At 58.4% G+C, this 56,849-nt stretch carries 54 protein-coding genes (2 of these 54 cut by a window edge); 23 read left to right on the top strand and 31 right to left on the bottom strand.

Annotated features, from left to right (window positions below):
• Positions 1-349, top strand: partial view of a transporter substrate-binding domain-containing protein gene (locus tag AC07NR_RS27860; protein ID WP_495079896.1) — the 3' end only. 437 nt of this gene lie to the left of the window's left edge; the window shows 349 of its 786 coding nt (coding positions 438-786); the start codon falls outside the window, past its left edge; the stop codon is at positions 347-349.
• Positions 350-398: 49 nt separating this feature from the next.
• Here the strand turns inward: AC07NR_RS27860 and AC07NR_RS27855 are convergent, their stop codons facing one another.
• The 3 genes from AC07NR_RS27855 to AC07NR_RS27845 form a co-directional block, all read right to left on the bottom strand.
• Positions 399-614: a hypothetical protein gene (locus AC07NR_RS27855; RefSeq protein ID WP_085712578.1), complete on the bottom strand. Its 216-nt coding sequence runs from the start codon at positions 612-614 to the stop codon at positions 399-401.
• Between the two features lie 111 nt (positions 615-725).
• The gene (locus AC07NR_RS27850) at positions 726-1,424 is read right to left on the bottom strand and encodes a hypothetical protein (RefSeq protein WP_114884323.1); all 699 of its coding nucleotides are present in this window, start codon (positions 1,422-1,424) and stop codon (positions 726-728) included.
• Positions 1,425-1,532: 108 nt separating this feature from the next.
• Entirely contained in the window at positions 1,533-1,895 is a 363-nt protein-coding gene (locus AC07NR_RS27845) for a DUF6124 family protein (RefSeq protein ID WP_192552075.1), read from the bottom strand.
• Positions 1,896-2,660: 765 nt separating this feature from the next.
• Between AC07NR_RS27845 and AC07NR_RS27840 the strand changes: the two genes are divergently transcribed.
• The 3 genes from AC07NR_RS27840 (at position 2,661) to AC07NR_RS27830 (ending at position 5,409) form a co-directional block, all read left to right on the top strand.
• Positions 2,661-3,701, top strand: coding sequence for a ParA family protein (locus AC07NR_RS27840; RefSeq protein ID WP_495079895.1), 1,041 nt, complete (start codon positions 2,661-2,663; stop codon positions 3,699-3,701).
• 4 nt (positions 3,702-3,705) lie between these two features.
• Positions 3,706-4,332 (top strand): HEPN domain-containing protein, encoded by a 627-nt coding sequence (locus AC07NR_RS27835; RefSeq protein ID WP_495079894.1) that lies wholly within the window; start codon positions 3,706-3,708, stop codon positions 4,330-4,332.
• Between the two features lie 264 nt (positions 4,333-4,596).
• Complete coding sequence (locus AC07NR_RS27830; protein ID WP_495079893.1) at positions 4,597-5,409, top strand: hypothetical protein; 813 nt, start codon at positions 4,597-4,599, stop codon at positions 5,407-5,409.
• Between the two features lie 153 nt (positions 5,410-5,562).
• On the opposite strand, the gene AC07NR_RS27825 is transcribed toward AC07NR_RS27830, so the two are convergent.
• Together AC07NR_RS27825 and AC07NR_RS27820 are read right to left on the bottom strand one after the other, a co-directional pair.
• Positions 5,563-6,486 carry a hypothetical protein gene (locus AC07NR_RS27825; protein WP_495079892.1) on the bottom strand — a complete coding sequence of 308 codons (924 nt, stop codon included), beginning with the start codon at positions 6,484-6,486 and terminating at the stop codon, positions 5,563-5,565.
• A gap of 112 nt (positions 6,487-6,598) precedes the next feature.
• Positions 6,599-7,258 carry a gluzincin family metallopeptidase gene (locus AC07NR_RS27820; RefSeq protein WP_495079891.1) on the bottom strand — a complete coding sequence of 220 codons (660 nt, stop codon included), beginning with the start codon at positions 7,256-7,258 and terminating at the stop codon, positions 6,599-6,601.
• A gap of 172 nt (positions 7,259-7,430) precedes the next feature.
• Between AC07NR_RS27820 and dusA the strand changes: the two genes are divergently transcribed.
• Together dusA and AC07NR_RS27810 are read left to right on the top strand one after the other, a co-directional pair.
• Positions 7,431-8,426: a tRNA dihydrouridine(20/20a) synthase DusA gene (gene dusA / locus AC07NR_RS27815; protein ID WP_495079890.1), complete on the top strand. Its 996-nt coding sequence runs from the start codon at positions 7,431-7,433 to the stop codon at positions 8,424-8,426.
• Positions 8,427-8,501: 75 nt separating this feature from the next.
• A complete protein-coding gene (locus AC07NR_RS27810) occupies positions 8,502-8,882 on the top strand; it encodes a DUF2388 domain-containing protein (RefSeq protein WP_495079889.1) in 381 nt (126 codons plus the stop codon).
• Here AC07NR_RS27810 and AC07NR_RS27805 read toward each other — a convergent pair whose 3' ends face one another.
• Positions 8,883-9,713, bottom strand: a complete 831-nt coding sequence (locus AC07NR_RS27805) for an undecaprenyl-diphosphate phosphatase (RefSeq protein WP_134827547.1) — start codon at positions 9,711-9,713, stop codon at positions 8,883-8,885.
• Between the two features lie 506 nt (positions 9,714-10,219).
• Here AC07NR_RS27805 and AC07NR_RS27800 point away from each other — a divergent pair.
• The 3 genes from AC07NR_RS27800 to AC07NR_RS27790 all read left to right on the top strand — a co-directional run bounded on the left by AC07NR_RS27800 (position 10,220) and on the right by AC07NR_RS27790 (position 13,674).
• A complete protein-coding gene (locus tag AC07NR_RS27800) occupies positions 10,220-10,960 on the top strand; it encodes a winged helix-turn-helix domain-containing protein (RefSeq protein ID WP_305836445.1) in 741 nt (246 codons plus the stop codon).
• A gap of 292 nt (positions 10,961-11,252) precedes the next feature.
• A complete protein-coding gene (locus AC07NR_RS27795; protein ID WP_085713181.1) occupies positions 11,253-11,897 on the top strand; it encodes a winged helix-turn-helix domain-containing protein in 645 nt (214 codons plus the stop codon).
• 382 nt (positions 11,898-12,279) lie between these two features.
• The gene (locus tag AC07NR_RS27790) at positions 12,280-13,674 is read left to right on the top strand and encodes an undecaprenyl-phosphate glucose phosphotransferase (protein ID WP_085713180.1); all 1,395 of its coding nucleotides are present in this window, start codon (positions 12,280-12,282) and stop codon (positions 13,672-13,674) included.
• A gap of 361 nt (positions 13,675-14,035) precedes the next feature.
• Here AC07NR_RS27790 and AC07NR_RS27785 read toward each other — a convergent pair whose 3' ends face one another.
• The 6 genes from AC07NR_RS27785 to galE form a co-directional block, all read right to left on the bottom strand.
• The gene (locus AC07NR_RS27785; RefSeq protein WP_305836443.1) at positions 14,036-16,114 is read right to left on the bottom strand and encodes a YjbH domain-containing protein; all 2,079 of its coding nucleotides are present in this window, start codon (positions 16,112-16,114) and stop codon (positions 14,036-14,038) included.
• Positions 16,111-16,875 carry a capsule biosynthesis GfcC family protein gene (locus tag AC07NR_RS27780; RefSeq protein ID WP_305836442.1) on the bottom strand — a complete coding sequence of 255 codons (765 nt, stop codon included), beginning with the start codon at positions 16,873-16,875 and terminating at the stop codon, positions 16,111-16,113. Before AC07NR_RS27780 ends, AC07NR_RS27785 begins: the two co-directional genes overlap by 4 nt.
• Positions 16,872-17,537, bottom strand: a complete 666-nt coding sequence (locus AC07NR_RS27775) for a YjbF family lipoprotein (protein ID WP_495079888.1) — start codon at positions 17,535-17,537, stop codon at positions 16,872-16,874. Before AC07NR_RS27775 ends, AC07NR_RS27780 begins: the two co-directional genes overlap by 4 nt.
• A 12-nt stretch (positions 17,538-17,549) precedes the next feature.
• Positions 17,550-18,665 (bottom strand): polysaccharide export protein, encoded by a 1,116-nt coding sequence (locus AC07NR_RS27770; RefSeq protein WP_114884344.1) that lies wholly within the window; start codon positions 18,663-18,665, stop codon positions 17,550-17,552.
• An 89-nt stretch (positions 18,666-18,754) separates the two neighbouring features.
• Positions 18,755-18,991, bottom strand: coding sequence for a hypothetical protein (locus tag AC07NR_RS27765; RefSeq protein ID WP_003226528.1), 237 nt, complete (start codon positions 18,989-18,991; stop codon positions 18,755-18,757).
• A 228-nt stretch (positions 18,992-19,219) separates the two neighbouring features.
• Positions 19,220-20,236, bottom strand: a complete 1,017-nt coding sequence (galE, locus tag AC07NR_RS27760) for a UDP-glucose 4-epimerase GalE (protein ID WP_495079887.1) — start codon at positions 20,234-20,236, stop codon at positions 19,220-19,222.
• Positions 20,237-20,617: 381 nt separating this feature from the next.
• Here galE and galU point away from each other — a divergent pair, with 381 nt between their 5' ends.
• Together galU and AC07NR_RS27750 are read left to right on the top strand one after the other, a co-directional pair.
• Entirely contained in the window at positions 20,618-21,451 is an 834-nt protein-coding gene (galU, locus tag AC07NR_RS27755) for a UTP--glucose-1-phosphate uridylyltransferase GalU (RefSeq protein ID WP_085686770.1), read from the top strand.
• 31 nt (positions 21,452-21,482) lie between these two features.
• The gene (locus AC07NR_RS27750) at positions 21,483-21,893 is read left to right on the top strand and encodes a phosphohexomutase domain-containing protein (RefSeq protein ID WP_114884347.1); all 411 of its coding nucleotides are present in this window, start codon (positions 21,483-21,485) and stop codon (positions 21,891-21,893) included.
• A gap of 4 nt (positions 21,894-21,897) precedes the next feature.
• On the opposite strand, the gene AC07NR_RS27745 is transcribed toward AC07NR_RS27750, so the two are convergent.
• The 8 genes from AC07NR_RS27745 to AC07NR_RS27710 are packed head-to-tail and all read right to left on the bottom strand — an operon-like array spanning position 21,898 to position 31,380.
• Complete coding sequence (locus tag AC07NR_RS27745) at positions 21,898-23,034, bottom strand: SGNH/GDSL hydrolase family protein (protein WP_495079886.1); 1,137 nt, start codon at positions 23,032-23,034, stop codon at positions 21,898-21,900.
• The gene (locus AC07NR_RS27740) at positions 23,034-24,086 is read right to left on the bottom strand and encodes an acyltransferase family protein (protein WP_423203943.1); all 1,053 of its coding nucleotides are present in this window, start codon (positions 24,084-24,086) and stop codon (positions 23,034-23,036) included. The genes AC07NR_RS27745 and AC07NR_RS27740 overlap by 1 nt, the downstream gene beginning before the upstream one ends.
• A 12-nt stretch (positions 24,087-24,098) precedes the next feature.
• Positions 24,099-25,202, bottom strand: a complete 1,104-nt coding sequence (locus AC07NR_RS27735; RefSeq protein WP_085713171.1) for a hypothetical protein — start codon at positions 25,200-25,202, stop codon at positions 24,099-24,101.
• Entirely contained in the window at positions 25,193-26,425 is a 1,233-nt protein-coding gene (locus AC07NR_RS27730) for an MATE family efflux transporter (RefSeq protein ID WP_495079885.1), read from the bottom strand. The genes AC07NR_RS27735 and AC07NR_RS27730 overlap by 10 nt, the downstream gene beginning before the upstream one ends.
• Complete coding sequence (locus tag AC07NR_RS27725; RefSeq protein ID WP_305836434.1) at positions 26,422-27,534, bottom strand: polysaccharide pyruvyl transferase family protein; 1,113 nt, start codon at positions 27,532-27,534, stop codon at positions 26,422-26,424. Before AC07NR_RS27725 ends, AC07NR_RS27730 begins: the two co-directional genes overlap by 4 nt.
• A gap of 14 nt (positions 27,535-27,548) precedes the next feature.
• Entirely contained in the window at positions 27,549-28,631 is a 1,083-nt protein-coding gene (locus AC07NR_RS27720) for a glycosyltransferase (protein WP_495079884.1), read from the bottom strand.
• Between the two features lie 41 nt (positions 28,632-28,672).
• On the bottom strand, positions 28,673-30,901 hold the full coding sequence (locus AC07NR_RS27715; protein WP_495079883.1) for a polysaccharide biosynthesis tyrosine autokinase: 2,229 nt from the start codon (positions 30,899-30,901) through the stop codon (positions 28,673-28,675).
• 38 nt (positions 30,902-30,939) lie between these two features.
• A complete protein-coding gene (locus AC07NR_RS27710; RefSeq protein ID WP_495079882.1) occupies positions 30,940-31,380 on the bottom strand; it encodes a low molecular weight protein-tyrosine-phosphatase in 441 nt (146 codons plus the stop codon).
• 302 nt (positions 31,381-31,682) lie between these two features.
• Between AC07NR_RS27710 and AC07NR_RS27705 the strand changes: the two genes are divergently transcribed.
• Together AC07NR_RS27705 and tal are read left to right on the top strand one after the other, a co-directional pair.
• Entirely contained in the window at positions 31,683-32,627 is a 945-nt protein-coding gene (locus AC07NR_RS27705; protein ID WP_495079881.1) for a glycosyl hydrolase family 5, read from the top strand.
• Between the two features lie 192 nt (positions 32,628-32,819).
• Positions 32,820-33,746 carry a transaldolase gene (tal, locus tag AC07NR_RS27700; protein WP_114884366.1) on the top strand — a complete coding sequence of 309 codons (927 nt, stop codon included), beginning with the start codon at positions 32,820-32,822 and terminating at the stop codon, positions 33,744-33,746.
• A 72-nt stretch (positions 33,747-33,818) separates the two neighbouring features.
• On the opposite strand, the gene rssC is transcribed toward tal, so the two are convergent.
• From rssC to AC07NR_RS27685, 3 genes are all read right to left on the bottom strand, one after another.
• Entirely contained in the window at positions 33,819-34,301 is a 483-nt protein-coding gene (gene rssC / locus AC07NR_RS27695; protein WP_042560140.1) for an anti-sigma factor antagonist RssC, read from the bottom strand.
• A complete protein-coding gene (gene rssB / locus AC07NR_RS27690; protein WP_085713163.1) occupies positions 34,301-35,482 on the bottom strand; it encodes a two-component system response regulator RssB in 1,182 nt (393 codons plus the stop codon). Before rssB ends, rssC begins: the two co-directional genes overlap by 1 nt.
• 324 nt (positions 35,483-35,806) lie before the next feature.
• A complete protein-coding gene (locus AC07NR_RS27685; RefSeq protein WP_085713162.1) occupies positions 35,807-36,496 on the bottom strand; it encodes an MlaA family lipoprotein in 690 nt (229 codons plus the stop codon).
• Between the two features lie 186 nt (positions 36,497-36,682).
• On the opposite strand from AC07NR_RS27685, the gene pcrP reads away from it, so the two are divergent.
• Together pcrP and AC07NR_RS27675 are read left to right on the top strand one after the other, a co-directional pair.
• Positions 36,683-37,303 (top strand): HAD superfamily inactivated hydrolase PcrP, encoded by a 621-nt coding sequence (gene pcrP, locus AC07NR_RS27680; protein WP_495079880.1) that lies wholly within the window; start codon positions 36,683-36,685, stop codon positions 37,301-37,303.
• Between the two features lie 108 nt (positions 37,304-37,411).
• Complete coding sequence (locus AC07NR_RS27675) at positions 37,412-37,675, top strand: DUF4404 family protein (protein ID WP_495079879.1); 264 nt, start codon at positions 37,412-37,414, stop codon at positions 37,673-37,675.
• A gap of 63 nt (positions 37,676-37,738) precedes the next feature.
• On the opposite strand, the gene queF is transcribed toward AC07NR_RS27675, so the two are convergent.
• The gene (queF, locus tag AC07NR_RS27670; protein WP_114884371.1) at positions 37,739-38,569 is read right to left on the bottom strand and encodes an NADPH-dependent 7-cyano-7-deazaguanine reductase QueF; all 831 of its coding nucleotides are present in this window, start codon (positions 38,567-38,569) and stop codon (positions 37,739-37,741) included.
• Positions 38,570-38,630: 61 nt separating this feature from the next.
• Positions 38,631-39,164 carry a copper-resistant cuproprotein CopI gene (gene copI, locus AC07NR_RS27665; RefSeq protein WP_248741251.1) on the bottom strand — a complete coding sequence of 178 codons (534 nt, stop codon included), beginning with the start codon at positions 39,162-39,164 and terminating at the stop codon, positions 38,631-38,633.
• 155 nt (positions 39,165-39,319) lie between these two features.
• Between copI and AC07NR_RS27660 the strand changes: the two genes are divergently transcribed.
• Together AC07NR_RS27660 and AC07NR_RS27655 are read left to right on the top strand one after the other, a co-directional pair.
• Positions 39,320-40,000, top strand: coding sequence for a heavy metal response regulator transcription factor (locus tag AC07NR_RS27660; protein ID WP_192552090.1), 681 nt, complete (start codon positions 39,320-39,322; stop codon positions 39,998-40,000).
• The gene (locus AC07NR_RS27655; protein WP_423203951.1) at positions 40,000-41,340 is read left to right on the top strand and encodes a heavy metal sensor histidine kinase; all 1,341 of its coding nucleotides are present in this window, start codon (positions 40,000-40,002) and stop codon (positions 41,338-41,340) included. The genes AC07NR_RS27660 and AC07NR_RS27655 overlap by 1 nt, the downstream gene beginning before the upstream one ends.
• A gap of 30 nt (positions 41,341-41,370) precedes the next feature.
• On the opposite strand, the gene AC07NR_RS27650 is transcribed toward AC07NR_RS27655, so the two are convergent.
• The 3 genes from AC07NR_RS27650 to AC07NR_RS27640 all read right to left on the bottom strand — a co-directional run bounded on the left by AC07NR_RS27650 (position 41,371) and on the right by AC07NR_RS27640 (position 44,620).
• Positions 41,371-42,615, bottom strand: a complete 1,245-nt coding sequence (locus AC07NR_RS27650; RefSeq protein WP_065260718.1) for a lipoprotein-releasing ABC transporter permease subunit — start codon at positions 42,613-42,615, stop codon at positions 41,371-41,373.
• 63 nt (positions 42,616-42,678) lie between these two features.
• Positions 42,679-43,362: a lipoprotein-releasing ABC transporter ATP-binding protein LolD gene (lolD, locus tag AC07NR_RS27645; RefSeq protein WP_167443782.1), complete on the bottom strand. Its 684-nt coding sequence runs from the start codon at positions 43,360-43,362 to the stop codon at positions 42,679-42,681.
• A gap of 7 nt (positions 43,363-43,369) precedes the next feature.
• The gene (locus tag AC07NR_RS27640; protein WP_085733492.1) at positions 43,370-44,620 is read right to left on the bottom strand and encodes a lipoprotein-releasing ABC transporter permease subunit; all 1,251 of its coding nucleotides are present in this window, start codon (positions 44,618-44,620) and stop codon (positions 43,370-43,372) included.
• Between the two features lie 94 nt (positions 44,621-44,714).
• Here AC07NR_RS27640 and AC07NR_RS27635 point away from each other — a divergent pair, with 94 nt between their 5' ends.
• Together AC07NR_RS27635 and AC07NR_RS27630 are read left to right on the top strand one after the other, a co-directional pair.
• Entirely contained in the window at positions 44,715-45,296 is a 582-nt protein-coding gene (locus tag AC07NR_RS27635; protein ID WP_305836423.1) for a PilZ domain-containing protein, read from the top strand.
• Positions 45,297-45,309: 13 nt separating this feature from the next.
• Entirely contained in the window at positions 45,310-46,032 is a 723-nt protein-coding gene (locus tag AC07NR_RS27630; protein WP_305836422.1) for a glycerophosphodiester phosphodiesterase, read from the top strand.
• Positions 46,033-46,074: 42 nt separating this feature from the next.
• Here AC07NR_RS27630 and sthA read toward each other — a convergent pair whose 3' ends face one another.
• Together sthA and AC07NR_RS27620 are read right to left on the bottom strand one after the other, a co-directional pair.
• Complete coding sequence (gene sthA, locus AC07NR_RS27625) at positions 46,075-47,469, bottom strand: Si-specific NAD(P)(+) transhydrogenase (protein WP_085584537.1); 1,395 nt, start codon at positions 47,467-47,469, stop codon at positions 46,075-46,077.
• Positions 47,470-47,670: 201 nt separating this feature from the next.
• A complete protein-coding gene (locus AC07NR_RS27620) occupies positions 47,671-48,717 on the bottom strand; it encodes an FAD:protein FMN transferase (RefSeq protein ID WP_495079934.1) in 1,047 nt (348 codons plus the stop codon).
• 75 nt (positions 48,718-48,792) lie between these two features.
• Here AC07NR_RS27620 and AC07NR_RS27615 point away from each other — a divergent pair, with 75 nt between their 5' ends.
• Positions 48,793-50,085 carry an MFS transporter gene (locus AC07NR_RS27615; RefSeq protein WP_114884378.1) on the top strand — a complete coding sequence of 431 codons (1,293 nt, stop codon included), beginning with the start codon at positions 48,793-48,795 and terminating at the stop codon, positions 50,083-50,085.
• A 64-nt stretch (positions 50,086-50,149) separates the two neighbouring features.
• On the opposite strand, the gene AC07NR_RS27610 is transcribed toward AC07NR_RS27615, so the two are convergent.
• Complete coding sequence (locus AC07NR_RS27610; protein WP_085713147.1) at positions 50,150-51,613, bottom strand: glyceraldehyde-3-phosphate dehydrogenase; 1,464 nt, start codon at positions 51,611-51,613, stop codon at positions 50,150-50,152.
• A gap of 354 nt (positions 51,614-51,967) precedes the next feature.
• Here AC07NR_RS27610 and mfd point away from each other — a divergent pair, with 354 nt between their 5' ends.
• The 3 genes in view from mfd to AC07NR_RS27595 are tightly spaced (at most 11 nt apart) and all read left to right on the top strand, a layout consistent with a single transcriptional unit that may run on beyond the window.
• Positions 51,968-55,417: a transcription-repair coupling factor gene (mfd, locus tag AC07NR_RS27605; protein WP_495079878.1), complete on the top strand. Its 3,450-nt coding sequence runs from the start codon at positions 51,968-51,970 to the stop codon at positions 55,415-55,417.
• A gap of 10 nt (positions 55,418-55,427) precedes the next feature.
• A complete protein-coding gene (locus AC07NR_RS27600; RefSeq protein WP_495079877.1) occupies positions 55,428-55,994 on the top strand; it encodes a CsiV family protein in 567 nt (188 codons plus the stop codon).
• Positions 55,995-56,005: 11 nt separating this feature from the next.
• Positions 56,006-56,849, top strand: the 5' portion of a protein-coding gene (locus tag AC07NR_RS27595; RefSeq protein WP_305836419.1) for a DEAD/DEAH box helicase. It continues 1,847 nt past the right edge of the window; the window shows 844 of its 2,691 coding nt (coding positions 1-844); its start codon is at positions 56,006-56,008; the stop codon falls past the right edge of the window.

The following is a 56,849-nucleotide window of genomic DNA, read 5'->3' as shown; positions in this document are numbered from 1 at the left end:
CGTGCGCCTGGTCGAACCCGCCGGCGGCACCAACGAAGCCTTCGTCCACGCCTTCCTGCCCAAGGCGCAACTGGCCCTGCACGACAACGTGACAATCTTCCAACAACTGCTGGACAACAAGGCCGACGTGATGATCACCGACGCTTCCGAAGCGCGGTATCAGCAGAAACAGAAACCTGGTTTGTGCGCGGTCAACCCGGAGCAGTTCATGCAGGACGGGGAAAAGGCTTACCTGCTGCCCCGTGATGACGTGAGCTGGAAGCTGTATGTCGATCAGTGGCTGCATTTGAGCAAGGTGACCGGGAAGTATCAGAAGGTCATTGGCGAGTGGCTGGCAGGGCCGCAATAAAACGCTTCAAGACGAAAAAAGGGCGCCCGCGATGGGCGCCCTTTTCTATTCAATCGTCATGCAACATGCCGGAACTGTACTGGTTGAGGCTGGCACCAATACCGGTGCCGCCGAACTTCAGCGTATTGGCGCTGGCGCGGCCTTCCGGCGACTGACAATCCGAAGAAAAACAACTGGTGGTGGTCAACCCACCGGAGCCCGAACAGGCACTCAATACCGAGACAGCTGCAGCGATCAACAGCACTTTGACGACATTGGCACTCATGGCACGGCTCCCCTTGGATGAAACGATCTTATCGCTGCATCCTAGGCGCCCCCGCGCGCCGACAACATGAAACTTTCGCCATCGACAGCGCGGGTTCAGGCAGAGCGGTGATTACTCGTTCAGATCCTTGACCAGATAAGTGCCGACAATCTGCGAAACACCGGTCAACGCCTCACGGACCAGCTCCGGCTCGGTGCGATAACGCAGCGGCTCGTAACCATAGGTGTTGGCACCGTTGAACGCGGTAATCGGCTCATTGCGCTGCCAGATCAACTCTTCACCGCGCTTCAACGAACCGTTCACCACAATCGTCGGATACACCACGCTGCTGAAACCCTGAGTCAGCGCAAAACCCCAATTAACCACGGTCAACTTGATCTCCGCATCGGCCGGCTCATTCTCGGCAACCACCTTGAAACGACCGGTCGCCGCCAGTTGATCCTCGAAACCCTTCTTCACCAACTTGCCCAGGTCGATATCGGCCGTCGCCATGTTGTACTGAATCGCCTCGACCGTGGACATCGACGCCAGATCCCCGGCCTTCAACCCCGCCGCAAACCCGGCTCCGCTGAGCGCCGCCGTCCCCAACTTCCCGGCATGGGACGCCATGCCAACACCCGCGCCGACACCGGCACCGATTGCAGCGCCCCAGGCCTGCTCGCGGCCCATGTAGGTCATTTCCTTGTTGCTCCAGGTCACCGGGAGAATTTTCACGGTGTGGATCTGGGTGCGGTATTCGGGTTTGAACTTCTGATTGGCACAGCCTGCGAGAAACAGGACGGCGAACATCACGACAACTAGTTTTTTCATGGACGACTCAAGACGCGGAATGGAATGCGTAAGTTGTCGTCCATGTCGGGGAATTCTGAAGAAACGATGCCCTCCCGTGGCGGCATTCGCCACGGAAGGTATTTGCACTTACGACTTCGGCTCGACGTGATCCAGCGCCTGATTCACCGCCAGCCCCGCGACCATCACCACTTGGGCGATGCCCAGCGCGGTTTTGCGGTGACCGGGTTCCAGGATTGCGGCGAAGTTGCTGAGCATTTCACTGGCGGAATCGAGGGACTCGCTGGCGTTGGCCAACAGGGATTCGCTGGTGTAGGCAGGGTTGGCCAGGAACATGGGGTCATGTTGGGTGTGACTGCCCATGATGCGTTGTTGCGGGGTGAGGTAGTGGTCGAGGGCGCGTTCGGCGGCTTCGTTCAGGGTTCGGGAATCGGGGAATTTGTAGGGGGAGACTGGATCGGTTTCGGGTGGGTTTGGGGTTGGTTTGATCATGGATGAAACTCCTAACACTCTTAGTGAAGGCTTCACCCTTTCGCTACCAAACGAAGGGTGGCGGCCATGAACAGGTTGGTAGACCGGGTGCTAGGAGCCGGCGCGCCCGAAGACGCCCTGTACATGACCACCATAGACCCCGATCGAAAGCACGATCGGTGACGGTGACGCTGTACATCTAACACGCGGGCTACCAAACCCGATCACTGGTTTTCAGTGACCCGAGAACGATAAAAGCCACGGCCTAGACGCACAAGCCGGCGGATTCTGTCTTAGGTGTAGGGGGTGGCGCAAGGATGTGTAGGCGCTGACGCCACTGGAGGAAACTGTTTTAAACGAGATCGCAATTTATTGTTTATATCGGTGCCAGAAATCTCTGGTCTCCAGCCTAATCAAGAAACCCACGTACGATTTTCGTACACCCATTTTTCCCCAAGCAGCACAAAGCAGACGGCCCACCCATCGCAAGGATCCGCAGTTTTTTTGATATTTACAGTTACTTCTGCAACGCCCGGCTTGTGCCGTGTGTGGCGAGGATCAGGGCTGCAGAAAAAATCAATTTAGGCCAGATACGCGGTGGGGGACGAAGGCGCGCGCCACGTCGAAAGCACCACGCAGCTGACTCGCTAATCAAATCGTCAGTCAGGTTTACCAAGATCCAAGATCTGAATATCCAACAAGAAGATGCGCTACGAATCAAAATGACATTACTATCTATGTTAATCAGTAGCCCTACCCACCCCACACACCACAAGGAACGTACTCATGGCCAAAATCATCTGCCTTTTCAATCATAAGGGAGGAGTGAGCAAGACCACTACTGCCTTTAACCTAGGGTGGATGCTCGCCACCATGGGGAAAAAAATCCTGCTTGCCGACTTCGATCCACAATGCAACCTAACTGGCATGGTGTTGGGTTACCAAGGAATTGAGGATTTAGAGAACACCTATACCGCAGAGCCGCCCAACAACATCAAAGACGGTTTGTCACCAGCCTTCGAATCAAAACCACGGCAAATCGTTGGGGCGGATGTTGTACAGGTTTCTGGCAACAACAATCTCTTCCTGCTACCCGGACACATCGGGCTTGCCGAATACGAAACAACGCTTGGGGTAGCTCAGGAGCTTAGTGGTTCACTTTTGGCCTTGCGTAACTTGCCAGGGTCGTTGCGCTTTCTGTTAGATGCCACAGCTGACAAGCATGGAATCGACTATGTGATTGTAGATATGAGCCCAAGCCTCGGGCCGATGAATCAAAATCTTTTAATGACCTGCGATCACTTTATTGTCCCACTTCACCCTGATTACTTTTCGGCAATGGCATTAAGCTCTCTGGCTAAATCACTCCCTCGGTGGGCAGCATGGGCTCGAACCGCCTACGGCATACCTGCATTAAAAGATGCCGATTATCCGTTCCCAGAACCAAAAGCAACATTTGTTGGCGCCGTAATTCAGAAGTATCGTCCCCGTAACGGTCAACCAAGCGCCGCGTTTCAACGTTGGGTTGATCAAATTGTTAATGGATTGCAGAAAGAATTAATCCCCAGCCTAGAAGGCGCTGCTCTTCTCAATCAAGCGGACTTTAAAGCAAAAGTCGGATTCGAGCCTTGGGAACCAATTCTAAGCGTAGGTGACTTCAACAGCCTAATCGCTCAATCTCAAGAACATCTAGTCCCAGTCTATGCACTAACTGCAAAAATGGTTGATCAACAAGGCGCCGTTTGGGATCAAACAGAAGAGAGCATGGGTAAATTTGAAGCACAATTTAAATTATGTGCCGAGCGAGTCATTGCTCTTGTAGGATAATTAAATGACTCCAATATCTCACTTCGAATCAATCTGGGAAAGATGCGAAGAGCTATCGGCTATGCATGCATTTCTCGCGGGAAAGTTAACTTCCGCACTTAAGCCAGATGAAATTCTTCGAGCTGAATGGGTTTCTCGCGTCAGCGCCTTAGATCTCTACATACACGAGATTGTGGCTCAGAGGATGCTGGAAATCTTTGATGGCCTGCGCCCACCATCTGCAGGATACTTGCGCTTTCAAATCGCGAACGACACACTTATTCGAATACGTTCGGCCCCGACACCAATTGATGCGAGTCAAGCCTTCGATTTAGACATTCGGGGGCGATTGGGATTCTGCACTTACCAAGACCCCGAAAAAATTGCGGACGGGATTAGGCTTGTTTCAAACATTGAGTTATGGAATGAAATTGCATTACACCAAGGGGCAACAACTGCAAACAAACAAACCCAAGCAAAATCTTTAAAGCGCGCCCTATCGATCATTGTGGAGCGACGTAATAAAATTGCACATGAGGGCGACTTACAGCCGAGTCTACCGAGGACACCATGGCCAATCAATATTACGGATTTAAATCAAGTAAAAAACACAATAAGAAACTTAGTCACATCAATTGAGGCAATTCTTTAGTGGACTGCCTGCATGCGTAACAAGCATGCAGGCACTTTTCTCACACAGCGATCAAAAACAAATAAAAATACCTCGTTCTGCATGAGACTTGGGATAAATTTCGCACCTCCTTATAGGCGACTGGCGAAAATCCTTGGCGCATAAAAAATTTACTAGCCAAGCTAGAAGGTAAGAGCAAGGACTAGATTAAAGATATTTCAGTCGAGTCAACGCTATCTGTTAGCGATAAAATACGCTATCACAATTTTATGGATAGGCTTTCTGATGGAAGACTTCGTTACCACTTTTGAAAAAACCTTCCGCGTGCAGAAAACTTGGGCACGGTCTGGGACATTAACGTACGTTTTCGCCGAGATGGCCGAAGAGGCTTACGAGGCCTATCAGTTCGAGAAGAAAAACCGCGTATGTCTACCACCTCAAGATGGTTATTGTGAAAGCAGGGTTGAGCAGGATGATCGGATGACCAAGCTCGGTATCAGGAGCATCGTATTTACCGCAATGGCGTTGGAAGCTGGCGTATTCGAACTGGCCGCGATCAACTTAGGTGATGCGACTACTACGGACTATCTGGACAAACTCGATGTCATTTCCAAATGGGTTGTCATTCCCCGACTAATCTGCGGATATTCACTGGCCGAGAAAGGACCGGCCCTTAACAACCTCAATACGTTGGTAAAGGCGCGAAATGAGCTCGTGCATTCCAAATCAAAACCGTTCCCTGGCTATCAACCAGACGCAAATTCGCCCACAGGGTGGAGCGAGCAATCAATGAAAGCCGTGCACGAGCACGTCTTGAAAACTGAAGCCGATTCAAGGCAATTCGCATCCTATGTCCAAGCCTCATTCCCTACACTCGTGCTGATTTCCTTGGAACTTGAAGCTCTCATCGGAAACCCTGGTCCACTGCCTAGGTATAGAGAAGACGTGAAAAATACAGGAGCTCAAAGGTCGCCTGAACTCTCCACCGTCATTAGTAAGTGCTTAACTAGTCATCACAAATACCATAGAAAAGAAAGTAACGGGCTGCCGACCACGAAAGAACCACACAACAATGGGGACAAGAACAATAGGGACTGATTTATTTAACATCTAGAAATCAAAAAAAATACCCCCATTCGTTCCCATTCTGCAACACTGTTAATAGTACGATTGATACAGAATCTGGCATCAAAAAAACACATTTAAAAGCCCCGCATCGTCGCTACAGATGCGGAGGCTCTCCCTTACCAATCAAGAAAAGCCCAGCAAGCCCAATGCTGCGATTACAGCCTTATAAGCTTCGGAACTGGAGCCTAGCGTCTGGACCGTTGTGGCCACGTCCGAAAGCATAGATTTTAGGCTTAGACGATTTGGCTTTTCCTTTTGGATCTCTTTGAGAATATTTTGAAGATAATCCCGTACTTCTTCGCGCTCTTGCTGAGAGATATTTGCAGTACCAAACTCTGCGTGAGCTGCCTGCAGAGCAGCTTTTAATTCATGGTAATCCATCGAACCAGTTGTTTGCTGGACGTTCGCAACTGAATTGTCGCCTGACTGTACGGCGCCAACTGGCGCATGAAAATTGAAAACAGGCCCTGCCGATGCAGAAGGTGTCTTGACCATCATTGCACTCCATTCATCAAAGTCTAATCCTTTACTGAAGCGAGGTAGCTTTCGCCCCCCCATATCATCGCAAGCGATGTAGCGCTTCTCAGTAAGAGAATCCACCAAATCGCTGAAGTCGTGCAAATAATCATTCAGCGACTGCCTTGTCGTCACTTCAAAAGCAGTCTGAATTTCATAATACTGAAGCAAGCGACCTTCGGGCAGGCGCTCCAAAAGCCTCAGCAGAAATTTTTCTAAATCCTTTCGCTGCAGCTTTTGCGCAGCTCCTGAAAGTTTCTCTTTCACTACCAACCCCTTAGAACGATCAAATTTCACATCCAGGCAATCATCATTCGCAAGATCAAGCCAGCGCTCAGCAATCTGAAGTCTCAAATCAGATGAAACATCATTACTCGAGCGATAATCGTTTTGGGCAAGGAAGAGAACGTCCTTCCACGCCAACCACCCAGGGGAATCCGGATAAAGAGCCGCTAGTTTCTTCGTGATGAAATCTAACTTATCGCTGTAAGCGAAAAGCCCCCCCAATGCATCCTTTAAACTTTTGTCCATCGAAGCTTCCTACTTTGTAACATCGGTAAAAATTGCCCGTGAGTCGGCGCTCTATACAAACGGTCTACCTTTAGAACGAATTAATCCCGCCCGCCCATCTATGTTTGACCAATCAAAACGACTCAACCGGCTTCTTAGCCTCAGCCAAAATCTTATTCGCCTCTAACCGCGGAAACGTAAACCGAATAATCATCCCCGAATCCGCCCCCTGCCCCGCCATCACCAATTCAGCGGAGCGAATATTCTCTGGCGCAGAAGCCAACGCACTAACAGCATTGGTCTGCCCTTTAGCGTTCAACCCTTCAAGAAAGGTGTAAGTCAGATTCCCAGACGCCAGACCAACCTGCTCAAAATTGGAAATCTTCGTCGTCAGCTCTTCAGTGCTTCTCGATTTTCTCGCGGTATCAAACATATCCAGGAGGGATTTCTCATCGCTCATAGAAACCAGCGTGAATGATTTGGAAAGCCCCGCGATGGCTTTGACATAAAGGTTCTGATCAAACGGACTGATGAGTGAAACCATCATCAGCTTGTCACCGGAAAAGATCAGAGCGACGGTGAATTTCTCTTCCAGAAAATCCACATCGTCGATGCACCTCGCGGTTCCGCCGACGTCTTCGGAGCAATCGTAATAACCGGCCGCTTCAGTGAATTTTGCGAGTGGGGTTTGGTAGACGTAGTTCTTGAACAGCTTTTCTTCGGCGAAAGCCCCTTGGGCGGAGGCAAGCAGGGCGCCGGCTACCAGAACAGATGATGCGAGTTTTTTCAGCATGGGATCCCTTCCTCACTCTTATTGATAGCCCGATGCTATCAGTCCATTTCATGGCTGTCTCGCCTAATCCCACACTTGATGAGGTTGTATTTCCGCCGGATATCACTGAGCCCGATCGGTCATTCCTGATAAACTCCCCCACCTCCCAGCCACACCGATTCCGTACCCCCCAATGCCCCCAATCTCCGCCACACCCGCCCCACTCTCCCGCCGTTTCTCCGTCGCGCCGATGATGGATTGGACTGACCGCCATTGCCGGTACTTCCTACGCATCCTGTCGAAAAACGCCCTGCTCTACACCGAAATGGTCACCACCGGCGCTCTGCTCAACGGCGATCACGAACGTTTCCTCCGTCACAACGAAGCCGAGCACCCGCTGGCGTTGCAACTGGGCGGTAGTGTTCCGCTGGACCTGGCCGCTTGCGCGCGGATGGCGCAGGAGCACGGTTATGACGAGGTGAATCTGAACGTTGGCTGCCCGAGTGATCGGGTGCAGAACAATATGATCGGTGCGTGCCTGATGGGGCATCCGCAGTTGGTGGCGGATTGTGTGAAGGCGATGCGTGATGCAGTGTCGATTCCGGTGACGGTGAAGCATCGGATCGGGATCAACGGGCGGGACAGTTATGAGGAGCTGTGCGATTTCGTCGGCACGGTGCGGGATGCCGGGTGCACGAGTTTTACGGTGCATGCGCGGATTGCGATTCTGGAGGGGTTGTCGCCGAAGGAGAACCGTGACATTCCGCCCCTGCGTTATGACGTGGCGGCGCGGTTGAAGGCGGATTTCCCGGAGCTGGAGATCATTCTGAACGGCGGGATCAAGACGATGGAGGCCTGCCATGAGCATTTGCAGACCTTTGACGGGGTGATGCTGGGCCGCGAGGCTTATCACAATCCGTATCTGCTGGCCGAGGTGGATCAGCAGTTGTTCGGCAGTTCGGCGCCGGTGATCACCCGGGCCGAGGCGCTGGCGCAGTTGCGGCCTTATATTGCGGCGCATCTGGCGACCGGTGGGGCGATGCATCACATCACGCGCCATGTGCTGGGCCTGGGCACCGGTTTCCCGGGGGCGCGCAAGTTTCGGCAGTTATTGTCGGTGGATATTCACAAGGCCAAGGATCCACTGGCGTTGCTGGATCAGGCGGCGGAGTTGTTGGCGGGTCGTTGATCGATGCGTTGATTGTGCGGGCAACGAATGAGCGTTGCCCGGTGTTTTGTTGTAACGACAGGATGTCTTTTGGTTATGCCCGCGTTCAGCTGTGCTTTATTCAAGCGTTTCACCCTCCTCGCTTTACTCTCGACTCTCTATGCAAGCGCCTATGCATCCTGTGATTTTTTGAAGGGGTGCGGTGAGGGAGGAGATGGCCCTTTTCAATCGACCCAGATGTCTGGTTTTCTGGTTTTCACGACGACGATGGTCACAGTCGACGGAATGTCGGACATTTCCGGACTGAAAAAACGTGTGTATTCGATAGAGGAAATGGAAGCGGCACGTTATTTCCTCGCCAGCGACGGCATGCTGCAAGCCGCGTATTTCACCTCAGCCTTGCAGCGTTTTCGTCAGGAATCGCCAGATACGGAGTTAAGCGACCTCGCCCTCGCTGCGCTGATCAGCAGTCAGTAATCAAGCCGCCGCTTCCGTCCAGTTCACCCAGCCAAACACCCACGTCGCCAGGATCAGCAAACCAAACGCGATTCGATACCAGGCAAACGCGGCGTAGCTGTGGTTCGCAATGAACTTGAGCAGGCCGCGTACGGCGATCATGGCGAAGACGAATGCGGTGACGAAGCCCAGAGCGAAGACCGGCAGGTCGCCTGCCTGGAACAGGTCGCGGTATTTGTAGCCGGAATACACCGCCGCGCCGACCATGGTCGGCATTGCCAGGAAGAACGAGAACTCCGTGGCGGCTTTGCGCGACAGGCCGAACAGCAGGCCGCCGATGATGGTGGAGCCGGAGCGCGAGGTGCCGGGAATCATCGCCAGGCACTGTACGAAACCGATCTTCAGCGCGTCGGACCAGGCCATGTCGTCGACGTGCTCGACACTCACCACATGATTTCGTTTTTCGGCCCACAACATCACAATACCGCCCACCACCAGTGCGACCGCCACGGTGATCGGGTTGAACAGGTAATGATGAATGGCGTCGGCGAATAACACGCCGAGAATCACTGCCGGGAAAAATGCGATCAGCAGATTAAGGGTGAAACGTTGAGCATTGCGCTGGGTCGGCAGGCCTTTGACGATCTCGAAGATCTTCGGGCGAAACTCCCAGACGACGGCAAGAATGGCGCCCAGTTGAATAATGATGTTGAACGCCATGGCGCGTTCGCCACCGAAGTCGAGCAAGTCGGCAACGATAATCTGGTGGCCCGTACTGGAGATGGGCAAGAATTCGGTGAGACCTTCTACCGCACCTAAAACCAACACCTTGAACAAGGTCAGTAAATCCATTAATCCTCCGTCAGAACGCTCTTCAAGAGCGCCCGGTCAACTGCATTCAGGCATTGAGTATCTGCAATTAAACAATTGGCAGATCTACACTCATTGCCCGATTTGGTGACGGAGAATATGTCTTATCAAAAGACACACTCAAGCCATGTTAATAATCGTCTGTCTGTGAACTTGTTCACTTAGTGGCAAAAATAACCTTGCGCCCCTAAAATGTGACCCACCTCACACTCCCCTGATTCTGGCGACGAACCATACTGGCCATAGGACATAAAAACCGGTCGCCATAATTACAAAATAGTGGCACCATTGCACATCGCCACCATCTAACGACGTTCGTTTCGTTAGTTCAGCACCCCGAGAAAATCAACTAAAAGCTTGAAAAGCTTAATTATTGTTAAAAAACTCGGGAGCCACGTCTAAAAATCGCGCGAATGTTACCAATTGTCAGTCACAGATGAGAACCGGTGCTTTAACATCCCGATGTCCGCACTTTTTCGAGTCAAGGCATGATGCTTACAGGGAACTTAGCGACTAGAAGCTCGCACCAGACAAACGACGCGCCAGGTGTTCTTGCCCTGGCGCGTACCCGTGCTGTGGCCGAACACTTCAGAGCGCTAATCGCCAAACATGTGCAGACCGGTCTGGCGCTGGAAGTCGACTCTTTCACTAGTTCATATCAGCCAAACGAATATCACGGCGCCTATCGCGCCATTTTCATCGTCATCGATACTCCGCAAGCACTGGAAGACAATCTGGCGCTGGTGGAGAACCTGCGCACCGAGAACTTGAAGCCGATCATTTGTGCGGTGATTACCGGTCGCGGCGCCCACAACAAGATCAAATACCATCTTGCCGGGGCAGACTTCTGTATCAAGCTCAATACCCTTTCCGATGAGGGCGGCGAGTTGCTGAATGAGTTCTTCAGCAGTGAAGAATGGCTGCGTGACATTGATCTGATACTGGACCCGACCCGTATCTGCCTCTCCGACACCAGCAAGAAACTGGACATTTCCTTTGCCGAGATGAAGATCCTGGAAGCGTTTTCGCAAACCAGCAATCACATTCTCAGCCATGACGAAATCGCCGGCATCATGGGGCTCAACACGCATTTCTACGACCCTCGCGCACTGGAAAAATCCATCAGCCGCTTGCGTGGGAAAATCAAGGACGTGTACGGTACGAACGCCATACAGAGCATTCGCGGGTATGGCTACCGTCTGATGAGGGGGTTGATCTCGACCGCCTGAGTCAGGGAAATCACCATTTGCAGCATACGAGGGAACGTCTGATGCAACGCTACAACAATCCACGGTCTCACCGTTTTATTTGCATTATCCATCCAATAAAAAGCTGTCAATTGAATGAGCGCTGCAACACTTAAACATAACAATAAATCATTACTCTAAAAGCAGACCCAGTGGAACTTGTCGCGGGCCAAAATCGGGCCCAGACCCTGCCTGTCGATTATTTCCGAACGCGTTATAACTCGTCTGCCGATTACCTTTTAGCCAAATTTGGTGCGTTATTCAGGAGAGAGACATGGAAACCAGTACAACCCTCCCACGAAAATATTTTGTTGTCGTGACCAATAACTCTGCGTCGCAACGTGAACTCGAGAGCATTCTCTCCAGCGAGCGTTTCAATTCGTTCGGTACGTCCCAGGCACAAATGTTTGTTGAAGGTGTTGCTTCGCCCTCTTCCACTCCCACGCTCATGGAGTTCACTTACCCACGCGGCACAAGGAAAAGCGTCGCTCGCAGTATTGAACACGATACACAGCGCATATTGGCCACCCTCGAATCCGAGTGGCTGGCGGCACAATCGGTAAACTCGCTCCAGAATTCACCTGCAATAGAAGACACCGGCTCCATTGAAGGCAATGTTCCCTGCACAGAGGCCTGGCATCTGGACAATGACCAGGGCGCACTCGTCAAGGAAGGTGTCGAGATCAGCCTCACCGGCCTCGAAACCGCACTGGTCAGAAAGATGCTGCACCACGAAGAACGCGTTGTCAGTCGCGACGATCTGATCCTCAGCATCGGCCGGGAACCGGAACAATATCGCGGGCTGGAAATGTGCCTGAGCCGTCTTCAAGACAAATTCAAAAGTGCCAGCAATGGTGAACGGCTGTTTCGTGCCGTGCGCAATCGTGGTTATTGCCTGATCCAGGAAGTTGTTGCCTGAGCACAGCCTCCACATCCAGAAATTGAAGCAAGTGCAATAACAAAAATAAAAAAGCACTTTGCTTGTTTGAACCTCCTTTTCAGTAATGCTTCCCTCCTCACCCTTCCTACGATAGCAAACAGATTATTGTTTGTTCACCCTTTGCCCTTTGACCTTTTCTAACGTTCGATTATATCCCCAATCAATTGCTTGGCACTTTGCCATCTTGTTAGAACTCGTCAGACAGCTTCTTCCCCAATAACTTAGTCTATTGATTGACGACAGTTCGGCATACCGATGTTGTTACCTCAGAACATGGGCACCTAAAACAAAAACAACTCTGCTTAACAACTCGGATTTCAACTGTCGAAACCTGAATGGAAGTCTTTTGGGGATATCGCATATGGATCTCACTCTACGTATCAACCGAAACACCGGCCTCAAGGGACTTACCTTCTGGGGCCAATGGGCGCTGGCACAGTGCTTTATTGTTTCACTGTTATTTGTATTGGCTGAACAGCACACGGGAACGGTCGAGTTCTATTACCGGATGTGCACCATGCTGGCCGTGCTGGCTTCGGTTCCGGCCTACACGTTCAGCGGCGCCTACCGAAAGCGCGACAACTACCTGACCGGCCTCGGACGGCTGCTGATGGGCTGGTCGATGACAATGGCCGGGCTGACCTTCATCGCGTTCATCTGCAAGGCCGATGAGCTGTTTTCGCGCCAGGTGATTCTTGACTGGGCGGTGTACGGCTTCCTGGGTCAGGCGCTGCTGTATGCGCCGCTGCATGCGTTTTCGAAGTACTACCAGCGTTCCCGCAAAAGCGAGCACAAGACCCTGATCGTCGGCACGGGCGAACTGGCCCTGGGCCTGGCGAAGAAGCTCAGCGAACACGAAAACCTGCCGCTGGTAGGTCTGGTCAGCAACGGCACCCTGCCCGCTCTGGACGCTGATGCTCCACGGGTCGTCGGTGATCAGGAAAACTTGCTGGAGCTGATCAAACGCCACGATATCCGCCGTCTCTACATCACGCTGTCGCTGTCCGAAGCGGCGAAGATCGAAGCGATGTATGTCGATCTGCTGGATGCCAACGTCGACGTGGTCTGGGTACCGGACCTGAACAGCCTGACGCTGCTCAATCACTCGGTAAAAGTCGTGGACGGCCTGCCCGCTATCTACCTCAATGAAAGCCCGCTGACCAGCCGCCCGACCGCCGCCCTGAGCAAGAGCCTGATGGAGAAAAGCGTCGCGCTGCTGGCCATCATCCTGTTGAGCCCGGTGCTGTTGCTGATCTCGCTGGCGGTGAAGCTCAGCTCGCCGGGCCCGGTGTTCTTCAAGCAGGATCGCCATGGCTGGAACGGCAAGGTGATTCAGGTCTGGAAGTTCCGCTCGATGCGCGTCCACGATGACCGTGACGTCAAGCAGGCCAGCCGCAACGATTCGCGCATCACTGCCGTAGGGCGCTTCATCCGCCGCACTTCGCTGGATGAACTGCCGCAACTGTTCAACGTGCTGCAAGGCCACATGGCACTGGTTGGCCCGCGTCCGCACGCCGTGGCGCACAACAACTATTACTCGGGCAAGATCCTCGCCTACATGGCCCGTCACCGAATCAAACCGGGCATCACTGGCCTGGCGCAGATCAGCGGCTGCCGTGGTGAGACCGACACTCTCGACAAGATGGAGAAGCGTGTAGAGATCGACCTCAAGTACATCAACAACTGGTCGCTGTGGCTGGATGTGAAGATCCTGGTGAAGACGCCGTTTACCCTGTTGTCGAAGGATATTTACTGAGACGCAGCGCTTCACAAGGCAAGACCGCAAGGGGACGAAAGTCCCCTTTTTTGTGGGCGGGGTTTGGGGGTTTGGCGGGAGACTTGCACCTGCATTGGGTCAGTTGTAGTGAGGTCGGCTGAACTGACGTCATCGCCGGCAAGCCAGCTCCCACAGGAGTTTGTGGTGAAACACAAATCCCGAACCGACCACAATCACTGTGGGAGCTGGCTTGCCAGCGATAGCGCCGGATCATTCAACACCGGGCTAGAGCTCGCCGTCCCCTGCTCCCTCAGCAGTGGTGAAGGCTCAAGAAGACAGCCACCCCAAACCAAAACGGGAGCCGAAAGGCTCCCGTTTTTGGCTTCCCGGTCTCTCGGACTTACTCGGTAATCTTCCCGAAGTTGCGATAGAACATGTCGTCTTCACGGCTATCGGTCATCGAGTGCAGCTGGAAGCTGCGGCTGAGCCTCGCACCACCGTCACGGGTCAACGGCGCCCAGACCAGGTTGGCCCGGCGCATGGTCGACATGCTCATCATCTCGTCGAACGGAATCGACAGATAGATGCCCTTGTCGAAACTACCTTCGCCGTATTCCGTACTGCCGGCCGTGGTGATGGTCGCCCAGGCACCGAAGCGCACGCCGTTGGAAAACTCCCGGGAGATATCCAGCGTGCCGCCAAAGTCGCCCGCCAGATAACGGCCGACGCTGACAGCCGCCAGTGTTTCGTAAGGCAGGTCGGTGTAACCGGTGATATGGCCGGTCAGCACCGAGTAGTCCCGCAGGCCAAAGCCCTGGTCGAATTCGCGCTGACGCACGTAGTTCAGATCGGCACCGATCGCCCAGCGCTCGCCGGTCGGACGAAACAGCACCTCGCCGCCCACCCCGGCAAACATCGACTCCAGATAACCGCCGTAGACCATGCCGTACAGATCCTTGTCCAGTTGCTCGGCGTGGCTGACCTGAAATAACGGCATGGTGGTGTCGGACGTGGTCAGATACTGACGCAAGTCCGTGCGCACACGCGGCAAGCCGCTGGGTGCGTCGTATTTGAACTTGTCGAAGTTGTTCGTCAGGTTCTGACTGAGCATGCCACTCCACCAGGTGTTGCGGTTGAAGCGGAACTCGGCGTCGAGGTCGGCGCTGAATTGATAGAGCAAGCCATCCGGGCCACCGACGTTCTGCTTGAAGCCCAGACCCGCGCCATAACTGAAGTGCTGCAGCGGCTGGGTGTAGAGCGTCTTCTCGATGTGCGGCATCGCCGGGTTGACCTCTGTGGTGCGGTGCAACGTCTGCAGCGGCTCTTCGTTGTTGATCACTTCGCGGAAGGTCTGGCGCGGCACGCTGGTTTCTTCCAGTGGCAGGTCGTAGCGCTTGTTCACCAGGGTGAACCAGTCGATGTCGTCGTTGACGCTGTTGTCCAGCACCCGACTCGCACGCCCCACCGCTTTGGAGGAATGGAAGTAGCGCTGCTGCTCGCCATACACGATCAATTCCGAATCACGCTGGGCAATGCGCTCGACCCGGTAGCCAGCATTTTGCTGCAGGCGTTGCGACACATTGGCCCAGTCAACCTGATCCATCGACGTGGTCGGAGCCTTCGCCGGCAGCGGCTCCGGCGGTGGATCGAAATTCTTGGCCGGCGCCTTGCGGCTGACGAAATTGGTGTGAAAGGTGACGCCGAACATCGCCGTGTTGCCCCGCTCCCACGCGGCGCTCACGTCGAGGGAGTCTGTCACCTTGAACACCGCGCCGAGGTTGATCGGCGAGTCCTGCTTGATCACGTTGTCCTTCGGTTCGTGCTTGTAATCGTTGCCTTCGTATTCGAGTTTCAGGCTCAGACGATCCCAGGGCGTCTGGTAACTCACGCCGCCGAAGAACGATGGCTGGCCGCGAAAGTACGAACCGGCGTTGACGTCACCGGTGCCTTTCAGGGACGGGCGCGTCTTGAAGCGATCATCGAGATAGCCGAACGGGTTGTCGATATCGCCGCGATTACCGATGTAGCCCCAGGCGATGCCGGCGCTGAAATCCAGGTTGTCGTAGCGCTTGTTGGCCACCAGAAATTCACTAGCGAACAAACCCGTACCGCCGACGTCTCGGAAGCCCAGGGAAACATCGGGGGCCCAATGGGTTTCCTCCCAGAGCCGGACTTTGACGTCGACCGCCTTGTCCTTATAGCTCTGGTTGCCGCTCATGGATTCCGGGCCGTAGGGACGGTTGGTAATGGCGGTGTAGCGAAACGAGCCTTCGAGCCAGTCCAGCGGCTGTAACGAAACGCTGTAGCGGCTGTAGGGCTCGGTGCGGTTGGCATTGACGCTCAACTCGCCGGCCGGGGACATGCGCGCGGTGGGTGTCTGCAACAGACCGGTGCCACCAAAATCGCCCTGGGTAATTCGCGGCTCGGCATGGACCAGGCCGCATGGCAATAACAACACAGCTGCAAAACGCAAATTCAACGAACCACCTCAGCCAACTGCGTGGCAATAAATTCGGCCAACTGCTGATTCAGTTCAGGGATAGGCGGATCCAGATCATCGTTTTTCAACGGCACCAGAATCTTGCTGCCGGCAACGGGAAACTGCCCGCTCTCGCGATTCCAGTGAGCAATGCCGACGCGCCGCGAAACCCCGTTGGGCTGGATCAGCCACAGGTAATCGGCGTCGGCATCGTCCTCCAGCAGCACGCAACTGCTGAGGTATTCACGGGCCTCGAGCAACGGTTGATAAGGCAGCCGGCAGGTCCCGGCGACCGCACCGAGCACTTCCACTTCATCGACCCGCTGCGGGTAGATCAGGCGATCGCCGTCGTCCAGACGAATGTTGCGGGCGAAGCCGACTTCCAGCGCCACCGGGTCCAGATCCGCGATCTGCCGTCCGGTAACCGGCATCTGCCGCACGTCCTCGGCCATGCGCACCGCCAGGGCTTTGCGGCTCGGTCGATCAAACAAATCGGCCATGCGCTGCAACACGTCCAGATCGAACAGCACGCCGACCTTGAGCCGGGTCTGCTCTTCCAGCAGCGACTGACGCAGCAGCACACCGGCCAGCCAGTAACCCTCGGCGTTAGGCACAGCCTCGCTGATCACATCGGTCAATCGGCCGCCCGGCGGCAACGTCACCGGCCCGGGGTTGGCCACATCGCCGGTGACCGTGACCGCTGCCTGACTTGCGCCGGCGAGCAACATCAAACCCGCCGACAGAACCCTCAAGCGCTTCATGGCAGATGCCTGCGATCAGGGGTCAGCTGCACGATCTTCACCCGCAGTTGCGAGGTCAGTTGCTGCTCACTCTGCACAATGAAACCGTCCACCGGATCGACCCAGTAACGATTGGTCGCCCGCAGGCCGATGGCCGGGACGTCGATACGTTCATCGACACGCAGCACGGCGTATTCCTTGTTCAGAATCTTCAGGGTTTCCACGGATTTGCGGGTGAAGCGGCTGTTGACGATCAGCCCGACTTCCTGGCCCTTGTAGAGATCGATCCAGCGCTGGCTGGTCTGGCCATCGGTAACGTGTTGCAGACCGCGTTTGAACGGCGAGGCATCGGACAGCCGCGTGCCGTCCAGGTCGCCCTCCGCGCCCAGGCCGATGCTGCGCACCGCGAGACCGTCGCGCAGCAGCAGGACCTGCTTGCCGGACGCCACCCAGAACTGCAGGTCATCGCGCTTGCGCACCAGCGCCAGCACACCGGAACCGGACGGCGTGGTGAGTTTGAGTTGCGGATAATCCACCTCGGCCACCTGGGCCGGCGTCACGTCGATATCATCCGGGCCGACCACCGCCGACTTGAGGTTGGTCACCGACGCAACCATCAGCGGATTACAGCCACACAGCAACAAGGCCGCCATCAGGCAGACGCCAACATTCAAGGTTTTCAAAGTCGGCGGGCCTTATTTGCTGTTGTTGGTGAATTCGCTCCAGTTCTTCGCAGCGGAAGCGCCGGTGCCGACAATCGATGCCGACGGCACCAACTGGCTGATCAGACGGTTCCAGCGAGTCACGTTGGCAGGCCCTACATAAACGACGTCCTGCGGGCGCACTTCGAAGTGCGTGGCGAGAACCATGGCTGTCGGCGATTCGGCTTCCAGTTGATAGATCTTCGCCGGTTCCACATCGAGGTTTTCCACCCCGCGAATGACGTACACGGCATTGCCGTTGGCGGTGGTCTGGCTCAAGCCGCCGACCGAGCCGAGCACGTCGGACAGGTTCATCGTCGCCGTCTTGAAACTCAGGGCGCGCGGCTGATTGACCTCGCCCATCACGTAGATGCGCTTGTTGTCGTTGTACGGCAGATACAGTTTGTCGCCACCCTGGAGGTAGACGTTCTGCAACTCGGAATCCTGTTGATTGAGGGTATCCAGATTCAGCGGATAGACCCGCCCGTTGCGCGTCAGCAACAACCCGGACAGGTCGGCATTGTTGGTGTCGATCCCCGCCGAACCCAGGGCTTCGACCACGCTCAGCGGGTTGGTGGAAATCGCTTGCGGGCCAGCCTTGGCGACCGCGCCGGTGACCACGACTTTCTGGCTGGCGAAACGCAACACGGCGACGTCCACTTGCGGCTCGGCGATGAACGCCGACAGCCGTTGTTCGATGTCGTCGCGCAGTTGCTGGATGGTCCGGCCGGCGGCCTGGACTTCCTTGATGTACGGGTAATACAGCGTGCCGTCGGAGCGCACCAGACGGCCGTTGGCGTCGATCTGCTGCTGCGCGCCCGACGGCGCGGTCAGCTCGGGGTGATCCCACACGGTGATGTACAGCACGTCGTTGTTGCCGATGCGGTACTCGGCCGGCGTCGCCAGCAATTCCGTGGGCACTGACTCACGCTTTTGCGTGGCGCGGTTCATGGAGATCAGCTTGGGGGTGATCGGAATCAACTCGACCCGGCTGCTTTCACTGGCGCCTTGGCGGGTGATGCCAAAGGTGCTCAGGTGTTGACCGGGGGAAAACATGCAACCTTGCAGAGCGAGACTTGCCAGCATTAAAAGAGAAAAACTACGAGTCATAATGGCACTACGCTATTCAAGGGCGAATCCAAAACAAAGTCACCCGACTTTCGTCGGGCGACCTTGTACTGCACCAACAGTTACTTCAGTTAGTTGTGCGTGCCGGTTGTACCCGTGGTACCGGTGGTACCCGTTGTACCGCCGTTGGCACTTCCACCACTGTTGGACGCCGCTACGGCACTGGCAACCATTGCAGTACTGGCAGCGGGCGCTGTAGAAGCCGCGACACTGCCCGATACATTGGTTACCGCTGTAAGCGGCGCTTCAGCTGCGGATGCCCAGTTGCTCAACATCGTCAACAAGGCAATCGCCATCACTTTTTTCATATCAACTCCTTTCTAACATTGCACCGTTACATCGGGTGTTTCGTTAGAGGTGGTAGAGTTCAAGTCGCAAAAAGCGCGAACAAGATCCGTTGTTCTTTCACAGTCCTACGCAACTGATAAAAGTCGAACGGCAGGTTTATATCTACGGACTTGCAAAAGGCATTGCCAGTGTAATTTCCCGACGATATCTAACAACCTGACCGAAAATAACATTGGACTAAAAGGCCATCATTCCTGATAGCCGTTGGGATGATTCGATTGCCAGCGCCAGGTATCGGTAACCATGTCCTGCAAGTTGCGTGTGGCTTTCCAGCCCAGTTCTTTTTCCGCTTTGGAAGCGTCGGCCCAACTCTCGGCAATATCGCCCGAACGCCGTGGCATCACCCGAAACGGCACTGGCTTGCCGCACGCCTGTTCGAAGGCTCGCAGCACTTGCATCACGCTGTAACCGTCGCCGGTGCCGAGGTTCCAGGTATGAATGCCGGTGCGCCCGTCGATGGCCTGCAAGGCCTTCAGGTGCCCGTCCGCCAGATCGACGACGTGGATGTAGTCGCGCACGCCGGTGCCGTCTGCCGTGGGGTAATCGTCGCCGAAGACCGACAACTCCTGCAGGCTGCCGACCGCCACCTGGCTGATGTACGGCAGCAGGTTATTGGGGATGCCGCTCGGGTCTTCGCCCATGTGGCCGCTGGCATGGGCGCCGATCGGGTTGAAGTAACGCAGCAGCGCGATGCTCCAGCGCGGCTCGGCCTGGCTCAGGTCGCGCAGAACGTTTTCGACGATCAGCTTGGATTGGCCGTAGGGATTGGTCGGAATTCCGGTAGGAAAATCCTCGCGGATCGGCATCTGCTCAGGCTCGCCGTAAACAGTGGCAGAAGAGCTGAACACCAGCCGGAAGACCCCTGCCGCCGCCATCGCCTGGCACAGCGTGATGCTGCCGCTGACATTGGTTTCGTAATACTCGAGCGGCTTGCGTACGCTCTCGCCGACCGCTTTAAGCCCGGCAAAATGCAGGACGGCATCAATTGAATGCTGCTGGAATATCCGGTCCAGCAACGCCCGGTCGCACACATCGCCGCGAATCATCAGCGCACTTTTGCCGCAAATGCCTTCCACGGCGTGCAGTACCGCGTCGCTGCTGTTGCAAAGATTATCCAGAACGACAACTTCATAACCTGCTTCAAGCAATGCGAGTGTGGTGTGCGAGCCGATATACCCGGCGCCACCCGTTACCAGAATCTTCATAGCGCGGTCCATAGTGGGAAAAGTGCCAACTAGCGTGTCAAGCCCAACTTGTTTAATGTGTGTCTTGCTTCACATAAACAGGGCGACAACAACCCAAAACAAAAACAGTTCCATCGCTGGCCAAAAATATTTTTAAGGGCCAAACTGTATTGCCCGGTACTTATTAGCACTCCCGCACTTTCACCACTATCAACGGATACCGACTAAAAATAACTGTTATTTATCAAGCCGACATCTAATAACATTATCCCCTTTTACACTAAGCTAACGTTGTCACTCACAACCTGACTCAGGTATTAAAGTACAGCTTCATCAACTTGCAACTTTTCCTTATTGCAATGTAACCGATGGCTGTATGCCATGAATGTCCAGGAAACTTCTATGATTCGTAAATGTTTGTTCCCCGCTGCCGGCTACGGCACGCGTTTCTTGCCGGCCACCAAAGCCATGCCGAAAGAGATGCTGCCGATCGTCAACAAGCCGTTGATCGAATACGCCGTTGAAGAAGCGCGGGACGCCGGCCTGCAGCACATGGCGATCGTCACCGGTCGGGGCAAGCGCGCACTGGAAGACCACTTCGACATCAGCTACGAACTCGAACACCAGATTCGCGGCACCGAAAAAGAGAAGTTCCTGGCCGGCACTCGCGAGCTGATCGACACCTGCACCTTCTCCTACACCCGTCAGGTGGAAATGAAAGGCCTGGGCCACGCGATCCTCAGCGGTCGCCCATTGATCGGCGACGAACCCTTCGCCGTGGTCCTGGCCGACGACCTGTGCCTGAACCTGGAAGGTGACGGCGTGCTCACCCAGATGATCGAGCTCTACAAGAAATTCCGCTGCTCGATCGTCGCCATCCAGGAAGTCCCTCGCGACCAGACCCACAAGTACGGCGTGATCGCCGGCGAGGCAATTTCCGACGGCATCTACCGGGTCAACCACATGGTGGAAAAACCTGCGCCACAGGACGCTCCGTCGAACCTGGCGATCATCGGCCGCTACATCCTGACGCCCGACATCTTCGACCTGATCGCCGACACCGAGCCCGGCAAGGGCGGCGAAATCCAGATCACCGACGCCCTGATGAAACAGGCGCAGAACGGTTGCGTGCTGGCCTACAAATTCAAGGGTCTGCGCTTTGACTGCGGTGACGCCGAGGGTTACCTGCAAGCGACCAACTTCTGCTACGAGAACGTCTACCTCAAGGGCCGTTGAACCGTCCCCGCGCACATCCGACGAGGCAACCATGAACATCGCACAACATTCGACAGACATTGAACGGGAGGTGGACAACCTCGGGGTGATGAGCTGGTTGTCTCGTCATCAGCCGTTGCCCAGCGCCAACGAATCCTGGCTCGGGACCATCCTGCTGGTGGAGCGGATCGGCATGTTTCCATCGTCCGGGGACATTCGCCGGCCGCTGCGCGATCCCTATCCCCTGCTCGCCCATCTGAAACGGATCTACGGCGAACAGGCGCTGGAGGTCGATGACCGCGACGGCCTGAAGGTGATTCTCGGCGACTGGCGATTCCGCGTGCGCCTCTGCTGCAACGAGCCGGCGATCATCATCAATGTGGAGACCCGTTGCGTGACGCAGTTGATGCCGCAGAAGACCGCAGAACTTCTGGGTCACGTCGACACCTTCGACAAAGGCTGAGCCCTTATTCCGAGGCGGCGCCGCAGGAAGTCCCGTGGTTGCCGCCGACTATCATCCGATAGAAGTAATCGGCAATCACCTTCCCTCCCGTGGCCGGCACCGGATGTATTTTGTCCGGGCCGATCATCGCCGCCGCATAACGTTTGACGTCCGTACCGAACGCGCATTGCAGATTGGCGAAACCCAGATGCTGCTCGCGAGCCCAGGGCTCCAGAACCTGCGCGTAGGCCGACATTGGATAGGCGCTGGAGCGCGTGGTGTCCTGGCGCATGATCAGGTTGACGCTCGCTGCCGGCTGAATCTCGCGGATCATTCCGACCAGCCCCTGAACGTTCTTCAGGTACTGCTCGGGCTTCACGCCGAAACCCTGATCGTTGCCGCCGAGCATGATCAGGTAGATGTCAGCCGGAATCTTCGAGACCACCGTTTTCCACTGGGTCTGCCACTGACCGTCGGCATGATAGAAATCGCCGGATGCCGCACCCGACGCCGCCAGTTTCGACACCCGCAAACCGCCCTGCTCGTTGCTCATCCACAGGCCGAACAGGGTTGGCGCGCCCTTCACCACTTCCAGCCTGAAGGACCATTCCGTCGCGGCGGATGTACCTGACAGCGGGACTTCCTGGACGCCCGCGCCGGAGAGACTCAGCGGCTGCCAGTCCGCCGAAGGCGACCAGCGATAGCGCAGTTCACTGGATTCGCCGTTGCCCAGATAAAGTAACTTTGCCTGGGTGACAGCCGTGCTTATCGCTTCGCTCGGATGCGCATCGACCTGCAGCCATGCACCGGGACTTCCGGTCACGGTGCGGCTGTCGGGACTGGCCACGCCCAGGTTCGACACCTTCCAGTCGCCGCCGAAGTATTTTTCACTGCTGCGGGTGTACTTGAAATGGCTGCCGCCCAGCGCGGCGCCATGGTTGAAACCGACATAACCGGGGCCGGCAAAACCGACCTCACCGACCAGCCGCTGCACCAGTTTGTTCAGATAGAAATCCTGCCCGGCGCTGTAGCTGTCGCCGATCACCGAGACCGACAACACCTTCCCGGCCTTGCCTTCGCGCCACTGGGCAAACCGCTGGCGAGCGTCGCCGACTTCGACCACCGCTGCCGCGACCGGCGCTGCGTCATCCACTACAACCATCAAGCACTTCCTTTAGCCGAAACCGGCGCCGGGGAGACGTTCCCCGCTGGTTTTTTCGCCGCCGCACGCTCGCCCAGAAACAGCACCGACGTGAAGTTGAACCGGCTGAAGATCGTCGACAGCAGCACCGGCCCGAGCAAGCCGCACGCCACGCCGCAGAACACCAGCACGCTTTCGTCCTTGATGCCCAGACGCCCGAGCACCGAGCGCGAGGTGGCGGCGAACAACACATGAAACAGGAAAATCGCGTAGGAGTAACCACCGAGCCAGGTCAGCGCCTTCGAACGCATGTCACTCGACAGCAGCGCGAAGCAGGACACGCATCCAACAGTCAGGCCGATCAGGCTGCGGCGATCGATGATCAGCTCGCGATCCAGCGAAGCGATGTACAACAGCGTCAGGGAGATCAGCACAAACACCAACGGGCCGATCACTTTGAACCGTTGCTTCAACGCACTGACATTTTCCTGGCCGATCATCCCCGCCACAAAAAACGGCAACAGATAGGTCGCACCGTTGATGCCGAACGCATCGAACTTGAACGGCGGCAACAGAAACACTGCGGCGGAAAACGCGAACAGCAGGTACAGACGCGTCGCCGAGCGCAACAAACCACGCCATTCCAGCAGGCCGACAAACATGAAAATGATGAACACCGCCTGCAGGAACCAGAAGTGGTTCACCGGCACATAGAACGACAACAGCGCATCGATCACACCGACGTCCTTGTTCACACCCGGCCCCACCGCCTGCAGCACCGAGAACGGCACACCCACGCAAAACAGCGGCACGATCAGCCGCCGCACCTTGCCGGTGAAGAACGCCGAAAAGTCATTGTTGCGAATCTTGTAGATGGAATAGATGTAGCCCGAGATGAAGGTGAACAGCGGCATGCGCACGTACACCATCGAATCGGCGATCACCCGGAACGGCGAGCCGATATCGATCTTCAAACCGCCGCCCAACGGGCCGATCACGTGATAGAGCACCAGCAGCAGGCACGCCAGGCCGCGCAGGGTTTCGATCTCCAGGGACTTTTTCTTGCTCGACATAAAGCACCCGCCTCAATTCAGAATTCTTGATTCGACCCGCACCGGTTTGTTCGCCCGCAGCATCAAGCCCAGGCCCACGAACAACACCGGCACCACCATCGAGAAGTGTCGGGCGAAGGAGCCGAAGTCCGGTTCGAACAAGCCTTGAACCAGCAGAAACGCCAGGGGAATCGCGATCAGTTCCTTGGGTTTGGTCTGGATCGGCGCGCCCTTGTAATCGGTCGAGGTGATGACTTTGAACAACAGCAACGCGGTCATGATCATCAGCGCCACGAAGATCACCTGGCCCGGCCCGGAGAGCAGGATCAGCTCCACCGGGAACGACAGCCGGAAGAAGATGATCATCGAGTCCAGGGCCTGCGAAACGAAGTCGCTGCCGCTGAGCCACGAGACGATCAGCGACTTGGAACCCTCTTCGCCCGCCGTACGCAGTTCGTTGTTGCTGGCGCGAATCGACGACACCGGAAAGCCCAGCGCCAGCTGGATCGCCATGGCCACCGCCAGGTAGAACAGGAACAGCATCACGAAGAAGGTCATGCGCGACACGTACTTCTTCATCATGCAGACGCCGACCCAGGACAGCGAAAACAGGATCCAGTAGGGCCGGATCAACACGCCGTAGATCACCGCCGACAGGAAAAACCCGCCGCGATATTTGCGCGTCAGCGAGCTGAACAGAATGCTCAGCACCGCCACCGACACGATGATTTCCTTGGTCAGGTTCTCCAGGAAGAACGAGCGCACCACGCCCCACAGACACAGGGTCCCGAAGATCGCCAGCGGCATGCGCCGGAACACCACCACCGGAATCGCCGTGAGGAAGAAATTGCAGAACATCCCGTAGGCCCAGGCGTTGGTCAGGTTGATCCCGGTGGGCCGCAGCAGGAACGCCGAACACTCGTAGGACGAGCGATCCGGCGAGAACGGGTTCCAGAAATTGCAGTTGTCGGCCCGGGCATAGGACGACCACAGGGTCATCGCATCCGGGCCGGGATCGCGAGGGATCAGCAGCGGCATGGCCACCGACAGAAACAGGCCGGTGAACAGGATCAGGAACGACAGCGACGAATCGAGTTTCCTGCCGCGAAACTCGATGCACGGCAGTTTCAGGCCCATGACACGACAGCCTTTTTCGTACGCGTTGCACGGGTCAGCAGCGCAATCACGCTGAGCTGCACGATGATCCCGAAGACGTTGCCCCAGGCCGCGCCGTAGATCGAATAGTGCTTGATCAGCACGTAGCTGACCGGCACCGAAATCAGCAGGCAAAGGGCCGAACTGGCGAGGGAGACCCGGCTGTTTTTCGACGCGATCAAGCCGCCCCAGACGATGTCGCCGATGGCGCGCAGGGCAAAGGAAAAGATCAGCACGCCGAGGATGCCGTTGTCCGGACGCGGCACCGCTGCGCCGACGTAATCGAGCACGACATTGAAGAACAGATAAATCGCCACCGCGACTGCCGCTGACACCACCAGCGAACGCGCGACCCATTTGTTCACGAACAATTGCCTGACCGTGAACGGTTGTTGATCGGCCTGGTAACGCTTGGCGAGCACCGGAATGCCGACCACCGCCACCACCGCATAGGACAGCGCCTGCAAGGTGTTGGCCGCCGACCACGCGTACACGTATTTACCGAGGCTGGCGTAGGGTTCCAGATCAATGATCAGAAAGCGCTCGGCATACTGACTCACGGCGATCAGGCCGGTGCCCAGATAGAACGGCAACCCGGCTTTCCACACGGTCGCCGTCGCCAGCGTGCCCTCTTCGCGCCCGCTATGGACGTTCACCACAATCAGGTAACCGGAAACGATCACCAGCACGTTGGCGATAACCCACAGCCACAGCACGCTGGCGATCCCCGACACCCAGCCGAGCATCATCCCGCCCACGGCCAGCAGTGCCCAGAGGCCGGTCTTGATGAAGAACAGCAACGCCCCCGCCGTGGCTTTCTGCGCGGAAAACACGAACGAATTGATCTCGAAGGACAGGTGCTCGGTCAGCAGTACCAGGGTCACACAGGCGATCAGTGCAGCCGTCGCCTCGACCTGCTGGAACAGTGAATAGATCAGCACCGTCAGCACCGACAACAGCAAACCGACGGCCAGGTACAGCAGCAGAACCTTGTCGACGACTCGCTTCGAACTGCCGCCGACACTGATCAGCCGATTGATCTCGGAACTGAAACCGACGCTGTAGAACTTCGACGCGATCAACGACGCCGCGACCACCACGCCGTAAAAGCCCAGCGCCTCGTAACCGAGGTAATGGGTGATGGCGAGCACCAGCAGGAACTTCGCGCCCAGTGCTCCGCCGCGCAGCAACAAGCGGAATATCATCGAATGACGCCCTTGATGATGTCGTCCATGGCCACGGTTTTGGCTTCGATTTCACGGCAGGTGTCGGTCAGGCGCTTGCCGAAATCCGACAGCGCATTCGGTGCGTAAACCGTGTCGATGATGGTGTCGACATCGATGTCGCCACCGTTGATGACCCAGTCCTCGACGCCCATGTCCTGATAGGCGCCGAAGCCTTTGCGCTCGTAGCTGATGTGGTACGCCGGCACGCCGGAGAGCAGCGATTCGATCGCCCCGTGCAGGCGCACAGAAATCACCAGGTCCGGCTGATATTTGGCAATCGTCGCCTTCAGCGACAGCAGGTCTTCGGTGATGCCCAGTTCGCGATAGAACGCGCCGTCATCGTTACCGCGCACAGCGCTCTGCACCGCGCAGACCACTTTGCTTTTGTTCTTCAAACGCTGCAGCAGCACCTTCAGGTTGGCCACGTAGGCGAGCTTCTTTTCCTTGCTCCATGCCGGCGGTTTGCGCAACACCACGCACACCGTGGCCGGCGTCGAGGCGCAGCGGGTGAACTTGGGTTGCTGCAGGATTTTGCCGGCCAGGGCCTGCACCGCGAGGTCCGGTGCGCGGTAGACATTTTCGCAGGCATCGAACAACGCCGAGGAGCGGTTATCGCGCACGAACACCGCATCGGCGCTGGCGTAGTGGCCGACGATCCTGTCGCTGTCACCGTGGAACGGCCCGATGCTTTGCGGCAGGTACACCGATGGGACTTTGCTCAGGATCGCGGTTTCCAGTTGCTTGGCGTGGCCCAGTTTCAGCTTGATGTGTTCGAAGGCGCTTTTGGAGCGCATATAGCCACCGCCGACGCCGACGATCAGATCGGTTTTCTTCAACAGATCCGCCAGCCCGGCGTAGGACTGATTGAGGAATACCGCCTGCTTGACCCGGCCCAGCCCCTTGGCAGCCATGACCGGCGCGTCAAAGCGCGGGTGCGGCAAGTATTTGAAGGAATCCGGATCGGAGGCCACGACGCTGATCGCGGTGTCTTCGCCAAAATTGCGCTGCACCAGCGCAATGGCCAGGTCGACCAGCAGACCATCACCGGAATTGGAGGCACTGTAGCCATGCAAAATCGTTACGTTCATGAGCGGCGTTCTACTTAATAAGAGGGAGCGGAATACACGTCGTAGGTCTGGCGGATCATCAACGCGGCGCTGAAGCGCTCGCGGACGATGCGTCGACCTTCGAGGCCAAGGACCGACAACGCGGGTTTCTGGATCTGTTTCAGGCGATCGGCCAATGCGTGGTGATCACCGGTGGGGAACACGTAGCCGGACACCCCGTGGGTCACCAGCTCCGGCAGCGACGTGCAGTCGCTGGCAATCACCGGCAAGCCCAGCGCCATGCCTTCCAGCGGCACCATGGCAAAGCCTTCCCAGCGACTCGGAACAATCAGCGCATCGGCCTGCTGGTACAGCGCGTTGACCTCGGCCGGCGTGACCCACGGCAGGTACTGAACGCCGTCCATTGGCGGGCACTCGACCGTCGCCTCGTTGACCGCACTGCCGACCACTGTCAGTTTCAGGTCGTTGCGCCCGGTCTTGGCGTAGGCCTTGAGCAGCACGTCGAAGCCTTTCTGATAGTCGAGCCGGCCGACGAAGAGCAGATGAATCGGCTGCGGATCCTCGGCTTTACGCTCCTCATCCTTGGGATGAATGCCGTTGTAGATCAGCCGCATGCGCTTGCGCTCGATGCCGAACGCTGCGGCTTTGTCCAGCTCGTACTGGCTGACGCAAATGATCGTGTCGGTGACCTTTTGCAGCACACGCTCGATCCACGCATAGACTTTCTGCTTGATCGGCGAGCTTTCCATCAGGAACGAAAAGGCATGCGGGCAATAGACAATTTTCGGTTTTCGCCACGGCCGCAGAAGCACACACACGCAACGGCCGATCACCCCGGAAAACGTGCTGTGCAGGTGCACCACATCAGGTTTTTCCTTGAGCATCACTTGCATCAGTCGCCAGGCAAAACGCAGCAACGACGGCACATTGCGCCCGGTTCGCTCGAAGGTGCGGATCTGTTGCGGGGCGATGCCGTGCAGTTCCTTTTCCTGATCCTGCGGCACCAGATACACCAGCTCATAGTTGGCTTGCCCGTCTTCCGGGGATGCCGAAATCGTGCGGATCACCGTTGCGACGCCACCTTTAATCGTTTCAGCCACGTGCAGTATTTTCTTCACAACCCACCCACTTTGTTGCCTGTAAGAACAATCGCTGAAACTCAGGATTTGTCGGACGCGTATTCGTAGTTGTAATAGCCGTAGCCGCCGTTGCCGTAGTAACTGGCCGCACGCTTCTCGACGCCGTTGAACACCGCGCCTTTCAACTCGATGCCGTTCTGGGCGAAGCGGCGAATGGTCAGTTCGACTTCTTTGGCCGGGTTCACCCCGAAGCGCGCGACGATCAGGCTGATGCCCGCTTCACGACCGACAATCGCTGCGTCCGTCACCGCCAGCAGCGGTGGCGTATCGATGATCACCACGTCGTAGCGCTCGCTGAGTTCCGCCAGCAGTTCGCGGAAATTGGCGTGCATCAGCAGTTCGGAAGGATTGGGTGGCACCTGGCCACGGCTGATGAAATGCAGGTTGTCGACTTCGACCTTGTTGATCGCCTGCTCCAGGGTGCAGCGCTTGACCAGCAGGTCCGACAAACCGTTGGTGATCGGTGTGTTCAGCGTCTTGTGCAGATGCCCCTTGCGCATGTCGGCATCGATCAGCACCACGCGCTGACCGCTCTGGGCCATGACCGCCGCGAGGTTGGAAGACACGAACGTCTTGCCGACCTGCGGGCTCGGGCCGGAAATCATGATGCGGTTGTTGGTCGAATCCAGCGCCGCAAAGTGAAGGCAGGTGCGCAGGCTGCGGATCGATTCGATGGACAGGTCCGTCGGATTGCGCAGCGCCAGCAGATAGGCCGGTGTGTCCGCCGTGACCTTGGCGCGGACTTTCTTGGTGTCCTCTTCCTGTTGCAGGGCGCTGTAAGGGATCGACGCGTAGACCGGCAAGCCGAGCTGCTCGATGGCTTCCGGCCCTTCCAGGCCCTTGCTCAACGACTTGCGCAACAGCACCAGCGCCACGCCGACAAAGGCACCGAGGAAGGTCGCGATCAGCACGATCAGGGCTTTCTTCGGCTTGACCGGGCTGGTCAGGTCGACATCCGCCGAATCCACCAGACGCACGTTGCCCACGGCGCCGGCACGAATGATGTCCAGTTCCTGGGACTTGTTCAGCAACTGGGTGTAGATCTGCGAAGCCACTTCGACATCGCGGGTCAGGTTGAGCAGTTCCTGTTGCGTGGCCGGCAGGTCGCCAACCTTGCCTTCCAGGGACTTCTGTTGCTGGGTCAATTCACCGATCTGGGTCATCAGTGCCCGATAGGCCGGATGCTGTCTGGTGAACTTGCGATCCATTTCCGCCTGCTGCATTTTCAGCTCGGAAATCCGTGTTTCGAGGGCGACGGACTGGCCGAGCACCGATTGGGTTTCCAGGGAGATGTTCACGGTCTTGCCGCGCGTCTGGTAGGCATTGAGCGCATCACTGGCCTTGGCCAGGTCGCGTTTGACCTGCGGCAACTGGCTTTGCAGGAAGGCCAGGCTCTGCGCGGCTTCGGCCGAGGTGCGGCGTACGTTCTGGTCCACGTACAGCGAGGCGATCTTGTTGAGGATCTTCACCGCCTCAGCGGCGTCGGTGCTGGCCAGGGCCAGGCGGATGATCCCCGACTCCTTGCCCTGCTCGGAAATATCCAGCGCGTCCTGATAGCCCTGAATGGTCACGATCCGTGGGTAGCGCACCACTTCGAACCGGGTGCCGGGGTTGGCCTGCAAATGCGTAATCTGCCCTTCTACGCCATCCTGTGCGAAGGCTTCACCGGCAGTGCCTTCTGCCAGCAGATTGTCGTTGTCGTCGAACAACTGGAAGCGCTGCTGCTCGCCGGCGATCAGGCTGAGTTTCTTGCCCAACAGTTCCTTGGGCAGATCGAGCCGGGCAAATTCCAGACGCTCACCGCCCCACGCGTAGCTGTTCAGCCCGAAACGTGGCGGCGCGACGCTGATTTCGGTTTCACCGCGATAGCGGCGGGAGAGAAAACCGCCAATCACCGGAAAAGTATTGGGGGTGACGTCGATGTCCAGGCGCAGATCGTCAACGGTCTTGCCGATCACCGCGCGGGATTTGATGATGCCGATCTCGGTCACGGACGGCGACTGACCGCCGAGCATGCTGTTGAGATCGGAGAAGCCGAGCATGTCGTTCTTTTTCGGTTCGACCTGCACCAGCGCGTTGGCCAGATACACCGGTGTGGCCAGAATCGCATAGGCGACGCCGGTCATCATGAACGCGCCGGTGAAGGCACCGATCAACCATTTCTGATCGATCAAACTGCCGAATATGCCGAGAAGATCAATACTGTCTTGATCGTTGTCACGGGTGCCGACTACTGACGGTAACTGCATAAGTCTTTCTTACCATTCACTGTTCTGAAGAATATTCATCAATGCCCGAGGCGCTGTGCCCATGAGCCAACAGCATCTTCAATCAATGCATGGGCATGAATGAAAGCGGCCTGCCCTTGACGATACGGATCCTGTATTTCTCGTTCGTTCTGCCACTTGCCGAGAAGAAACACTTTGCCCCTGGCGTGAGAGGCAATCTTCAGTACTTGTTTTACATGCTCTTTTTCCATGACCAGAATCAGGTCTGATTCATTGACGATGTCCGCTGTCAGTTGCCGCGCCTTGAAGCCTTCGGCGCACTGCCCACGCTCTTCCAGCACCTTGCGGGCCGTTGCCTCCATAGACTCGCCAACCCTGGCAGACAAGCCTGCGGAGGCGACCGTGATGGTCGAGGGCGCCAACGCGTTACGCAGCAACAGTTCTGCTGTCGGACTTCGGCAGATATTGCCGACGCAGACGACAAGGATCTTTTTGAACAAGGTTTACTTTCCCGTGTAATGTCATTCGGCCAACATGTCCCGTGGACTTAAATGAATCCACAGGACTTTCCTGCACTCGGAAACAGTTTCGCCTGTTAGTACCGGTGCATTAAGTACCACGGGGTCCAAAAGTCACCCAACCAGAATTACCGGACTAAAAATAACTGTGATTTTCGGCGTTTTTTACACTCGGAGATTTCCGACAAAAAATAACATTTGCGCACTTTTCGGCCTTTTCGGCATCGCATGAAAGTAACGAGATAAACATTGGCTAGATGTCATTTCTCATCAGGAGAGCAGACATGAAAGCAGCACATCTCAAACGTCTCGGCGCCCTTTCCCTTTTGTTGTTCGGCACAACGGCTCAGGTTGATGCCAGCGAGTTGTTCCCCGCACTGCCCCACCGAACGGTCGGCATCCAGGTCAAGGTCCAGAGTTTTTCGGCTTCTGATGCCGCGCAGATCAAGGCTGCGGGCTTCAGTTTCGTGCGCCTGGGTGCGTGGAGCGACAGCCTGGGCGACAAGACCTATCAGAAACAGCTCGGCGATGCGTTTGCCGCCGCCGGATCCGCCGGGTTACCGGTGCTGATGACGGTGCGCGCCATCAAACCGCTGTCGACAGACCCGGCCACGGCGGGCGCGGCTTTTGCCAGTGCAGTGAACAGCCTGGAGCAGACGTACGGTTCTCAGCTGGTCGCGATTGAAATCTGGAATGAACCGGATCTGAACACGTACTGGCCCACTGGCAATTTCAGCACCACGTTTGCGCCGTTCATGAGCGCCATGTGCAAGGCGCTGCAAGACAATCCCACCAGCACTCCCGTGATCGGTTTCGGCTTCGCCCGGCCACCGAGTGCCGGTTCGGCCTCGACCGTGGCGCTGAACAGCATTCTCGGTGCGTATCCGAAATGCCTGAGCGCCATTTCCTACCATCCCTATGGCATGACGGCGACGCAGATCGGCAATGCGCAGGCGTTCATCCAGCAGAATTTCCACCTGCCGGGCGTCATCAGTGAATGGGGAATTTCGGCACTGGCCTCCAACGGCGGTCCCGACGGGCAGGCCACCAAAGTCGCGGCGTTCATTGCCGATGTGAAACGGCTGCAGATTCCACTGACGTCGATCTACGAGTGGAAAAACAATGATGCGGGCAGCGATGACCGGGAAAAGAATTTCGGTTTGCAGACCGCAGGCGGGCAACCAAAACCGGCGGAAGCGGCCGCGAGGACGCAACTGGAGTCCGAGTAGCGTCCACATTCATCAGTCAGTTGCTTTGAACCTGTGCCGCGATTTGGCATCGTATCTATCGATACCGCGCCCCGCCCTTTCAAACAGCCGTTTTCAGGTTGTTGCCTGCGGGGCTATCGATACATCCACATGCCCTTGAGTGGCTGTCAGCGCTCGGGTAATGTCGTCAGACCCATAGGACAGAGCACGCTCATGACTTCCAAGCTGGAACAACTCAAACAGTTCACCACCGTGGTTGCCGACACCGGCGACTTCGAAGCGATTGCCCGGGTCAAGCCGGTCGACGCCACCACCAACCCTTCCCTGCTGCTCAAGGCGGCGGCCATTCCTGCCTATGCCGAGCTGCTGAACGCCGCTGTTCGCGATTGCAAGGGCGATGTCGGCCTGGCCAGCGACCGTTTCGGCGTCGCGGTGGGTCAGGAAATCCTCAAAGTGATCCCGGGCCGCATTTCCACCGAAGTGGATGCCCGCCTGTCGTTCGACAAGGACGCGATGCTCAAGCGTGCGCACCGTCTGATCGAGCTGTACGACAAGGCCGGCGTCGGCCGCGACCGCGTACTGATCAAGATCGCTTCCACCTGGGAAGGCATCCGTGCCGCCGAAGTGCTGGAGAAGGAAGGCATCCAGACCAACCTGACCCTGCTGTTCTCCTTCGCCCAGGCCGCCGCCTGCGCCGATGCCGGTGTGTTCCTGATTTCACCGTTCGTGGGCCGCATCTACGACTGGTACAAGAAGGCCAACGGCAACGACTACACCGGCGCAGATGATCCGGGCGTGCAGTCGGTGACGCGTATCTACAACTACTACAAAGCCAATGACTACAAGACCGTGGTCATGGGCGCGAGCTTCCGCAACCTCAATCAGATCGAGCAACTGGCCGGCTGCGACCGCCTGACCATCAGCCCGGACCTGATCGACAAGCTGGCGGCAGACACCGGCAAACTGGAGCGCAAGCTGGCTCCGGGTCACGCCGGCGAAGCACGCCTGAGCCTCAACGAATCGCAGTTCCGCTGGTTGTCCAACGAAGACGCGATGGCCACCGAGAAACTGGCCGAAGGCATCCGTCAGTTTGCCCGCGACCAGGAAAAACTCGAGGCGCTGCTGCAAGCCAAGCTGTAACGGGCTGACGGCAAACGCAAAAAGGGCGAACCCTTACAGGTTCGCCCTTTTTTGTGCCTGATGGCTGGGGAATCAATGCCTTTCGAGGGCATTCACCAGATCATGGAAGGCTTCGCGGTTGGAATCGTTCAGGCCCATGAGGATCTTGTGCGCTTCCAGCACCTTGATCCGCACGACTTCCTCCGACTGATCCTGATCCGGCAGGTCATCGAGGCATTCCGGGCAAGGCACGGGATGGTTGACGATATTGAACACCTGCTCGAAACCCATCGATTGCAACAGACGGGTGATGTCGTCGTGGGTGGTGACCACGGTCGGCAGCAGGCCGACCTTTTGCCGCGACAGGATCGACAGCTTGGCCAGCAGGCCCAGCGTGGTACTGTCGATGCTGCGGGTTTCGGTCAGATCGATCACGATCGCGTTGAAATTCAGCGCGGTGAAGATCTTTTCAATAGTCGCATCCAACGCCGAACACAGGGTCAGGCGAACTTCACCGACGAACTTCAGGACGAAGGTGCCATCCTGCTCGGCGAACTGGATTCTACCGGTACTCATTAAAGATTCCTGCTCAACACCAACAAGGCGATATCATCCGGCATCTCCCCTAGCGTGGCCAATCCAAAAACCTGCCGCAGGCCATCCAGGCTGCCGCCCGCCGACTTGACCCGTTGGGGCAAGGCAGCTTCTTTCTCTTTGAGTGTGGGTTCTGGCAAAAGATCCAGAATGCCATCAGACATCAGCGTCAGGCTGAACGTCGGTGGCAGCTCGAGCACGTGGTCTTCGTAGGTGGCTTCGTTGAAAAGCCCCACGGGCAGACCGCGCCCCTCGAGGTAGCGAACACTGTCAGGCGTGTACAACACAGGCAACGGCAGATGGCCGCCGATGCTATAGGTCAACAAACCGGTCTCCTCGTCGATGACTCCACCGACCATTGTGACGTGTTTACCCAGCTTACAACTGATCAGCCCCCGGTTGATATGACCAAGGACTTCCGAAGGCTTGAATTCCGGCAAGGTGCCGTTGCGCTTGGACTCGAACAACAGGCGCGTGGTCATGAACTTCAGCAGCACCGTGACGAAGGCCGAAGAGGCGCCATGGCCCGACACGTCCGCCAGATAGAACGCTACCCGACGCTCGTCCACCCGGAAATAGTCGACAAAATCACCCGACAGGTACAACGACGGGATGATCTGGTGGGCGAACTTGAACGCGTCGATGGTCCAGGGGCTTTCCGGCAGCATGTTCATCTGCACCTGGCGACCGGCGTTCTGGTCTTCCTGGAGCAGGTTCAGGCTGGCTTCGAGCTCACGGTTGGCCTTTTCCAGCTTCTCGCGGTAGCGCTGGTTTTCCAGCAGCAGACGCGCACGATCCAGGGCCCGGCGCACGGAGTGCTCGAGCACGGCCAGATCTTCGAGAGGCTTGATCAGGTAATCCGCCGCGCCCAGGCGCAGGGCCTCGACCGCGTCGTTCATCACGCCGGCACCGGAAACCACGATCACAGGCGTCTGTGGTGACCGCTCGGTGACCTGACGAATGAGTTCGAGACCGCCCATCTGCGGCATGCGCAGATCGCAGATGACCAAGTCGGGCTTGTCTTGCTCGAATACCTGGAGACCCTGCTGGCCGTTACTGGCCTGCAAGACGCTGAAACCACTGTCTTCCAAATAGGCCGCGAGGCTCGCGCGCACTACTTCGTCATCATCGATTATCAGCAGCGTGGCACTGGTTTTTGGCATGTGGGCAAACGGCGCCAGAATTAGGTTGGCGTAGCAGGCGGGGCAAAGGCCCGGCGCAGACTACTGGATTCGCTTTCTAGCCTCTCTGCTGCACCGCTTCGGAGCGTTTGCCCCGCACACGGATGCACCAGAGGTGCCCTTCTAAGGCGCAGACGGTACTCCCATCCTTCGAGCGTTTCAAGCATGCGCGGATCGTCACTTGACGACTTTGTTTGTCAAATCACAGAGAGTTATAAGAACGTTCGAAACCGTAACTCAATGGAAGGACGCGCGGACAAAAAAAGGCGACCTTTCGGTCGCCTTTTCGGGGTTCACAAGCCGAAATCAGAAATCGTCTTCGACGTGACCGTCCTTGACCTTGAACTCGCGGTTCTGCAGGTAGGCATTGCGGATGAAGGTGTACTTGTCGCCGCTGATCAGCTTCTCGCTGGACAGCAGGCTGGCGCGGGTGTCGACGATGTTCAGGCCGTAGATGGTGTTACGCGCCGGGATGTCGTTCATGTAGCGGTACGGTGCGGTGTAGGTATCCACGTACTTGGACGGTGCATCACGCAGGGTGCTCGGGCCGAGCAACGGCAGCATCACGTACGGACCGCTGCTGACGCCCCAGTAGCCGAGGGTCTGGCCGAAGTCTTCGTCGCTGCGCTGCAGGCCCATCTTGGTGCCCACATCGAAGAAGCCCAGCAGGCCGAAGGTGGTGTTGAAGATCAGACGCGCGGTGTCGACACCGGCAGCGGCCGGTTTGGCCTGCAGGATATTGTTCGCCAGGTTGGTGATGTCACCCACGTTGCGGAACATGTTGTGGATGCCGTCTTCCAGGAATTGCGGCGTTACATATTCGTAGCCCTGCGCCAGAGGCTTCAGCGCGTAGGTGTCGACAAAGTCGTTGAACTGGAAGATCGGACGGTTGACGCTTTCCCAAGGGTCTTCTTCCGTTGCCGCCTGGGCAACGAACGGAACCAGCATCACGCTGGCGCATACACAAAGCTGAGCGAGAGGGTTGCTCCAGCGCATAGAAAAACTCCTTGGATTGTACATACGCGGCAAGCGGGCCACGGTTATAAGAGGTGCAGTATAAGACGGAAACAAGGTTTTAGGCATTTCCGGCGTGAACACCTCTGTAGGACGCATCGTCACGCACTTGTCATCCAACTGTCACCGGCCATGCTTAGCCTGACTTCTATTTCAGGGACGTTTTCCATGCCTCAAGCCGAAGCCTTGCCCCTTTCAGCACCCAACCTGACAGCCGTGCTGTTCGGGCTCAGCGGCTGCCTGGTGGACTTCGGCGCCCGCGCCCGTCATCACGCCAGCCCCGGCACGGAGCACGCCGACGCCACACCGGGCGCGCTCGACAGCCTGCACAGCCTGCAGCGCCAACTGATCCCCTGCGCCTGGCTCGATGATTTGCCGCCTGCCCTCACCCAGGTGCTTGCATCCGGATTGCCGGGCTGGATCAAACCTTCGCAACATTCGGCAACACACAATCCCTGGCCGGCACCGAATGCCTGCTGGCAAGCCCTGATGACGTTGAATGTCGATCGCCTGGACGGCTGCGTGCTGGTCAGTGGCGAACCGCGCCTGCTGCAATCCGGCCTGAATGCCGGGCTGTGGACCATTGGCCTGGCGTCCTGCGGCTCACTCTGCGGCCTGGCCCCGAGCGAATGGCAAGCCCTCAGCCAGAAAGAACGCGAACAACTGCGCGGCAAGGCCACCGTGCAACTGTTCGGCCTGGGCGTGCACTCGGTGATCGATAACCTGGGCGATCTCGACACCTGCCTGGCCGACATCAGCCTGCGCCGGCTCAAAGGCGAAAAGCCCTGATCCGGATCATGCAGGTTGCAGCAGAGTGGATTAGTCTTAAGGAGAGCCATAGACCTTTGGCGCACGGCTGCGGTCTATGCCAGTGCCTCTCGATAAAAGGAAAACACCATGCCCGCCCGCGAACTGCAAGAACAGCTCAATACCCTGCGCGAGCAACTGGATCAGAATCCGCCGCTGTCGCAAGCCGAGCGCGCAGACCTGCACGCACTGATGCAACAGATCGAACTGGAACTTGAACTGGAAACCAAAACCCAGGATTCCAATCTCGCCGACGGCGTGAACCTGGCCGTCGAACGTTTCGAACTCGAACACCCCACCATCGCCGGCACGTTGCGCAACATCGTGAATTCCCTGGTCAGCATGGGAATCTGAAACCCGCAAATGCAAAAAAGCCCTGCCAGTGATGGCAGGGCTTTTTCATGTCCGCGAGGCGGGTTACTGACGAACCAGACGATGGTTCGGCAACTGCACGCTTTCAGTGCTGCGGTACGGGTTGATGTCCAGCCCGCCGCGGCGCACATAGCGTGCAAACACCGTGAGTTTTTCCGGTTTCAGCAAACGCTGCAGGTCGAGGAAAATCCGCTCCACGCATTGCTCGTGGAAGTCCGAATGCTGGCGGAAACTGACGATGTATTCCAGCAGACTGGCGTGATCCAGCGCCGCGCCACGGTATTCCACCACCACGCTGCCCCAGTCCGGCTGGCTGGTCACCGGGCAGTTGGATTTGAGCAGATGGCTGTGCACGCTCTCCTCCACCACTCGCGAATCATCGCAGCGCAGCAGCTCGGGACGCGGATGTTCGTAGTTGCTGACGCTGATATCCAGATCGTCGATGCACACGCCCGGCAGCGCGACCACGCCTTCGGCTTCAACCTCTTTCAGGCTGCGTACCCGTACGCCCACCGGCTTGCCGGCAGCGGCGGACAGGTCCTTGACCAGGGTCGCTTCCAGGCTCGCTGTATCGGCGAACGGGGTCTGGTTCAACGAGTTCAGGTACAGCTTGAACGACTTGGACTCGATAATGTTCGGCGAGTCCGCCGGAATGCTGAATTCGCCGATCGCCACCACCGGTTTGCCCGACGGCAGCAGCCACGACAGTTCGAAGCAGTTCCAGAAATCCACGCCTTTATACGGCAGGGTTTCGGCGGTCAGGCCCAGCTCGGCCCACTTCGCGGTGCGCGGAATCGGGAACAGCAGGGACGGTGTGTAAGTGGCGATGTATTCGCTGGACTTGCCCAGCGGCGAATGTTCGGCTGCGGGATGCATGGCGGAAACCTGACTGAAGAATCAGCGGATTCTATCAGCCTTTGCTCCCGCCTTTGAGTGCTTACTGACTGACAGTCAGTTTGCCGACCATTCCGGCCTGGTAATGCCCGGGAATGTTGCAGGCGAACTCCAGACTGGTCGCCTTGCTGAAAGTCCAGGTCAACTCGGCGGTCTTGCCGGGCTCGACCAGTACGCTGTTAGGGTCGTCGTGCTTCATGACGTGCCCCATCGACGCATGATCCATACCCGCCATATCGTGAGACATTTCCTTCATGCCGGTCGGCGTCAGCATGCCGCTTTGCTGCATCTGCAACATTTCCTGCTGGTGTTTGGCATGCATCACTGCATCGCCGAGGTTGAATTCGTGCAGCAACTGGCCTTTATTCACCAAAACAAAACGAATGGTCTCACCAGCCTTGATGTCGATGGCCTTCGGATCGAACGACATGTCGCCCATCACCACTTCAATGCTGCGACTGGCCTTGGCGGCCGGGGCCGGCTGGCCGAAGTCGTACGTGTGCGCAGGGTCGGCCCAAACGGATGAGCTCAACGCCAGCAAACAGGCGGCGACGGCCAGAGGGTTGCGCAAAAACATAGTCATACTCCAACAAGAAAAGGTTCAGCCTGTGGGAAACTCTAGCCCGCCCGCGCTGGCAGCTACCTGACAGCCAGATTACAACTTTGTCAGGTTGGCGCTTGTGACAATGTCCCACGGTATAAAGCTTTCGATCCTACAACCCCGAGTTGCCCATGAAACTGCTGATCGTCGAAGACCAACCGAAAACCGGCCACTACCTGCGCCAGGGCCTGACCGAGGCCGGTTTCAACACCGAGCTGGTGGCGGACGGCAACACCGGGCAACAACTGGCGTTGAGCGGTGACTACGCCCTGCTGATCCTCGACGTGATGCTGCCCGGGCGCAATGGCTGGCAGATTCTGCAAGCGGTACGCAGTGCCGGGCTGGAAACGCCGATCCTGTTTCTGACCGCCAAGGACACCGTGGAAGACCGGGTTCATGGCCTCGAGCTGGGAGCCGACGACTATTTGGTCAAACCCTTCGCCTTCTCCGAACTGCTCGCCCGGGTGCGCAGCCTACTAAGACGAGGCAGCACCGCACCGCAGGAAACCTGCCTGCAACTGGCCGATCTGCGCCTGGACCTTATCCGCCGCCGCGTCGAACGCAGCGGCCAGCGCATCGACCTCACGGCAAAGGAGTTTGCCCTGCTGGAAATGCTCCTGCGCCGCCAGGGCGAAGTACTGCCCAAATCCCTGATCGCCTCGCAGGTCTGGGACATGAATTTCGACAGCGACACCAATGTGATCGAAGTGGCGATCCGCCGCCTGCGCCTGAAGATCGACGACGAGTTTCCCGACAAACTGATCCACACCGTGCGTGGCATGGGTTACGTGCTTGAAGAGCGTCCTGCCTGATGCGCCGCCTGTCACTCGGCAGTCGGCTGGCGTTGCTGTTCGCCGCGTGCACCGCGACGGTTTCGCTGGTGGCGGGCGTGGTTTTCAATCGGGCCAGTGAGGCGCACTTTATTGAACTCGATCAGCAATTGCTCGAAAGCAAGCTGATCAATGTGCGTCAGACGTTGCTGAGTGGCAGCGACGCCGCACATATCACCGATGAGTTGAGCCAACAGGGCGATGTCTCGTTACGCATAAGCGGCTCTGAGGGGCAGCGCTGGTTCGGCCGTTCCCTGCAAATGCCGGCGAACCTGCCGCAGCAGCCCGGCCTGGCCACCATCAACGACAACGGCACGGACTATCGCCTGCTCAACGCCCCGCTCTCCCCGGAACAACCCGACTCACAGCAATTGACCTTGCTGCTGGACATCACCCATCACCAGCACTTCCTGCAACGCATGCAGCATCTGATCTGGCTGACCGTCGGTCTTTCGGCGCTGGCTACGGCTCTACTCGGTGCCTGGGCGGCACGCAGCGGCTTGCGTCCGTTGCGCCGCATGAGCGCCGTGGCACGCGGGATTTCCGCCCAATCGCTGAATGCCCGACTGCCGGAAGCGCAGATGCCTGCGGAACTCACGGAACTGGCCCACAGTTTCAACGCCATGCTCGGACGTCTCGATGACTCGTTTCAGCGACTCTCGGCGTTCTCCGCCGATATCGCCCATGAATTGCGTACCCCGTTGTCGAACCTGCTGACCCACACACAGGTCACCCTCACCCGCCCTCGCCCACTCGAAGACTATCGCGAGGCCCTGCACAGCAACCTCGAAGAGCTGCAATGGATGGCGCAACTGGTCAACGACATGCTTTATCTGGCCAAGGCTGACCATGGATTGCTGGTGCCCAAGCGCGAACCGCTGGAACTGGCGGAAGAAGCCGATGCGTTGCTGGAGTTTTTTGCACCGCTGGCCGAAGACGCTCAGGTCAGCCTGAGCCGTGATGGTGAGGGTCGGTTCGAAGGTGACCGCGCGATGCTGCGCCGGGCGCTGTCGAATCTGCTGGATAACGCGCTGCGCTTTACCCCGGCCGCAGGCGATGTGCGTGTGCAGATAGCCGAGCAGGCGAAATCCTTGAGAGTGACCGTCGAGAACAGTGGCGAAGGGATTTCTTCGGAGCTGTTGCCGCGTTTGTTCGACCGCTTTTACCGGGCTGATCCGGCACGCCAGGAAGGCAGCAGCGAACATGCCGGATTGGGGCTGGCGATCACTCAGTCGATCATCAGGGCCCATGGCGGGCGGATTCATTGCGAATCGGCTCAGGGCTGGACGCGGTTTGTGATTGAGTTGCCGCAAAACGATTGAGGCCGGCAATGCCGGCCTCAATGGGTGAACTTACGAGTAACGCAACGCGTGCGCCGGCTCGATCTTCGCCGCTCGCCAGGCCGGGTAAACCGTGGCCAGGAAGCTGAGGATGAAGCCCGCCGAGCAGATCAATAGCACGTCGCCGCCCTGCAGTTCCGAGGGCAGGTTGCTGACGAAATACACGTCGGAACTGAAGATGTGTTGCCCGGTCACTCGTTCGACCCAGCCCACCATCTCACTGACGTTCAGCGCAGCAATCACGCCCAGCACGCCACCGATGATGGTGCCGACGATGCCGATCACCGTGCCCTGCACCATGAAGATCGCCATGATCTGCCGTGGCGTGGCGCCGATGGTGCGCAGGATCGCGATGTCCGCACCCTTGTCGTTCACCACCATGATCAGGGTCGCGATGATGTTGAACGCCGCCACCGCGACGATCATCAGCAGCAACAGACCGATCATGGTCTTTTCCATTTTCATCGCGCTGAACAGGCTGCCCTGGGTGTGGGTCCAGTCGTCAGCCTTGAAATCAGTGCCGAGACCGGTGGCGATGTCCGACGAAACCTTCGGTGCGGCGTACAGATCTTTCACCGCCAGACGCACGCTCTGCACCTGATTCGGCTCCCAGTGCTGCATGGTTGCCGCGTCGGAGACGTGGATCAGGCCCATGGAACCATCAAGTTCGGCGCCGACTTTGAAGATGCCGACCACATTCAGACGCTGCATGCGCGGGGTGATGCCACCGGGTGCAGTGCTGACTTCCGGCACGATCAGGGTGATCTTGTCGCCGACGTTCAAGCGGAAGCGCCGGGCCGTGATTTCACCCAGCACCACGCCGAACTCGCCCGGCTTCAAGGCATCGAGACGGCCCTGAACAATGTGCTGGGCAACGATCGACACCTTGCCTTCCTGGGCCGGGTCGACGCCACTGATCTGGATCGGCTGCATCATGCCCTTGTAGGACAGCATGCCTTCCATCTCGGTGAACGGCACGGCGGCGGTCACCTCCGGATTCTTCAGCGCGGCGGCGGCCACCGGCTGCCAGTCATCGATCGGTTTGACGCCGACGATGGTCGCGTGAGGCACCATGCCGAGAATGCGCGAGCTCATCTCGCGCTGGAAGCCGTTCATCACCGACAGCACCACGATCATCGCCAGCACGCCGAGGGCGAGACCGATCATCGAGGTCATCGAGATGAATGAAACAAAGCGATTGCGGCGCTTGGCGCGGGTATAGCGCGTGCCGATAAAGATCGATAACGGTCTGAACATTCGCTGGGGCACCGTATAAAAATAAAAGACCCGACGCTTTTTCAGGCATCGGGTTTCAAGCCGTCAGATGGGGGTCAGGCAACCTTCCTGCAACTGCAGGACGCGGTCCATCTGGCGAGCCAGGTTCATGTCGTGAGTCACTACCAGGAACGCCGTGCGCATCGAGGTGCTGAGTTCCAGCATCAGGTCCTGGATGCCTTCGGCGGTGTGGGAGTCAAGGTTGCCGGTCGGCTCGTCGAGCATCACCAGGCCCGGGTTGTTCACCAGTGCACGGGCAATGGCCACGCGCTGGCGTTCGCCACCGGACAGCTCGGCCGGTTTGTGTTCCAGACGATGGCCCAGACCCACTCGCTCCAGCAACGCCGTGGCCCGCTGACGCGCCTCGGGGATTGCGGTCTTGCCGATCAGCAGCGGCATGCAGACGTTTTCCAGCGCGGTGAATTCTGGCAGCAGGTGGTGGAACTGGTACACGAAGCCAAGGGCACGGTTACGCAGCAGGCCGCGCTTCTTCTCGCTCAGCGCCGACAGCTCTTCACCGTCGAGCCAGACGCTGCCCTTGGTCGGCGTATCGAGGCCGCCCAGCAGGTTGAGCAAGGTACTTTTGCCCGAACCGGACTTGCCGACGATCGCCACGCGTTCGCCCGGGTGCAACTCCAGTTGCAGGTTGGCCAGCACTTCCACCGACTCCGGGCCTTCCTCGTAGGACTTGCCCAGGTTGCGGCAGCTCAGGATTGCTTTTTCACTCATGCCCGACTCACTCATAACGTAGCGCCTCCGCCGGCTGGGTGCGCGCGGCACGCCAGGCTGGATACAGGGTGGCGAGGAAACTCAGGACCAACGCAGCGGCGCAGACCATGATCACATCCTGGCTCTGCACCTGCGATGGCAGGTAATCGATGAAATACACGTCGGCGTTGAGGAACTTGTGCCCGATCAAGCCTTCGAGTGCCGAAATCGCCGCGCTGACATTGAGCGCCGCCAGGATGCCGACCACGGCGCCGATGGCCGTACCGACCACGCCGATCACCGTGCCCTGCACCATGAACGTGCGCATGATCGTGCCCGGTGTGGCGCCCAGCGTGCGCAGGATGGCGATGTCGCCCTTCTTGTCATTAACCACCATCACCAGCGTGGAAATGATGTTGAACGCGGCAACCGCGACGATCAGCAGCAACAGCAGGCCGATCATGGCTTTTTCCATACGGATCGCCTGATACAGGTTGCCGTGGGTACGAGTCCAGTCGCGGGCGTAGTAATGGTCTTCGCCGAGCCGCTGGGCGATGTTCCACGCTTCACGCGGCGCCTGGAACAGATCGTCGAACTTCAGGCGCAGGCCCTGCACCTGATCAGGCTTCCAGCGGTGCATCTTCGCCAGATCCTGCAGGTTGGTCACGCCCAGGTAACCGTCCAGTTCACCGGCGCCGACATGAAAGATGCCGACCACGGTAAAGCGTTTCATGCGCGGGAACATCCCGGCCGGGGTCACGCTGACCTCCGGCGCGACGAAGGTGATCTTGTCACCGAGGCCCACGCCGAGCTTGGTCGCGGCCTTGTCGCCGATCACGATGCCGAAGCTGCCCGGCGTCAAGTCGTCGAGTTTGCCCTGCTTCATGAAGTTGTCGATGATCGAGACGTTGCGTTCCAGCGCCGGATCGATGGCATTGAGCAACACCTTGGACACCTGGCCGTTGTTGGTCAGCAGGCCCTGCATCTGGGTGAACGGCGCGACGGCCGCCACCTGCGGGTTCTGCTTGACCTTGGCGGCCAGGCTCGGCCAGTCGCTGATGGCTTCACCGGATTCGATGGTCGCGTGGGGCACCATGCCCAGCACGCGGGTGCGCATCTCATGATCGAAGCCGTTCATCACCGACAGCACCACGATCATCACGACCACGCCAAGGGCGAGCCCGATCATCGAAGTCAGGGAAATGAACGACACAAAATGATTGCGACGCTTTGCACGGGTGTAACGCGTGCCGATAAATACGAAGAGAGGTCTGAACATGTCGGGGCTTGTTCGGAGGGAAAAGGAACGTCCTTGTGGCGGGGGTCGATAACCAGCTTTACACTCAGACCACCGCCGCTACCATGGGTTCGCCATGTCGACATTAGATGAAGAAGATCGCCGCGAATACTACCGTATCGAGGATTCGATCGCACTGGAAATTCGGCCCCTGTCCGCTGCCGAAGCCGCAGGCCAGGAAGTGTTGCAGGATGCTTCCCCGTTATTCAACGTGCTCAGTGAACTGCACCTGAGCGAATTCGAATCGCAGCACCTGTTGCGCCAGATCAACGAGCGCGACCGTGCCATCGCGGCATTCCTGAAATCCCAGAACAAACGCATCGACCTGCTCAGCCAGGTCATTGCCCTGACCGCACTGGGACAGATCGGCGAGCCGCAACCGGTGATCATTTCCGAGGGCGGTGTCGACTTCCAGAACCCGACACCGATAGCCGCCGGCTCGCGCCTGTCGGTAAAAATGGTGTTGATGCCACAGGCCCACGGCCTGCTGCTGCGCGCCCGGGTCACCCATTGCGACCGTAAGGGCGAGGGCTACGACATCGGCACCGAGTTCGAACACTTGACCGATGCCCAGCGCCAGTTGCTCGCCCGCTATATCTTGCAAAAGCAGGCCCAGGAACGACGCCTGGCCCGCGAACAGAACGAATCAGGCATTTAATTAAGGAAGAACCGTGACCCTTATCTACGGCCACCGCGGCGCCAAGGGCGAAGCACCGGAAAACACCCTGACCAGTTTTCAGGAATGTCTCAAGCACGGCGTACGCCGCTGTGAACTGGATCTGCACCTGTCCAAGGACGGTGAGCTGATGGTCATCCACGACCCGACCCTCAAACGCACCACCGAGCGCCGTGGCAAGGTGGTCGAGCACACCGCCGCCGATCTGGTGACCTACGACGCCCGCAAGGGCGGCCCCGGCTGGATCAAGCCGTGCCCGATTCCGACCCTGGAAGAGCTGTTCGAGAAATGTGATTTCGATCACTGGCAGCTCGAAGTAAAAAGCGCTTCGCGCACCCGCGCCGCCACCACCGTTCTGGCCATCCGTGAAATGGCGGTCAGGCACGGGCTGCTCGACAAGGTGACGATCACCTCGAGTTCTCGGGAAGTGTTGAAGGCGGCGCTGGATCTGGTGCCGGACGTGTCACGGGGCCTGGTGGCCGAATACGCCTGGCTCGACCCGCTGAAGGTCGCGGCAAGCTACGGCTGTGAGATTCTGGCCTTGAACTGGACGCTGTGTACGCCGGAACGCCTGCAGAAGGCGCAGCGTCAGGGGCTACATGTGTCGGTATGGACCGTCAACGAGCCTGCGCTGATGCGCAGACTCGCCGACTTCGGCGTTGACAGCCTGATTACAGACTTTCCCGGTTTGGCCACTGCCACCCTCGAGAATTGCTGAAATCGGTCTCCCCGGCCGGCTCAGGCCACCGGCCGGAGCCGCTCAAAAAAGCCGGTTGAGGCCGTCGTACGCCGCTACCCGATAGGCTTCGGCCATGGTCGGGTAGTTGAACGTGGTGTTGACGAAGTACTTCAGGGTATTGAGCTCGCCCGGCTGGTTCATGATCGCCTGACCGATGTGCACGATCTCCGACGCCTGATAACCGAAGCAGTGAACGCCCAGTACTTCCAGGGTTTCACGGTGGAACAGGATTTTCAGCATGCCTTGCGGCTCGCCGGCGATCTGCGCACGCGCCATGCTCTTGAAAAACGCCTTGCCCACTTCGTACGGCACCTTGGCCTGGGTCAGCTCCTGCTCGTTCTTGCCGATCGAGCTGATCTCCGGAATGGTGTAAATGCCGGTCGGCACGTCATTCACAAAACGCCAGCTGCCATTGTCGACAATGCTGCCGGCTGCCGAACGACCCTGGTCGTGGGCGGCACTGGCCAGGCTTGGCCAGCCGATCACGTCGCCGGCGCCATAGATGTTCTGTACGCAGGTGCGGTAGTTCTCGTCGACCTCGATCTGGCCGCGGCTGTTGACCTTGATCCCGATGTTTTCCAGGCCCAACTGGTCAGTGTTGCCGGTACGGCCGTTGCACCAGAGCAAGGCGTCGGCCTTGATCTTCTTGCCGGACTTCAGGTGCAGGATCACGCCGTTGTCCACGCCTTCGACGCGGTCGTAGTCTTCGTTGTGGCGCACGGTGATGTTGTTGTTGCTGAAGTGGTAGCTCAACGCCTGGGAGATTTCCGAGTCGAGGAAGCTCAGCAACTGACCGCGGTTGTCCACCAGCTCGACCAGCACGCCCAGACCACTGAAGATCGATGCGTATTCGCAACCGATCACGCCGGCGCCGTAAACAATCAGTTTGCGCGGGGTGTGGCCGAGACTGAGGATGGTGTCGCTATCGTAGATACGCGGGTGGTGGAAATCGATGTCCGCCGGGCGATAAGGACGCGAACCGGTGGCGATGATGATGTGCTTGGCCACCAGTTTCTCGACCACGCCATTGGCGCAGACCACTTCGATGGTCTGCTCGTCGGCGAAGCTGCCGGTGCCGAAGAACACGTCGACGCGGTTACGGGCGTAGTAGCCGGTACGCGAGGCGACTTGCTTGGAGATGACTTTCTCGGCGCTCTTCAACACGTCCGGGAAGGAGAACCAGCGCGGCTCCCCGATCGCACGGAACATCGGGTTGGTGTTGAACTGCATGATCTGCCGCACCGAGTGACGCAGGGCCTTGGACGGGATGGTGCCCAGGTGGGTGCAGTTACCGCCGACCTGGCGACGGCTGTCGACCATCGCCACCTTGCGCCCTGCTTTGGCGGCGTTCATTGCCGCGCCTTCTCCCGCCGGGCCGGAACCCAGCACCACCACGTCGTAGTTGTAGACAGCCATGCGTACTCCTCAGAACAGGCCGCGGTGCCAGCAGCACCGGCGGCTAAATCACGCCGAACGACGGCGCGAAGGAACAATTGGGGGCCAGTTGAAAACCCGGACACAGTCTATAGAAGCGTCAACGCCGCGCACATTAACCCTTGGTCGCGTCGTAGGCTACTTTTGCCTGCACTACAACGCCAGCTTTCGCATTGTTCCGGGTCAATTTTTTGCGCCACTGAGGCGTTCGAACGCCGGACTGGTGCGAGTGACGAAACCTGTATCGGCACGAATCACAAAGAATGCACCAATGTCGTGTTTTTCGGCATAGTCCCAGGCCTTTTCCGGGCCGAGAATCAGCAACAGCGTCGATAGTCCATCAGCCATCAACGCTGAAGGATGAATCACCGTGACTGACGCCAGGTCGTGTACGACGGGTGCTCCGGTGCGGGCATCGAAGGTGTGGGAATAACGCCTTCCGTCCTGTTGAAAATAGTTGCGGTAGTCGCCGGACGTGGAAAGTCCATAACCATCGACATTGATGACGCGCTCAGCTACTTGCTGATCGTCACGCGGCTCCTCCAGGGCAATGCGCCAGGACGAGCCATCCAGTTTACTGCCGGACGCCTTGAGCTCGCCCGAGGCCTCGGCGAGGTAATCATGAATGCCCATGGCGTCGAGCCGCGCGGCAATGGTGTCGACCGCGTAACCGGCAGCGATGCTGTTGAAATCGACCTCGACCGCCGCGTCCTTGCACAACTGGTCGCCATCGATGCGCAAATGCCGGTAACCCACCCGCTTCTGCACCTCGGCCAGCGCATCGGCGCTCGGCACTTTTTCTTCACGCCCTTGCGGACCGAACCCCCAGAGATTGAGCAGCGGCTCCACGGTCAGGTCGTAGGAACCTTCGCTTTGTTGTGACAGCTGCTCGCCAACCCGCACCAGTTCAAGGATCGGTGCAGGCATGGTCTGACAGCGATCGGCGGGCAATGCGTTGAAACGCGAAATATCGGAGTCGGCGCGATAGGTGGACATTTGCTGATCCACGTCGGCGAGGATCTTCTCCACTTCGACACGGACATCCTGGGGCGCAGGCAAATCACCGCGGCGCACGTACTTGATCGAATATGTGCTGCCCATGGTCGGGCCGCCGAAGCTCTCCATGGAGTCGCCATTGCCGCATCCGGACAAAACGCCGAGCAGACCCACGAAAACCACAATCCGTCCAGTTAACAATTCTTCATCTCCGAGCAAAACCACGCCGGCCATTATGGCCACAGAGCCCGCTCGCTCCCAAACGGCTGCACTGCTTTCATACAAAATCAAAAAAGTGAGTACCTGAACATGTCCTCCTCCACGGGCAAAGGCAAAGCGATTTTTCGCGTTGTCAGCGGCAACTTTCTCGAGATGTTCGACTTCATGGTCTACGGCTTCTACGCCACGGCCATCGCCAAGACCTTCTTTCCTACCGATAGCGCTTTCGCATCCCTGATGCTCTCGCTCGCCACCTTCGGCGCAGGCTTTTTGATGCGCCCGCTGGGGGCAATCTTCCTTGGCGCCTACATTGACCGACACGGCCGTCGTCAGGGCCTGATCATTACCCTCGCACTGATGGCGGCCGGCACCGTGCTGATCGCCTGCGTTCCGGGCTATGCCACGCTCGGTGTCGCCGCGCCGCTGATCGTGCTGTTCGGCCGGTTGCTGCAAGGCTTCTCCGCCGGCGTGGAACTGGGCGGCGTGTCGGTGTACCTGGCGGAAATCGCCACACCGGGGCGCAAGGGCTTCTTCGTCAGCTGGCAGTCCGCCAGCCAGCAGGCGGCCGTGGTGTTCGCCGGCCTGCTGGGTGTCGGCCTCAACCACTGGTTGAGCCCGGACCAGATGGGCGACTGGGGCTGGCGCGTGCCGTTCCTGATCGGCTGCATGATCGTTCCGGTGATCTTCGTCATTCGTCGCTCGCTGGAGGAAACCCCGGAATTCCAGGCGCGCAAACATCGCCCGACCCTGCAGGAAATCGTTCGCTCGATCGGTCAGAACTTCGGCATCGTCCTCGCCGGCATGGCGCTGGTGGTGATGACCACCGTGTCGTTCTATCTGATCACTGCCTACACCCCGACCTTCGGCAAGGCGGAACTGCACCTGTCGGACTTCGATGCATTGCTGGTCACCGTGTGCATCGGCCTGTCGAACTTCTTCTGGCTGCCGGTAATGGGTGCACTTTCCGACAAGATCGGACGCAAACCGCTGCTGCTGGGGGCGACGATCCTGGCGATCCTGACCGCTTACCCGGCGCTGTCATGGCTGGTGGCGAACCCGAGCTTCAGCCATCTGCTGATCGTCGAGTTGTGGCTGTCGTTCCTGTACGGTTCGTACAACGGCGCGATGGTGGTGGCACTGACCGAAATCATGCCGGTGGAAGTGCGCACGACCGGTTTCTCGCTGGCCTACAGTCTGGCCACAGCGACTTTCGGTGGCTTCACGCCAGCCGCCTGCACTTACCTGATCCATGTGCTGGACAACAAGGCCGCGCCGGGGATCTGGCTCAGTGGCGCAGCCGTATTGGGCCTGGTTGCAACGCTGGTGCTGTTCCGGGGCAACAAGCACGAACTGCGCACGGCACAAGCCGCCATGCCCCGCTGACCCGAATCGCGCACAAACAAAAACGCCCCGACACTGTCGGGGCGTTTTCATTTGCAGCTAAGGCTTAGCGCGGGAATGCTGGCGGGTTTACACCGGCCATGTCTTCCATCACGCGAACCACCTGACAGCTGTAACCGAACTCGTTGTCGTACCAGACGTACAGAACAACGCGGTTGTCCTGGGTGATGGTTGCCTCGGCATCCACGACACCGGCGTGACGCGAGCCCACGAAGTCAGTAGAAACCACTTCCTGCGAGCTGACGTAATCGATCTGCTTGTGCAGATCCGAGTGCATGGCCATCTGGCGCAGGTACTCGTTGATTTCTTCGCGAGTGGTGGCCTTTTCCAGGTTCAGGTTCAAAATGGCCATCGACACGTTCGGCGTAGGTACGCGAATCGCGTTGCCGGTCAGCTTGCCCTTGAGCACTGGCAGCGCCTTGGCAGCGGCAGTGGCGGCACCGGTCTCGGTGATAACCATGTTCAGCGGCGCGGCGCGGCCACGACGGCTGCCCTTGTGGAAGTTGTCGATCAGGTTCTGGTCGTTGGTGAACGAGTGAACGGTTTCGACATGGCCATTGACGATGCCGTACTGGTCGTTGACGGCCTTGAGCACCGGTACGATGGCGTTGGTGGTGCAGGACGCCGCCGAGATGATCTTGTCGTCAGCAGTGATGTCGCCGTGGTTGATGCCGTGAACGATGTTCTTCAGCGCGCCCTTACCCGGTGCGGTGAGAATCACGCGGGCAGCGCCCGGGCAGGCCAGGTGCTGGCCCAGACCGTCGGCATCACGCCATACACCGGTATTGTCTACGATCAGCGCGTTTTCGATGCCGTACTGGGTGTAGTCGACTTCGCTCGGGCTCTTGGCGTAGATCACCTGGATCAGGTTGCCGTTGGCGGTGATGGTGTTGTTTTCTTCGTCGATGGTGATAGTGCCATCGAACGGGCCGTGTACCGAGTCACGACGCAGCAGGCTGGCACGCTTGACCAGATCGTTCTCGGCGCCTTTGCGCACGACGATGGCGCGCAGACGCAGACCGTCGCCACCACCGGTTTTTTCGATCAGGATGCGCGCCAGCAGACGGCCGATACGACCGAAGCCGTACAGCACGACATCAGTGCCTTTGCGTGCGGAGGCGTTTTGCTGACCCACAACATCGGCCAACTCTTCGCGAACGAATTGTTCGGCCGTGCGGCCATTGCCTTCAGCGCGGAATTTGAACGCCAACTTGCCCAGATCCACCGAAGCCGCGCCGAGCTTGAGCTCGCTCATGGCCTTCAGCAGAGGGAATGTTTCGTGGACGGAGAGTTCGCTATCGTCGGAAGAACGATGGCGAGCAAAGCGGTGAGCTTTGAGAATCGCGATGACAGACTGGTTGATCAGGCTGCGGCCATAGATCGAGCTCACCACGTTGTTATTGCGGTAGAGCTGACCGATAAGCGGAATCATCGCTTCTGCGAGTGCTTCACGGTCGATCCATTCACCAAGACACTGGTCGGGCTTCTGAGTCACGGGAACCTTCCACATGTAGGGGCAGAAAAAAGGGGCTACATTATGCCGCCGAGAACCACTTGTAGCAATGCGCGCTTGTCGCGCAATCGGTAACAAAATTCGCTCCAAAAAAATAACGCTCTGCGCCAGCCCAGTAAAACCGGGGCTTCCAGCGCAGCCGGTTTTTCGACGACTGTTAGACGATGTCTGTAACCCTCCGTAACACCACCCACTTTCGGCACTACATAATCGTCAAAAAAGTGCTGGTTTTTATGGTTACCACTACATTTCGCCGAAACCGTGCAGATAGACGCAGTCTGCAACTGACAGGCGGCACCGGACGCCGCTACAATTACCGACTTTGTCGCAACGCCTGGAGCTCAACCTTCCGTGCCTGTTCTGCGTCTACCGCTTCTCCCTGCCGCGGCAGGTAAACAGCACTGGGGCAACCTCCCCGGTGCCGCCCTGAGCCTGGCGATTGCCGAGGCTGCCAGCGCTGCCAAGCGCTTCACGTTGCTGCTGACCGCCGACAGCCAGAGTGCCGAACGGCTGGAGCAGGAGCTGAGTTTCTTCGCCCCGGATTTGCCGGTGCTGCATTTCCCGGACTGGGAAACCCTGCCCTACGACCTGTTCTCGCCGCACCAGGACATCATCTCCCAGCGCATCGCCAGCCTTTATAGACTGCCGGAGCTGGAGCATGGCGTGCTGGTGGTGCCGATCACCACCGCCCTGCATCGCCTGGCGCCGACCAAGTTCCTTCTCGGCAGCAGTCTGGTGCTGGATGTCGGGCAGAAACTCGACGTCGAGCAAATGCGCTCGCGGCTTGAAGCCAGCGGCTATCGCTACGTCGATACGGTTTACGAACACGGCGAGTTCACCGTACGCGGTGCACTGATCGACCTGTTCCCGATGGGCAGCAAGCTGCCGTATCGCATCGACCTGTTCGACGACGAAATCGAAACCCTGCGCACCTTCGACCCGGAAAACCAGCGCTCCATCGACAAGGTCGATTCGGTCAAGCTGCTGCCGGCCAAGGAATTCCCGCTGCAGAAAGAAGCGGTCACCCGCTTCAAGGCGCGTTTTCGCGAGCGTTTCGACGTTGATTTCCGGCGCTGCCCGATCTTTCAGGACCTGAGCAGCGGTATCACGCCAGCCGGCATCGAGTACTACCTGCCGCTGTTCTTCGAGGAAACCTCGACCCTGTTCGATTACCTGCCCCAGGACACTCAGGTGTTCTCGCTGCCGGGTATCGAGCAAGCGGCGGAAAACTTCTGGAACGATGTGCGCAATCGTTATGAAGAACGCCGCATCGATCCATCGCGTCCTTTATTGCCGCCCGCCGAACTGTTCCTGCCGGTGGAAGACTGCTTCGCCCGCCTGAAGAACTGGCCGCGCGTGGTTGCCAGCCAGCAGGACGTGGAAACCGGCGTCGGCCGTGAGCGCTTCCCGGCGCAGGCATTGCCGAATCTGGCAATCGAAGCCAAGGCCACACAACCGCTGGCCGCGCTGTCCGCCTTCCTCGACGAATTCCCCGGACGCGTGCTGTTCACCGCCGAATCCGCAGGCCGACGCGAAGTGCTGCTGGAACTGCTGGACCGTCTGAAGCTGCGACCGAAAACCGTCGACAGCTGGCCGGACTTCGTCGCGAGCAAGGATCGCCTGGCGATCACCATTGCCCCGCTCGACGAAGGCCTGATGCTGGATGACCCGGCACTGGCTCTGGTCGCGGAAAGTCCGCTGTTCGGCCAGCGTGTGATGCAGCGTCGCCGTCGCGAGAAACGCGCAGACGCCAACAACGATGCGGTGATCAAGAACCTCACCGAGCTGCGCGAAGGCGCGCCAGTGGTGCACATCGACCACGGTGTCGGCCGCTATCTCGGCCTGACGATTCTGGAAATCGACAGCCAGGCTGCCGAATTCCTGACCCTCGAATACGCCGAGAACGCCAAGCTCTACGTGCCGGTGGCCAACCTGCACCTGATCGCCCGCTACACCGGCAGCGACGACGCACTGGCCCCGCTGCACCGCCTCGGATCCGAGACCTGGCAGAAAGCCAAGCGCAAGGCTGCCGAACAGGTGCGCGACGTGGCTGCCGAACTGCTCGACATCTATGCCCGCCGCGCCGCCCGCGAAGGCTATGCGTTTGCCGATCCGAAAGCCGATTACGTAACCTTCAGCGCCGGCTTCCCGTTCGAGGAAACCCCAGACCAGCAATCCACCATCGAAGCCGTTCGCGAAGACATGCTCGCGCCGAAACCGATGGATCGACTGGTCTGCGGCGACGTCGGTTTCGGCAAGACCGAAGTGGCCATGCGCGCCGCGTTCATCGCGGTGCATGGCGGCAAACAAGTGGCGATCCTGGTGCCGACCACCTTGCTCGCCCAGCAGCACTACAACAGCTTCCGCGACCGCTTCGCCGACTGGCCGGTGACCGTGGAAGTGATGAGCCGCTTCAAGTCGGCCAAGGAAGTGAACGCGGCGGTGGCCGAACTAGCCGAAGGCAACATCGACATCGTCATCGGCACCCACAAGCTGCTGCAGGACGACGTCAAGATCAAAAACCTCGGGCTGGTGATCATCGACGAAGAGCACCGCTTCGGTGTCCGTCAGAAGGAACAGCTCAAGGCCCTGCGCAGCGAAGTCGACATTCTGACGCTGACCGCCACGCCGATTCCGCGCACGCTGAACATGGCAGTGTCGGGCATGCGCGACCTGTCGATCATCGCCACGCCGCCGGCGCGACGCCTGTCGGTGCGCACCTTCGTCATGGAGCAGAACAAGAGCACGGTCAAAGAGGCCTTGCTGCGTGAGCTGCTGCGCGGCGGTCAGGTTTATTACCTGCACAACGACGTGAAGACCATCGAGAAATGCGCCGCCGAACTGGCCGAACTGGTGCCGGAAGCGCGGATCGGCATCGGCCACGGGCAGATGCGCGAACGCGAACTCGAACAGGTCATGAGCGACTTCTACCACAAGCGCTTCAACGTGCTGATCGCCTCGACCATCATCGAGACCGGCATCGACGTGCCGAGCGCCAACACCATCATCATCGAGCGCGCCGACAAGTTCGGCCTGGCGCAGCTGCACCAGTTGCGTGGCCGCGTCGGCCGTAGCCACCACCAGGCTTACGCCTACCTGTTGACCCCGCCACGCCAGCAGATCACCGGCGATGCGGAAAAACGTCTGGAAGCGATTGCCAATACTCAGGATCTGGGTGCGGGCTTCGTGCTGGCCACCAACGACCTGGAAATCCGTGGCGCCGGCGAATTGCTGGGCGACGGTCAGAGCGGGCAAATCCAGGCGGTCGGCTTCACGCTGTACATGGAAATGCTCGAACGCGCGGTGAAGTCGATCCGCAAGGGCGAACAACCGAACCTCGACCAGCCGCTCGGCGGAGGCCCGGAGGTCAACCTGCGGGTACCGGCGCTGATTCCGGAAGATTACCTGCCGGACGTGCACGCACGCCTGATCCTGTACAAGCGCATCGCTTCGGCCACCGACGAGGAAGGCCTGAAGGATCTGCAGGTGGAGATGATCGACCGCTTCGGCCTGCTGCCGGAACCGACCAAGAATCTGGTGCGCATCACGGCGCTGAAATTGCAGGCCGAGCAACTGGGCATCAAGAAAGTCGATGGCGGCCCGCAAGGCGGGCGCATCGAGTTCGCGGCGCAGACGCCGGTCGACCCGATGACTCTGATCAAACTGATCCAGAGTCAGCCGAAACGCTACAAATTCGAAGGCGCCACGATGTTCAAGTTCCAGGTGCCGATGGAGCGCCCGGAAGAGCGCTTTAATACTGTAGAGGCGCTGTTCGAGCGCCTCATCCCGAAAACTGTTTGAAGGACGCCGCATGCGCCTGTTTCGCTCACTGACCTTGTTGTTGACGCTGGTCGCCCCTTCGGCATTTGCCGATGATCTGTATCAGGTCGAAATGATTCTGGTGCGCCAGAACGCCGTGCCGGCCATCGTCAGCCGCGCCGCGCCGGAAGACTGGGCCGCCGGTGCCCAGCGTCTGGGCGATGACAGCAAGCGCACCACAGCGCTGAACGACGTTGCCAACAAACTCACCGCCAGTGGCGAATACAGCGTGCTGATGCACAAGGCCTGGCAGCAGACACTCGGCGAGACGCCGGCGAAGGTCGCGGTCAGCGATGGTCAGGAGCAGTTCGGTCAGTTCCCCGTCGAGGGCACGATTGAAATGAAACTCGGGCGCTTCACCGATGTGAACGCCGATTTCTGGGTCAACCAGATCGATGGCAACGGCATGGTCACTGCCAGCGAACGCCTGAAGCAGGAAAGCCACACCAAGAACGGCCAGCTCAACTACCTGGACAACGGCCACCTCGCCCTGCTGATCAAGATCACTTCACTGACGGCGCCTGCGCCTCGGGAAGCGCCTGAAGTCGTTCCGGACTGATTGAAGTCCTTATGTCCCCGCCTCTGAGTAAACCGCTGGCCTCCTCCTGGGTCAGCCGGTTCAAGGAACAAAGCCTGGAGCGTGGCCGCCGCTACGCCCTGGAAAACCGGGTGCGGATCGTGCAGGTCGGCGATGCGACCATTACCGCCAGTTGCGAAGGCTCTGGCGGCAACATTTATCGTCAGACGATTCATCTGCGCGAGTCAGCCAAAGGCACGCTATTGATGGTCGACGCCACGTGCACCTGCCCGGTCCACAGCAACTGCAAACACTGTGCGGCGGTATTGCTGCAAGTGCAGGAAACCCTCGAATACCCGGCAGCCGCCAAGGACGCCGAACTGCTGGAAAAACTCCAGGCCGTACTGGAAAACCGCAGCCCGAAAGCGCCGCCGCAAGTGCTGGTGGACAACGTGCAGCCGGTGCCGCGCCTGTGGCTGGCCAGCGTCGAGTTCAGCGCCTTCGAACCGCGCAACGGCAAGATGCAGCGTTACATCCAGCATCGTGCGGCGCTGTCTTTCAGCTACCTCGACGAATACGTCAGCGGCCAGAAAAACAGCGACATCCTGATTCGTCAGGAAGCGCAGACGCTGCGAGTCAAACGCCAGCCGGACGTCGAGCAAAGCTACCGCGAGCAACTGCGGATTCTCGGCTTTCGCATCGCCACTCGGCAAAGCAAGGCCCTGCCGGAAAGCGCCGGCGAACTCTACGAGATGGTCAACGACAGCGCCTGGCTGACGTTCACCCTGAACGATCTGCCGAAGCTGCGCACCCAAGGCTGGGAATTGCTGGTCGACGATGAATTCGGTTTCGACCTCACGGCCGTGGACGACTGGTACGCCACGGTCGAGCAGACGC

This window comes from Pseudomonas sp. GW821-FHT09C09, from assembly GCF_059418105.1.
This window is presented reverse-complemented; position numbering and strand designations above follow the sequence as displayed.

Excerpts from the sequence above, each read along its gene's own strand:
- AC07NR_RS27810 (WP_495079889.1), top strand. The coding sequence starts at position 8,502 with ATGCCCGCGTTCAGCTGTGCTTTATTCAAGCGTTTCACCCTCCTCGCT.
- AC07NR_RS27765 (WP_003226528.1), bottom strand. The coding sequence starts at position 18,991 with ATGAAAAAAGTGATGGCGATTGCCTTGTTGACGATGTTGAGCAACTGG.
- AC07NR_RS27730 (WP_495079885.1), bottom strand. The coding sequence starts at position 26,425 with ATGATATTCCGCTTGTTGCTGCGCGGCGGAGCACTGGGCGCGAAGTTC.
- AC07NR_RS27715 (WP_495079883.1), bottom strand. The coding sequence starts at position 30,901 with ATGCAGTTACCGTCAGTAGTCGGCACCCGTGACAACGATCAAGACAGT.
- rssB (WP_085713163.1), bottom strand. The coding sequence starts at position 35,482 with ATGCCAAAAACCAGTGCCACGCTGCTGATAATCGATGATGACGAAGTA.
- AC07NR_RS27615 (WP_114884378.1), top strand. The coding sequence starts at position 48,793 with ATGTCCTCCTCCACGGGCAAAGGCAAAGCGATTTTTCGCGTTGTCAGC.
- rssC (WP_042560140.1), bottom strand. The coding sequence starts at position 34,301 with ATGAGTACCGGTAGAATCCAGTTCGCCGAGCAGGATGGCACCTTCGTC.
- sthA (WP_085584537.1), bottom strand. The coding sequence starts at position 47,469 with ATGGCTGTCTACAACTACGACGTGGTGGTGCTGGGTTCCGGCCCGGCG.
- AC07NR_RS27685 (WP_085713162.1), bottom strand. The coding sequence starts at position 36,496 with ATGCGCTGGAGCAACCCTCTCGCTCAGCTTTGTGTATGCGCCAGCGTG.
- AC07NR_RS27655 (WP_423203951.1), top strand. The coding sequence starts at position 40,000 with ATGCGCCGCCTGTCACTCGGCAGTCGGCTGGCGTTGCTGTTCGCCGCG.
- AC07NR_RS27745 (WP_495079886.1), bottom strand. The coding sequence starts at position 23,034 with ATGGTTGTAGTGGATGACGCAGCGCCGGTCGCGGCAGCGGTGGTCGAA.
- AC07NR_RS27780 (WP_305836442.1), bottom strand. The coding sequence starts at position 16,875 with ATGAAGCGCTTGAGGGTTCTGTCGGCGGGTTTGATGTTGCTCGCCGGC.
- AC07NR_RS27825 (WP_495079892.1), bottom strand. The coding sequence starts at position 6,486 with ATGGACAAAAGTTTAAAGGATGCATTGGGGGGGCTTTTCGCTTACAGC.
- AC07NR_RS27855 (WP_085712578.1), bottom strand. The coding sequence starts at position 614 with ATGAGTGCCAATGTCGTCAAAGTGCTGTTGATCGCTGCAGCTGTCTCG.
- AC07NR_RS27820 (WP_495079891.1), bottom strand. The coding sequence starts at position 7,258 with ATGCTGAAAAAACTCGCATCATCTGTTCTGGTAGCCGGCGCCCTGCTT.
- AC07NR_RS27735 (WP_085713171.1), bottom strand. The coding sequence starts at position 25,202 with ATGGGCCTGAAACTGCCGTGCATCGAGTTTCGCGGCAGGAAACTCGAT.
- tal (WP_114884366.1), top strand. The coding sequence starts at position 32,820 with ATGACTTCCAAGCTGGAACAACTCAAACAGTTCACCACCGTGGTTGCC.
- queF (WP_114884371.1), bottom strand. The coding sequence starts at position 38,569 with ATGCATCCCGCAGCCGAACATTCGCCGCTGGGCAAGTCCAGCGAATAC.
- AC07NR_RS27650 (WP_065260718.1), bottom strand. The coding sequence starts at position 42,615 with ATGTTCAGACCGTTATCGATCTTTATCGGCACGCGCTATACCCGCGCC.
- AC07NR_RS27725 (WP_305836434.1), bottom strand. The coding sequence starts at position 27,534 with ATGAACGTAACGATTTTGCATGGCTACAGTGCCTCCAATTCCGGTGAT.
- AC07NR_RS27640 (WP_085733492.1), bottom strand. The coding sequence starts at position 44,620 with ATGTTCAGACCTCTCTTCGTATTTATCGGCACGCGTTACACCCGTGCA.
- AC07NR_RS27705 (WP_495079881.1), top strand. The coding sequence starts at position 31,683 with ATGAAAGCAGCACATCTCAAACGTCTCGGCGCCCTTTCCCTTTTGTTG.
- AC07NR_RS27660 (WP_192552090.1), top strand. The coding sequence starts at position 39,320 with ATGAAACTGCTGATCGTCGAAGACCAACCGAAAACCGGCCACTACCTG.
- AC07NR_RS27805 (WP_134827547.1), bottom strand. The coding sequence starts at position 9,713 with ATGGATTTACTGACCTTGTTCAAGGTGTTGGTTTTAGGTGCGGTAGAA.
- AC07NR_RS27600 (WP_495079877.1), top strand. The coding sequence starts at position 55,428 with ATGCGCCTGTTTCGCTCACTGACCTTGTTGTTGACGCTGGTCGCCCCT.
- AC07NR_RS27770 (WP_114884344.1), bottom strand. The coding sequence starts at position 18,665 with ATGACTCGTAGTTTTTCTCTTTTAATGCTGGCAAGTCTCGCTCTGCAA.
- AC07NR_RS27795 (WP_085713181.1), top strand. The coding sequence starts at position 11,253 with ATGGAAACCAGTACAACCCTCCCACGAAAATATTTTGTTGTCGTGACC.
- pcrP (WP_495079880.1), top strand. The coding sequence starts at position 36,683 with ATGCCTCAAGCCGAAGCCTTGCCCCTTTCAGCACCCAACCTGACAGCC.
- AC07NR_RS27830 (WP_495079893.1), top strand. The coding sequence starts at position 4,597 with ATGGAAGACTTCGTTACCACTTTTGAAAAAACCTTCCGCGTGCAGAAA.
- lolD (WP_167443782.1), bottom strand. The coding sequence starts at position 43,362 with ATGAGTGAAAAAGCAATCCTGAGCTGCCGCAACCTGGGCAAGTCCTAC.
- copI (WP_248741251.1), bottom strand. The coding sequence starts at position 39,164 with ATGTTTTTGCGCAACCCTCTGGCCGTCGCCGCCTGTTTGCTGGCGTTG.
- AC07NR_RS27610 (WP_085713147.1), bottom strand. The coding sequence starts at position 51,613 with ATGTGGAAGGTTCCCGTGACTCAGAAGCCCGACCAGTGTCTTGGTGAA.
- AC07NR_RS27800 (WP_305836445.1), top strand. The coding sequence starts at position 10,220 with ATGATGCTTACAGGGAACTTAGCGACTAGAAGCTCGCACCAGACAAAC.
- AC07NR_RS27840 (WP_495079895.1), top strand. The coding sequence starts at position 2,661 with ATGGCCAAAATCATCTGCCTTTTCAATCATAAGGGAGGAGTGAGCAAG.
- AC07NR_RS27740 (WP_423203943.1), bottom strand. The coding sequence starts at position 24,086 with ATGTCGAGCAAGAAAAAGTCCCTGGAGATCGAAACCCTGCGCGGCCTG.
- AC07NR_RS27845 (WP_192552075.1), bottom strand. The coding sequence starts at position 1,895 with ATGATCAAACCAACCCCAAACCCACCCGAAACCGATCCAGTCTCCCCC.
- galU (WP_085686770.1), top strand. The coding sequence starts at position 20,618 with ATGATTCGTAAATGTTTGTTCCCCGCTGCCGGCTACGGCACGCGTTTC.
- dusA (WP_495079890.1), top strand. The coding sequence starts at position 7,431 with ATGCCCCCAATCTCCGCCACACCCGCCCCACTCTCCCGCCGTTTCTCC.
- AC07NR_RS27675 (WP_495079879.1), top strand. The coding sequence starts at position 37,412 with ATGCCCGCCCGCGAACTGCAAGAACAGCTCAATACCCTGCGCGAGCAA.
- AC07NR_RS27750 (WP_114884347.1), top strand. The coding sequence starts at position 21,483 with ATGAACATCGCACAACATTCGACAGACATTGAACGGGAGGTGGACAAC.
- AC07NR_RS27620 (WP_495079934.1), bottom strand. The coding sequence starts at position 48,717 with ATGGCCGGCGTGGTTTTGCTCGGAGATGAAGAATTGTTAACTGGACGG.
- AC07NR_RS27835 (WP_495079894.1), top strand. The coding sequence starts at position 3,706 with ATGACTCCAATATCTCACTTCGAATCAATCTGGGAAAGATGCGAAGAG.
- AC07NR_RS27790 (WP_085713180.1), top strand. The coding sequence starts at position 12,280 with ATGGATCTCACTCTACGTATCAACCGAAACACCGGCCTCAAGGGACTT.
- AC07NR_RS27635 (WP_305836423.1), top strand. The coding sequence starts at position 44,715 with ATGTCGACATTAGATGAAGAAGATCGCCGCGAATACTACCGTATCGAG.
- AC07NR_RS27850 (WP_114884323.1), bottom strand. The coding sequence starts at position 1,424 with ATGAAAAAACTAGTTGTCGTGATGTTCGCCGTCCTGTTTCTCGCAGGC.
- galE (WP_495079887.1), bottom strand. The coding sequence starts at position 20,236 with ATGAAGATTCTGGTAACGGGTGGCGCCGGGTATATCGGCTCGCACACC.